Genomic DNA, 44,983 nt, shown 5'->3' with positions numbered 1-44,983 from the left:
GTCAGTGCCTACTTAATGATAGCGAGTTGCACAGTCCAATTAATCATGTATGATAATTTCACTAATCAAAGAGAGTTGGGCAGTTTAGAGAATTTTAAAGTCACTTTTCAATAATGCCCATCCCTCAATTATAAATACCATTTATTACAAACTGTATTAGAAACACCCCAAACCAAGCTATACCTCATCGGACGGGAGTATGAGAATGAGAATATTGTATGGCTTTGTGGCTATGATGAAAAGCAACGGCTGGTGTTTACTAAAGAAGTATATTATGACAATGCAGAGGGAAATTATCAGGTAGAGTCCCTTCTCCAAAAAGGTACCTTGACGCTCTCTATTGAAGACATAAATGAGGGAGCCTCTACCCAAAGATATAGCTTTGACCCAAAAGCAGGGTTGGTTGAAGTAAAACCTTAATTTGATTTAAGTGTTTGTTAATTAGGGAATAATTGTAAAAAAACAGGCCTCAACTAAAAGTCGAGGCCTGTCCAACCCATACAGCCATTTTAAAAATATTTTACTTAACGTAAGTCTTTGTTGATAAATTGTGTAACTACTTCAGTTGTCATAACAATTAAATAACATTGTTCGCATACCAAAAAGTTCCATTGTTATTATTGATTCTTCAGACGCCTCTCCAACTCTTTTTATAAAGGTAGAAAACTGAATAGATACATCCAAATTTACGAGGAAAAATATAAGATGCTAATCTCAATGCGACAAAAACGAGTAAAAAAGCGGCGAAAAGAAAAATTGTTTTCATGGTTGTTAACAAAATTCGAGCTTATCGAGCCTTGTTTTTCATTAGATATTCTATAATGAAAAAGGTTTAAAATTACTCTAATGTTTTTCTGTTTAGTGACACCTTAACTCCTCCAAACCAGAACTGTCCGCGAGCTGGCTCAAAATAACGGCCATTGGCGGCGTTTATTTGAACATTCTGAAAATAAATAGCATTGAATAAATTGTTGACTCCTACAAAAGGTTCCAACGCCACACGCTGGTAGGTCAAGTGAAGTCCCAGACGTAAATTGACGAGGGTATAAGCATTGGCGATGACAGCATTAGCGTCGTCGGCATAGAGGTCAGAAGCATGGCGAATCTGGGCAATCGCAAACAGACCTTTGGGCCGAAAATATCGTAATTCGGCTTGAGCAGCATGTTTTGGAATTCCGGGTAGAGCATTGCCGTCAAACTCGCCGGCGGTAGTCACATATTGGCGGTATTTAAAATCAGAGTATGTATAATTTGAAAACAGTGATAGGCCTTTGGCGAGGTTAGCGTTAAGACTCAATTCTACGCCTTGGCGACGAGAGCTGCCGGCATTTCGATAAAATACCCTACCTGCTTGCCCCGTAATTTGATAAGGCACAAACTCATCCGATACATTGATATTGAAAAGAGCTAAATCCATTCTGACACGTTGGTTGAAATAAGTTTTGGCACCTATTTCGTAGTTGGTTGCGCGCTGAGGTTTTAGGTCAGGATTGAAGCCTCCCGTGCCCGAAGGATTGTTGGAAAGCTCGCTAAGAGTAGGGGTTTCAAAACTGGTCCCGAGGTTGGAGTAAAGACTTATTTTAGGAGATGCCTCAAACGAAATTCCGATGGTCGGATTGAGGCGGCTGTATTGGCGTTGGCCTGATTGGTCTCCGTCGGTCAAGAAAGCATCTTCGGCTTTCATCCGAATGGCATCGGAGCGTAAGCCCGTCAAAATCGTCACTTTATGATACGAAATCTCTTGCGTAATATAGGCTGCGGTATTTTTGAAAGATTCAAGCTGGTCAAAGGTGAGCTTGCCCCGCTGGCCCATTAGGTTGTCGAAACGGCGGCGGGTATCAGCTTGCGTTTCGAAATCAATCCCAAGTCGAAAGCGATATTGAAGCTCGCCAAACACCTGATTGTATTGATATTGTAAGCTAGCACCTGCAAAAGTTCGATTGATAGTACCAGCCCCTGCTGCCTGAAATGCCAAAAAGTTGGAGAAGTCGCGTTTGGTGCCAAATACCCTTGTAAAGAGGAGACTATTCCCCATTTTTTTCTCAAACGTAATACCGATACGCCCCTGTGCTACCGACTCACCAGCCATAAACCTCAAATTATTGGGATGGGCTTGGCGGCGGTTTTCATTTACTTGTGCCAGCGTAAGGCCGCCAGGGTCGTTGGCGGTAGGGCCATTGCCATAATTGGCCAGTATAGATAAGCGCGTAAGAGAGTCAAAATCGTAGTGTAATTTGAGATTTAGAATCGAACTTTGCATTTGGCTGTTGCCTCTATAGCCATCGGAGGCATTGCGAGTTGCGATAAAAACGTATTGAAACTTCCCTTTTTGGTAGCCTGTTTTGAGGCGATAACTATTAAATCCATTAGAGCCTACGGTAGCTTGGGCTTCTGCCAAAGGCAAGTCGGCGGCATTGTCGGTTTGTAAACTGATAACTCCCCCGGCGGCATTTCCGTATAAGCCTGACGAAGGCCCGCGCATTACTTCCAAACGTCGCATTGCTCCCATGTCCAAGTTGTCAACATCTGCTTGGCCGTCGGGAGTGGATTCAGGAATACCATCTACCACAAGCCGAATACCACGAATCCCAAAAGCAGCCCTAGCTCCAAAACCCCGAATCGAGATACGCAGGTCTTGATTAAAATTATCAGGATTTTGAGCAAAAAGCCCCGCAACTCCTCCAAGTGATTCAAAAAGCGAGAGCTGAGGCTGCCCGATTTGAATCCTGCCACCCTCAAGTACAGTCAAGGCTGCTGGTAAGCGTTTTTCGTTGGTTTCGAGGCGGGTAGTCGAAACCGTAACGGGCGACAAAGACAATGTACGCAAAGAATCGGCTCTTTGAGCGAATAGTAAATAAGGGCAAATAAATAAGCACACAGAAATCCATATCATGTGCTTCAGACGAAAAAAAGACATATGAGAACACAAAATGAATGACATATTGATAATTTTAATGAAGGCGGGACGTTGTTTTTGTATAGAAATAATCATAAAATTGTTAGAATTTGTACTATTGAAGGGCCTTGTCATTCTACATTACCTCCTTTTATGAACTCTTTTGATTTGTCTCGTCATATTCAATCTCGTAAGTTAGAGCTAGTGGTAGAAAACCGAACGGCTTATACTCTTGAAAATGCTGAACTTAATATCTACGAAACCCATCAAGTAGCCAAAAATGTGGAGCTTACTTTCACTAATCCAGTTTTGGCGAGTATGATTCGTGGTAAAAAAGTCATGTATTTGGCCGATGCCCCTTCTTTTGATTTTTTACCAGGGGAATCAGTCATTGTACCCGCTAATCAAACCATGACCATTGATTTTCCCGAGGCTCAATTTGATAATCCTACTCAATGTTTGGCTTTGGCGATTGCGCCGGCCAAAATCAAAAGTATGGTAGAAGCTCTCAACGAAAAGGCTCCTTTGGTTGACAACTCACAAGGATGGCAATTTACGAATGATAATTTCTATTTTACCAATGAAAATGCCATTCATCAGTTGATCGCTCGTTTAATTTATATTTTTACTGAAAACAACGAAGCAAAGGATTTTTTTGCCAACTTGGTTTTACAAGAGCTTATCGTACGGTTGATGCAGACCAAAGCCCGAAATGTGTTGACCAACAATTTGCAAGAGCTTGCCAACAGCAATCGATTGGCGTTTGCCGTCAAATATGTTCAAGACAATATTCATAAAAATCTAACCATTCGTGAACTAGCGGACAAAGCTTGCATGAGTGAACCTAATTTCTTTCGGTGTTTTAAGCAGCAATATGGGGTTACGCCCGTCGAATATATCAATCAGCAAAGGATACAACTCTCTATTAAGCTTTTGCGCAACACCCAATACAGCATTTCTGACATTTGTTTTGCGTGTGGATATAATAACCTTAATTACTTCTTGAAAGTTTTTAAAAAAGCCGTAGGCACTACCCCTGCTCACTACCGTAAACAGTGGGTGATTTTTTGATTTTGCCTGTCTTCCCTTGCTTTGGAGTCTCTTCTAAATCTTATTATTCCCAATTCTTGATAGAATAGTTCTATTTTTTTAGATAATTGTAGCATTGGTAAAAAGGAGAATATTGTAGTTTTGGAATATTATTATTTTTATAATATTTATAAATTTACCTCACTTTTTCATGGAACTAACCGGCACACACACTCTCCCAGCTCCTGCCCAAAAAATATGGGATATGCTTATGACTCCTGATATATTGGCTAAAGTAACTCCTGGTATCTCGCGTCTTGAGCTTGAAAATGAAGGCGTATATAAGGCGGTCGCCGAGGTTAAGATTGGCCCCGTATCTGGCAAATTTGAAGGGAAAGCCATGGTAGAAAATCCCGTTGCTCCAGAGAGTTTTACTTTAAAAGTATTACAGAATAGTAAAATCGGCAATGTGGCAGCCGATATACATATGAAACTCAAAGCCATAAGTGATTCGGAAACAGAGCTTTCTTTTGAAGGTAAAGCAGATATGTCGGGTTTATTGGCCCGAACCGGCAACCGTGTCATGAGTGGTGTAGCGAATACCCTCACTAAACAGTTCTTTAAGAATTTTGAAGATGAACTAGCTGCCCAATGAAGGTAACAAACTAAGACATCGATTTATCTCCTCCTTGAAAATAAACTATTCAATTTAACCTTGACCAATTATGCCAAAAATCACAGTAACCGTAAACGGAACTTCCCACACCAGCGAGGTAGAAGGGCGCTTGCTGTTGGTCCATTATTTACGTGATACTCTTCATTTGACAGGTACTCACGTAGGATGCGATACCAGTAGCTGTGGCGCCTGCACAATTCATCTTGACGGTAAAGCCGTAAAATCTTGCTCTATGTTGGCGGCGCAGGCCGACGGAAGCACTATCACTACTATTGAGGGGTTGGCCACTGGCAATGAGCTACATCCCTTGCAAGAAGGTTTTAAAGAAGAGCATGGCTTACAATGTGGGTTTTGTACACCCGGCATGATTATGTGCGCTGCCGATTTGTTGAGTCATAATCCTAATCCTAGTGAACAAGAAATCCGAGAAGGTTTAGAAGGAAATATATGCCGTTGTACGGGTTATCACAATATCGTACGGGCCATTCAATATGCTGCTAATAAATCTTTAGTGGTTAGTGAATAGAGTGTCTTGAAGCACTTTCACCAACCACCTTTCACCAACCACTAATCAAAAAGATAATGAGCAATAAATTCATTGGTAAATCAGTAAAACGTGTTGAAGATAAGCGTTTTATTACTGGTAGAGGCCGATATACCGACGATATCGTGCTGCCCGGTATGACTTATGCCTATATTTTGCGTAGCCCCTACGCTCATGCACGTATCAAAAGCATAGATACCTCAGCCGCCGAAGCCATGGAAGGGGTAGTGACCATCATGACGGGCGAAGAAGTAGGGCATTATGGGGTGCCGTGTGGATGGCAAGTCAATTTCAAAAACGGAGATACTATGAAAGAACCTCCGCATCCGCTTTTGGTCAAAGACAAGGTACGGCATGTAGGAGATGCAGTGGCGATGGTAGTAGCCGAAAGTAGAGAATTGGCTCAAGATGCTGCCGAAGCCATCATCATAGACTATGAAGTATTGCCAGCTGTGATTGATGCTTCTAAGGCAGTAGAAGAAGGCGCTCCGCTTGTGCATGAGGATGTACCTAATAATATATGTTTTGATTGGGAAATCGGAAATCCAAAAGAAGAAGTGGATGCAGCTATGGCATCGGCAAGCCATATCACCACCCTCGAATTTGTCAATCAAAGACTCGCTCCCAATGCGATGGAGCCGCGTAGCTATATCGGCCAATACGATAGCGTTTATGATAAATATACCCTTTATACTTCTACCCAAAATCCTCATTTGATACGCCTACTCATGTGTGCTTTTGTGCTGGGCTTGCCTGAGCATAAAGTGCGGGTGGTAGGGCCAGATGTAGGAGGAGGCTTTGGTTCTAAAATTTATCATTATACGGAAGAAGCATTGGTGACGCTCGCCTCTAAAAAAATCGGGCGACCTGTCAAATGGACAGAGACACGCTCAGAGGCTTTCTTGACCGATGCCCACGGCCGCGACCATGTTACGAAAGCCGAAATGGGTTTTGACGCCGACGGAAAAATCGTCGGACTCCGTATCAAAACCTTTGCTAATTTAGGCGCTTATCTATCAACTTTTTCTACGGCAGTACCTACTTATTTGCACGGGACGCTTTTGCAAGGCTTATACACTACGCCCAAAATCCACTTGGATATGACGTGTGTATTTACCAATACCACCGCCGTAGATGCTTATCGAGGTGCCGGACGACCCGAAGCCACTTATCTTTTGGAGCGGCTACTAGATTTGTCGGCTTTAGAGATGGGGGTGGACCCTACGGAGCTGAGGCTTAAAAACTTTATCCCTGCCTTCGATGGCGTAACCCAACCAGGGTATCAAACCAACGTAGCTCTTCAATACGATAGTGGTAACTACCACGGAGTGCTTCAGCGCGGTCTCGAAATGCTTGGCTATGAAGATTTCCGTAAGGCGCAAGCCGAAGCGGCCACAACCAACAAGTTGCTAGGGGTGGGATTTTCAACTTACATCGAAGCCTGCGGGATTGCACCCTCAGCGGTAGTGGGGTCACTAGGTGCTAGGGCGGGTCTCTATGAAGTAGGACAAGTACGTGTACAGCCTACGGGCAAAGTGAGCGTATTTACCGGGGCGCATTCACATGGGCAAGGCCACGAAACTACTTTTGCGCAAGTGGTAGCCGACCGCTTAGGAATTCCGATGGAAGATGTAGATATTGTTCATGGAGATTCTGATACGGTAGCTTTTGGAATGGGAACCTATGGCTCGCGCTCATTGGCGGTGGGAGGTAGTGCTATCGTGAAAAGTCTGGATAAAATCATCGAAAAAGGTGCCAAAATCGCGGCGCACAAGCTAGAGTGTTCAGTAGATGATATCGAATTCATAGACGGGAAGTTTACCGTTAAAGGCACCGATAAATCATTAGGGTTTGGAGATATTGCTTTGACGGCTTACGTGCCACACGTATATCCTGCTAATCTCGAACCTGGCCTTGATTTTAGTAGTTTTTATGACCCCACCAACTTCACCTATCCTTTTGGGTGTCATATAGCCGTCGTAGAAGTGGATAAAGAAACAGGTACTACCAAAATCAAACGCTTCATTGCGGTTGATGATGTAGGAAACGTAATCAATCCGATGATTGTAGATGGCCAAATCCACGGAGGTTTGGCGCAGGGAATCGGGCAGGCGTTGTTTGAAGGAGTCGAGTACGACGAAAACGGCCAAATCATCAATGCTTCTTATATGGATTATACCATGCCACGGGCCGATGATTTTCCGATGTTTGAGCTTGACCGTCAGGTTACTCCTTGTCCTCACAATCCTTTGGGAGTCAAAGGTGCAGGTGAAGCAGGATGTATTGGCTCTACACCAGCGGTGACCAATGCCGTCATTGATGCTCTATGGTCGGTAGGACATAAGGTGAAAGACATTCGTATGCCTCTGACTTCAGAGCGGGTTTGGAGAGCGATGCAAAGTTGAGTTTGACCTTTTTTTAACAATCATTTACGCATTAAAGACATGATTCCAAGTTCTGTAGATTATACACGGGCAAGCTCAGTGACGGAGGCTATTCGCTTGCTGACCGACAACCCCGACGCTAAAATTTTGGCCGGAGGCCATAGTTTGATTCCGGCCATGAAGTTACGCCTTAACGCCCCCTCTTTACTCATCGACATCGCACGTATTCCCGAATTACGTTTTATTTCTGATGAAGGAGATAAAGTAGTGATAGGTGCAGCTAGTACGCATCACGATATAATTTCAAATGAAGCAGTTCAGGATATGAAGGCTATGATAGAAGCTGGCGAACTCATTGGTGATACCCAAGTAAGAAATATGGGTACCTTGGGCGGAAGCATTGCTCATGCCGACCCTTCAGCCGATTGGCCTGCGGTTTTGCTGGCGTTAGGCGCATCTATCCAAGTACAAGGGCCTAATGGAGAGCGTTCTATTGCCGCAAATGAGTTCTTTTTGGGCTTTTTTATGACAGCTTTAGACGAAGGCGAAATCGTCACGGCAATCCATATTCCTAAACTTGCGGAAGGACAGCAAACTGCCTATCGGAAGTTTATGCAACCTGCCTCTCGCTTTGCGATTGTGGGATGTGGTGTTTCTGTGACGGTGGAAGGGGGGCTAATTAAAGATGCTAAAGTGGCTTTTACGGGGGTATCGGATGCTGCTTTTCTGGATGAAGGCGTAGCTGCAGCTTTGATAGAACAACCCGTCACTTTAGAGACCATAGAAGCGGCGGCCAATGCTGCCGCCGAAGGTGACATTCATATCAATGAAGACCATTTTTCCTCTCAAGCTTATCGCAAACATTTGGCAAAAGTCTATGCCAAACGAGCGTTGGCGGGAGCTTGTGGTTTAGACTAAAACTTCCTGTTTGTTTTTGTATAGAGCCCAGCGGGTGGCATTTTGCCTACTCGCTGGCTTTTTTATACTTCCTCTGTCTGCAATTGTTTGTCGTACAGCTCTTTATAGATGCCACCTTTTTCTATTAGCTGGTCGTGCGTGCCTTGTTCTACTATCATACCTTCGTCCAAGACCACAATAAAATCCGCTAGTTTTGCCGACGAAACTCGGTGGGAAATAATCACCGAAGTACGATGATTCATGATGCGCTGAAGATTGGTCAAAATAGTGTTTTCGGTATGCGTATCTACCGCCGAAAGACAATCGTCCAATATCAAAATTTTGGGGTCTCTTACAATAGCTCGCGCAATAGAAAGTCGCTGTTTTTGTCCGCCCGAAAGGGTGATACCGCGTTCGCCCACTTTAGTTTCAAACCCTTCCGAAAAGCCCATGATATTGGTGTATAGGTCAGCATCTTTGGCCGCTTGCTCTATTTTTTCAAAAGGGATATGAGTATCTCCAAAAGCAATATTAGCTCCGATGGTATCCGAAAACAAAAACACATCTTGGGGCACGTAGCCCGTTTGGCGGCGGAGCGATTGGAGTTGATATTCTTTCAACGGAATATTATCTATCAAAATCTCACCTTCGGTAGGGTCATATAAGCGGGTGAGTAGATTGGCTACACTGCTTTTTCCCGAACCTGTGGTTCCTAAAATAGCAACCGTTTCGCCTGCTTTTACGTTAAGATTAAAATTTTTGAGAGCCTTGATACCAGTATCGGGATAGACAAAGTTGATATTTTTGAAAACAATGCTTCCTTCAATCTCTTTTTCGAGGTTTTTGGTAGAAACCAAATCCGTTTTGGTGGTCAAAAATTCGTTGATACGCTGTTGAGAAGCGGCGGCGCGTTGGGTTTGGCTAGTGGTCCAGCCAAGCGCCATCACGGGCCATGTAAGCATACTTACGTATAAAATAAACTCGGTGATATTGCCGGGAGTGAGGCGTCCTGCCATGATTTCTTGGCCACCTACGTACACAATGAGTACATTGCTAAGACCCACCAATACCACAATAAAAGGGTAAAATAGCGAATCTACGAGTGTGAGTTTGAGCGATTTGTTGCGATAATCGTTGCTCTGTACCACAAATTCATGAAACTGCTGACGCTCTTTGACAAAGGCTTTGATAACCCTAATTCCTGAAAAAGACTCTTGAACATAGGTAGAGAGATTGGAAAGTTGGGCTTGCAACGCCTCAGAGCGTTTCATGATGATATTGTTTACTACATAAATACTAATCGAAAGCACGGGTAAGGGCAATAGTACATAAAATGTCAATTTGGCATTGACCGAAACCATATAGCTAATGACCAGTATAAAGAGCGTGATGAGATTGATGCCATACATAATAGAAGGGCCTACGTACATTCTTACCTTGCTTACATCTTCCGAAATACGAGCCATCAAGTCGCCCGTGTTGTTGCGTCGATAAAAGCTCAAAGGAAGAGTCTGATAATGAGCATAAATTTCGTTTTTGAGGTCATATTCGATATGCCTTGACATGACAATGAGGGTTTGGCGTACCAAAAACAAAAATACCCCTTTCAGCAAAGCCATTATCAAAATCAACAACCCATACAACAAAATGCTAAATGCAAACACATCATAGAGTTTGGATTGAATAGCTGCACCGTCAAGCAAAAAGTAAATATCGAGTGTATCGCTCACCAAATCGAGCGCATGACGTACAACTTGGGCGGGAATAATGCCAAATAAGTTGGAGATAATCGTAAAAAGCGTACCTAAAATGAGATACCACTTATACTTTACTAGATACTTATTAAGGTGGGCAAGTGCTTTCAAGGAGGAGAGATGTTCGGTTTGTGCTGAAATGTGCTGTTTTGCTAGTAACACCAATTACAAAGAAAACGTTTGACGCTAGGTTTTTAATCGTCTTCAAATTCTTCGGTGTAGTACCTGTACCAATATAAGCCTGCGCTTGCCCCAAAACTGAGAATCATAATGATACGGATAAAATTAAATGCTTGCACAAGCCCCGTAACAATGCTTGATACTACCGCCAACGACATGATAATAGCGGCAGCTAAAGTCCATTTTTTTTTGTTTTTTGCGGTCATACGCCTACCAAATTGATAGTTTTTTGATATGAAATGAGTAAGGTTTTTATATTTTAAAATGGATACTTACACCATTTCTTGCAAAGAAAGAATGAATTTGTCAGATAAAATAGAGGGCTTTTTGGATATTTTAGCCCGTCTATCCCCAAAAAAATAAAATGATAGTGGGTATATCGGGCGAGGTTAATGATTTTACATCCAAATAAACTTTTAACATTCTTACCAAAATACAACCATAGCATTATGAGAATCTTTAAAAACCGGCGCATTGCTTTGATGCTATTTCTTGCGCAACTGATAGGAGTTACTTCAATGGCGCAGAAAAAAAAAGAGATAAGTTTTAAGAAGCATACGCTGACTAGGATGTTTTTTTCGGAAGGAGTAGCGGTAGGAGATGTCAACAAAGACGGGAAAAAAGATGTGATGGCGGGGGCTTTTTGGTTTGAAGCGCCCAACTGGACTCGCCACGAAATCGCCAAAGGCGACACTTTTACCGTCAATGGAGGCTATAGCAATTCATTCTTAAATTTTAGTATGGATGTAAACCAAGACGGTTGGATAGATTTTATCAGAGTAGATACCCCTGGTGAATCGGTAGTATGGTACGAAAACCCCAAAAATAAGCCTGGACATTGGAAAGCAAACACTATTCATAAATCTATCGGAAATGAGTCTCCGTATTTTGGGGATATTGACGGCGATGGTCGCCCCGATATTGTGGGCAATGACCCCGAAACCAAACAAATCATTTGGCTCAAAAGCCCTTCTAAAAAGGGCGATACCGAATGGAAAAAATACGTGATTAGCGAAGGGCCGATTGGGATTCATAAATACACGCATGGTTTGGGAATGGTCGATATGAATGGAGATGGGCGCTTGGATGTGTTGATTCGTGAGGGCTGGTGGGAAGCACCCGCCGACCGTACGCAACCAAATTGGGTATTTCATAAAGCTAATTTAGGAGAAGAGTGCTCGCAGATGTATCTCTTGGATGTAAATCAAGATGGGCTAAAGGACGTGATTAGTATGTCGGCACACAAATACGGAATGTGGTGGCATGAGCAAGGAAAAGACGCTCAAGGAAATCCAACTTGGGAAAAGCACGAAATCGGAAAGATGTTTTCGCAAACGCATGGTTTAAGTTTGGTAGATATGAATGCCGACGGCTACCCCGATTTAGTGACTGGAAAGCGTTATTTTGCTCACAATGGTAAAGACCCCGGCGCTTTTGAACCAGCCGTACTCTATTGGTTTGAGTTCAAACCTGGCCCTACGCCTACTTGGACTCCTCATCAAGTGGATGACGATTCGGGAGTAGGGCTTCACTTAGTAGTAGATGATATGAACAAAGACAAATTGCCGGATATTATTGTAGCCAATAAGAAAGGAGTACACGTGTTTTTGCAAGAAAAAAAATAACAAACCCCTTTTACAAATAGTTGATCCAAGTGGCAAAATCTATCTGCTTGATACCTTCTGAGTTGTCAGATTGGATTAATTTTTTTTAACAGGTTTCTACAGGACAGGGTTTTGGGAAATAATCTTGTAAGTTTGCGACATGATGAAAGTAGGTTTATTTATTCCATGTTACGTGGATCAATTTTACCCAAAAGTGGGAATTGCCACGCTTCAGTTGTTAGAAAAACTCGGATGCCAGGTTAGCTATCCGCCTAAACAAACTTGCTGTGGACAACCCATGGCCAACTCTGGGTATGAACACCTTACTCATGATTGTAATCGTTTGTTTATGAATAACTTTTCTGAGTATGATTATATAGTTTCACCATCTGGGAGCTGCGTTTTGCACATCAAAGAGCACCTTCATGCGCCAGAAAACGAGACTCAAAATGAAGGAAAAGCTACTCATATTCGCAAACGTATCTACGAGCTTACGGAATTTTTGACGGATATACTGAAAGTGGAAAACTTAGAAGCTCGTTTTCCATTTAGAGTGGGTTTGCATCAAAGTTGTCATGGACAAAGAGGCCTGCATTTGTCCCAGATGTCGGAGCTAGTAGCGACTCCTTTTTCTAAGCCTGAGCAGCTTCTCAATATGGTAAAAGATGTAGAGCTTGTGAAGCTGAGTCGGAAGGACGAATGCTGTGGATTTGGAGGAACTTTTTGTGTGGCCGAAGAAGCTGTATCATCCCGCATGGGTATCGACCGTATCGACGACCACGTCAAAAATGGCACACAGGTCTTGACCGGAGGCGATATGTCTTGTTTGATGCACCTAGAAGGGGTGATTCGTCGCCGTAAGCTTCCGATAAAAGTGATGCACATTGCTGAGATTTTGACCGCAACAGAGTAAGAGACTACTCAAAAGACCATCAATCATGACCATCAATCACGCTACTGCTGCCGAAAAATTTAATAAAGATTTTGACCGAACTACTTGGCATGATGAAACGCTCTGGTGGGTTCGTCAAAAACGAGATAGGGCTGCTTTTTCGATTCCTGAATGGGAAAAATTGCGCGATACAGCCTCTCAAATCAAACACAATGTATTGTCAAATCTAGACACTTACTTGGTGGAGTTTGAGAAAAATGCGCAAAAAAATGGAATTACGGTTCATTGGGCAGCTGATGCGCATGAGCACAACGAAATCATTCTTTCGATTTTGAAAAAACAAGGTGTGACGCAAATCGTCAAAAGTAAATCAATGTTGACGGAAGAGTGTCACCTGAATCCATATTTGGCCGAAAATGGCGTAGAAGTCGTTGATACTGATTTGGGAGAGCGAATTGTGCAGCTGGCCGACGAACCGCCAAGCCATATTGTATTGCCTTGTATTCATTGGAAAAAAGAAGAAATTGGCGTACTTTTTCATAAACATTTAGGAACTCCTGAAGGCTGCGCCGACCCTACCTTGCTTACTCATGCTGCCCGCGAAAACTTGCGCGAGAAGTTTTTGACGCGTAGGGTAGCCATTACAGGTGTCAATTTTGCGGTGGCCGAAACGGGCGAGTTTGTAGTGTGTACCAATGAAGGAAATGCCGATATGGGAGCGCACTTGGCAGATGTTCATATCGCCTGTATGGGTATCGAGAAGATTATCCCCCAACGAGCGCATTTGGGTGTTTTTTTAAGACTACTAGCGCGTAGTGCTACGGGGCAGCCTATTACGACTTATTCGAGCCATTTTGCCAAACCTCGTGCCGGACAAGAAATGCACCTCGTATTGGTAGACAATGGTCGTACTACCCAACTAGGGCGCGAAGAGTTTCGTAACTCCCTCAAATGTATTCGTTGTGGCGCTTGTATGAATACCTGCCCCGTATATCGACGGAGTGGAGGACATAGCTATCACAATGCGGTGGCAGGGCCTATTGGTTCTATTTTGGCACCTAATTTGGATATGACCAAAAACGCTGACTTACCCTTTGCAAGTACGCTTTGTGGTAGCTGCTCAAATGTGTGTCCTGTCAAAATTAATATTCATGAGCAATTGTACGAATGGCGGCAAGTACTTACCAAAAGCGGGCATTCTCCCACTGCCAAAACACTGGGCATGAAAGCAATGGCAGCGGTTTTGTCTAATCCTAGTGTGTACAGATTGTCAGGAAAAATGGGAAGGTTGGCTTTGGCAAATGTACCTTTTGTAGTCAACAATTCATTGAATCCTTGGTACAAACAACGCGAAATGCCCGAGCCCCCCAAAGAATCTTTTGGGGAATGGTATAAGAAAAATAGGGGATAAAATGAGGCCTTTTGTAAATGCCTCCCATACCAAATAAATAATGAGTCGAGAAAAGATATTGGCTGCGGTAGCCAAAAACAAACCTACTTCTACACCCTTACCCCAAATTCAAAACTTTGGGAATCAGTATGCTGATTTGGCCGAACAATTCCGCTCGGTACTTACCACCATCGGCGGAGAAGTGGTAAGGGTAAAAGATTGGGAAGAAATTAGGACTTATATACAAACTCATTTTGTGGGTTTTAGAATCATCACTACCATAAGTGAACTGTCTGATATGGCCCAAAATAGCTGGTTACAATCAGACCCTCATTCGCTCAACAACGTAGGATTGGCGGTTTTGCAGGGGCAATTTGCCGTAGCTGAAAATGGCTCTATGTGGGTGACCGAAGCCGAAATGGGACAAAGAGCCGCACCTTTTATTGCCGAGTCATTGGCTTTGGTAGTTAAAAGTTCGGAAATAGTGCCCAAAATGCACGATGCTTATGCGCGAATTGGGTCGGCAGACTATGGTTTTGGGGCATTTATAGCAGGTCCTTCCAAAACCGCAGATATCGAACAATCCTTGGTGTTGGGGGCACACGGCCCCAAGTCAATGGTTGCTTTTTTGATAGATTAAAAAAAAATGAAACCTTTGTCGGTATAGCATCATACTGACAAAGGTTTACTAATGCGTTTTCTGAAAATTCTTCTCAAAGTCCTCGGCGGATTTCTCCTTTTTCTTTTGGTTTTATTGGCGTGTATGGTAGCCCCTGTGGATGATACACCTTATACCCAAATGCCCTATTATCAGCAGTGGAAGCAAGAAGTAACTTCTCTCCCTGCCAATGCCCCTTCTCTCTTGGGTGACTCTCTCAAAGTGGGTTGGGCAAAAGTCAATTTTACGCCACTTACACCTACGCCCACAGCGGGATATGGTGTAAGGCAAGGTGCCCATTACAAATCTGTACACGATTCGATATATGTGCGGGCGATTGTGATTGACAATGGTCAAACAAGGGCGGCGATTGTGGCGGCAGATTTGCTCATTATGCCCCCTGCAGTGACCGAACAGCTCAAAACCAAACTAAAGTCTACAGGTATTCCTTTTGAGAATGTATATCTGGGAGCTACACATACCCACAATAGCATGGGAGGATGGAGTGGGGGAGTTGTGGGGCGATTGTTTGGAGGAAAATTTAACCCCGACAATGTGACTTGGATTGCCGATGCGGTGGTCAAAGCAGTACAATTGGCCCAAAAAGACATTCGACCAGCTTCTGTGGGATACCACGAAGTCGCAGATACGGCGCGTATTCGCAATCGACTCATCAAAGGAGGACCCATAGATCCTTACATACGTACTTTACAATTGGTAAGAAATGACGGTACAAAAGCCTTGGTGTGTTCTTATGGTGCACATTCGACGATTATGAGTTCTGACAATATCGTTTTGTCGCGCGATTATCCGGGAGTATTGGTGGATTCTTTAGAACAGGGCGAAGCCAACTTTGCGATGTTTATGTCGGGCGCAGTGGGAAGTATGTCACCCAAAATTGAAGGCGAAAATGATATAATTCAGGCACGAGCTGAAGCGGATAGCTTGGAGGCGGATGTTCAAAAGCAGCTTTTAGGGATGAACCTTTCTTCAAAAGCAGCCTTTAGGATGGTGACATTACCGATTCCTTTGCGAGAAGCCAATCCTCGGGTCACGCTTGGGTGGCGTTTGCGGCCTTGGGTGTTCAATTGGGCATTTGGCGATTTTCCCAATTATGTAAAAGCCATGCGTATCGGCAATGTATTGATGGTAGGTTTTCCCTGTGATTTTTCGGGAGAACTGATCGCCGAAATGAGTGCTTATGCCAATCAGAAAGGATTAAAACTCATGGTGACAAGCTTCAACGGCGGATATATCGGCTACATAACTCCCGACAAATATTATGATAGAGATACTTACGAAACCCTCGTTATGAATTGGTTTGGGCCTTATAATGGTGCTTATTTTCAGGAGATTGCGCGAGATCTGGTTGATAAAATGTCAGGTTCATAGTAGCTAAGATTGAGCTACATATTTTATAAAAACCTCAGATTCCAAGGGAAGTGGCGTAGAATAATACACGCTAAGTAAGGTATTTTCTAATAGTACCTCAATTTTGTATCTACTTCCTTCAAAAGCCACTCGCTTTACCATTGTTTTGACCCATTCCGTTTCTTCTGTGTTGATGATTGTAGAAAGTTGAAAATGCTCAGGTCGAGCTACTATTTGATGATCAAGGAGTGGAGCCGAGATGTTGAAATAATGTTGAAAAAAAGAAGGCTCTATCAATATAATTTCACCAGTCAAGGCCGCAATATAGGTATTGGCAGGAGTTTGATAGATAGCTTCGGGCGTGTCTTTTTGTAGTAATTCCCCTTCTTTCAAAACGGCCATTTGATGGCATAAGCTCAACGCATCTTGTGCATCGTGTGTCACAAAAAGACAAGCCAGATCACTTTGGGTGGTCAGTTCTCGTAAGGTGTCGCTGAGTCGTCGTCGATTAGGTAAATCCAAATGAGCAAAGGGTTCATCTAAAAGCAACACACGAGCTTCTTCGGCCAAGGCCCGTGCAATGGCCGTGCGCTGTTTTTCGCCGCCCGAAAGTAGCTTGGCAGGTCGGTCGGCTACGGCTTGTAAATGGCATAATTCAAGTAACTCTTCTATCCGTTCGTTTCGGTATGTTTTTTCGTAAAAACGCAAAGCATAATTGATATTTTCTCGGGTAGTGAGCGGGAGTGATAATTGATAATCTTGGTGAACAATTTTGATGTCGGGATGCCCCGGAATCAACTGATCACTGGCAGGAGGGAGTTTTTCAGAACCAATCCATACTTCGCCTTCGTCAGCATCTATCAAACCTGCTGCAATGCGCAATAAAGTGCTTTTTCCAGAACCACTTTCTCCAAGTAGGCCAAATATTTCTCCTGAATTTAATTCAAAATTGACTTGCCTAAGTATTGATAATTCCTTGTAACTCTTGGATATGTGTTGAAGTCGAAAAAAAGACATGGTTCGCAAAACTATCGTTTATCTCTATACATTCGGGGCGTTTATCGCTCAATATCTCAACAATCTATTTGGTATAAAGTTTCTTCCTTAACTTGCAATCAAACGAAGTTTGAGTCAGAAAGATAGAAAAAATACAATTTTCTAGGATTTCGCTCGTCTCTTCGAAGTTTATATTTATCAAACTCTAAAAACCAAATTTTATGATTCGTCAACTACTTTATGGTGGGTTGGTGACAATGCTCGTATGGATGACTCCTCATGTAGAGGCACAAAGTACGTATAATAGTCATGCACAGCTCTCGACACGGCTCAAAAATCTTTCTACTAAGTACAATGCTTTGGCTTCTGTACGGTCTATTGGTAAAAGTGGAGGGGGGCGCGATTTGTGGTTATTAACCCTTGGCAAAGGAGATGCTTCCAAAAAACCAGCTATTTTGGTGGTGGCAGGTCTTGACGGAACACACCTAGTAGGCAGTGAGTTAGCGGTGCAAACTGCCGAAAAAATGCTGGCTGCGGCTAGTACCGACAGTATTGCCAAATTGCTTGAAACCAAAACTTTCTACTTTTTGCCAAGCATGAACCCCGATGCGCAAGAGCAGTTTGTGGCCAAGCTCAAATATGAGCGCAGTGGCAATGATACCGCTACCGACGATGACCGCGATGGTCGGCTAGACGAAGACCCATTTGAAGATCTCAACAATGACGGCTTGGTTACTTGGATGCGCGTCGAAAGTCCTACCGGAACTTTTGTGACAAGCAAAGAAGACCCTCGTGTATTGGTAAAAGCCGACCCTACCAAAGGAGAAAGCGGAAAATACCTTTTGTTGACCGAAGGAATCGACAATGACAAAGACGGGGAATTTAACGAAGATGCTGCTGGTGGCATCAATCCCGAAAAAAACTTTACATACGAATATCCCATTTTTGTTAAAGGCTCAGGAGAATATGCCGCCGAAGCGCCTGAAGTAAGAGCTTTACTGGAGTTTTTGTATCGTGCGCCGCATATTTTTGCGGTACTGACATTTGGCCCTAACAACAACCTCAGTGAAGCTCCTAAATTTGAAGCTTCCAAAGTAGCAAAAAAAATCTTGACCGGACCACTGGCAAAAGATGCCAAAGTAATGGAGCAAGTATCAAAACTATATAATGGCAAAACTGGCTTGAAAGATGCTCCTAAAATGCCCCAGACGAAAGGGAACTTTTCGCAGACTGCTTATTTTCATGCGGGACGTTTTAGCTTTACAACTCCAGGATGGTGGGTGCCTAAGATTACCCCTGCCAAAGATACTACTAAAAAAGAAGCCCCTTCTGACCGGTCAAAAGGCGATGACACTCCTAAAGCAGAAGCCGATGGAGCCAAAGGTACTGGTGGCGGTGGTGAGCCGAAAGCAGGAGACGAGGAAATCAAATATTTGAAATGGGCTGATAAAGAAAAACTCACAGGAGTGTATGTAGATTGGAAAACGATTCAGCACCCTGATTTTCCTGGACAAAAAGTAGAGGTAGGAGGCATTGCTCCTTTCAGCAAGCTCAATCCCCCCATTAGTTATTTAGAAGCTTCTGCGGATAAGCACCTCAAGTTTTTGACGGGACTAGGCCACCAAATGCCCGAAATCCAACTCGTAAACGTAAAAACAGAATCGTTGGGTAATGGCATTTCACGTATCACTGTGACAGTGGTTAATAAGGGCCTTTTGCCAACTTATGCCGAAATAGGGGACCGCGTGAAGTTTGTACAAAAAGTAAAAACCGAACTAAAACTAGCTTCTGGACAAAGTATTTTGTCGGGTAAACGTCTCAATTTAAATAGTGCTTTGGGCGCCGACGAATCAGAAGAATATACATGGCTTATCTCAGGTGCCGGAAAAGTGACGATTGAAGCGGGCTGCCCCACCGCAGGTACCAAATCGGTAGAGATTACTTTAAAGTAGTTTTGTTCGGTTTATTATTCATTTCTAAATTGAGAAAAATCAATGAAAAAATATATTCACTTTTTTGCTTATGCATTTATTGGCACTTTTACGGCCCTAAATGTAATTGCCCAAACTGCTCCTCAAAATGACCCCGACCTCAACGGAATGCGGGCGATTGGGTCGCCTGCCAATCCCAAAGTCAAGTGGGCCTGGAATTATTATATGGATTATGCGGGTTTCAATAAACTTACCCAAGACCTCGCCAAAGCCTATCCTGATTTGGTCAAATATGAGTCGATAGGAAAATCCTATCAAGGTCGTGAAATGTATGTTTTGACCGTTACAGATTTTAAAAGCGGAAAGCCCGAGACCAAACCTGCTTTTTGGATTGATGGTAATATCCACGCTAACGAATTACAAGGAACTCAGTTTGCGATGTATACAGCTTGGTATTTGGCTGAGAGTTTTGGTAAAGTTGATTTTGTGACAGAAATGCTCAAAGGGCGTACTTTTTATATTTTGCCGTCCCTCAATCCTGATGCTCACGAAAACTTTATTTATAAATCAAACACCACAAGCTCTTCGCGCTCTGGTATGATGCCTATCGATGATGATGGCGATGGGCTTGTAGATGAAGATACCTACGATGATTTGGATGGCGACGGCAATATCGTGATGATGCGCCGCAAATCTCCCACAGGGCGTTATAAAGTTGATCCTGAGTTTCCGGGAAGAATGATACTAGCCAAACCCGACGAGCAAGGCGAATATGAAATGCTGGGTTTTGAAGGTATCGACAACGACGGCGACGGACGCGTCAATGAAGACAATCCTGGTGCCTATGATCCCAATCGTGACTGGGGATGGGGATGGCAGCCTGACCACATCCAAGGGGGGGCGTTGTTTTATCCCGGAACTTTACCCGAAACTCAAAACGTCAAAAAATTCTTTTATAGTCATCCCAACATTGCAGGAGCACAGAGTTATCACAACTTTGGAGGCATGTTTTTGCGTCCTCCTGGTGCAGAAGAGGATGCAATGTATGTGCCTCAAGCGGATGTAGCAGTATATGATGTAATTGGGAAAGTAGGCGAAAAAATGATTCCAGGGTATAAATATTATGTATTGTGGAAAGATCTCTACACAGTATATGGTGGCGAAATTGATTGGATTGGTTTGGGAAGAGGGGTATTTATGTTTTCTAATGAAATAAATACTTCGTACCGAATGTTCAATAAAAACTCAACCGAAAATCGTAATCAAAATAGTGAGTTTGAAGAATTTGATAAATTTTTATTGTTGGGAGATGGCTACGTAAAATGGAAATCTTTCAAACATCCACAGTATGGCGATATCGAAATTGGGGGCACCAAGCGTAATTATATTCGCAATACTCCCGGCTTCATGCTAGAAGAAGAAGGCCACCGAAATATGGCCTTTACGATGTTACATGCCTATCACTTACCTAAAATTGAAATTGTAGAAATTAAATCAAAAGCCTTGGTAGGAGGGCTTACAGAGGTGACTGCTGTTATTCAAAATCAGCGCGCTATTCCTACTCATTCGGCTCATGACATGAAATTTAAAATAGAACGTCCTGATTATATTACCCTCAAAAATGCACAAGTAATTGCCGGGATGATAGTCGAAAATGAAGATTTAGGCATCACCAAAGAACAAAAATATACTCCTCAAACTATCGAAGTAAGAAACATCCCCGGTACTGTAGCTGGTGGTGGTGGCGGTGGTATGTTTGGTGGTGGAGCTGGCGGAAATAACGCCGTCAAAGTACGCTGGATTGTAAAAGGAAAAGCCGATAAATGGACCGTAGAAGTCAATAGTCGAAAAGGAGGAATTGTGACTAAAACACTCTAAAATTCATTCAATAAGGCATAAAATATTCTATAAATCACACGTATTAGTTAGGTGGTTGGCCGTTTAGGTCAACCACTTTTTGTTGGTAAAATGGCAAGTATTAAATAAGGCAATAAAAATTATTTTCTGAATATTTTTTGGAGTTATATATAATTGGAAAGGAATTTTTGAGATTAAAATTTACTTAATGAAAAAATATTGTTTGCTAATACCCAACTTTATTTATTAAGTTTGCGTATTATTATACATTAATACTTCATACATTAATAAAGTTAAATTAAATGAAATCTTTCAGTATTCAATTTTTCTCGCTAAGCGACAATAGCCTCCCTAAGGAAAAGAAAGAGGCTAAACCTAAAAAAGTAGTTTTGACAGGATATATTTCTGGGGCAGGAAAGCTAGTGTTTCCTGCAAAAACTGTTGCTCAATTGGATTCAGATTTTGAAAGCTCTTTTTTCAGAATCGGAACACAAGAAGGTAAACGTAAAGCAAAATCTCTTTATCTAGTAAAATCAGAAGAAAGTGCTGATTCATTTCAGGTCCAACCTGCTGCGAAAAGTGTTAGTATTTCGTTGCCAGTACTTTTGAAAAAAATTGGAGTAGATTTTTCAGAAACTAAGTACACTTTCATAATCAAACCATTTGAATATGAAGGTGCGGAAGGATTTGAGTTAGAGTTGTCGACTGTAAGTGAGGAAGAAAAACCCAAAGTAGAATATACTGGGAAACGTCGTGGTCGCAAGCCTAAAAATAGAGAAGTAGAAGCTTAATATAGGCACTTCCTTCATATTGAGTGAGTGATTTTTAACACTCACTCAATACACAACTAATAAAGTTTTGTATTAGAAAGCAAAAATTCACTAATACGCTTCACACCTCCTCACTTTTATTGTTTTTTGGAGGTAAAATACCAATAGGGGGTTGGTTTTTCCCATAATTTACTTCTTCTCCTTAGTTTCAGCTAGTTTAGTAAGTGCAGATTTTGGTTTTTTTATAAAAATGCCTACTTTTGCGGCCACGTTTCATCCGAAGGACGTGTTCCTTCACAAGTAAACCTAAAAAAATAAAATGGTAAGAATTCGTTTAGCGCGTCGTGGACGTAAAAAAGCAGCAATGTATGACATTGTTGTAGCCGATGCCAGAGCACCACGTGATGGTCGCTTTATTGAGAAATTGGGAACTTACAACCCCATCGCAAATCCTGCAAAAGTTGTTTTGAACGTTGACAAAGCCGTAAAATGGCTTTTGAACGGTGCCCAGCCTACTGATACCACTCGTGCTATTTTGAGCCACGAAGGTGTATTGTTGCGCAAGCACTTGCAAGTAGGTGTTATCAAAGGTGCTATCACTCAAGATGTAGCCGATGAGCGTTTTGAAGCTTGGAAACAAGGAAAAGCGGGAAGAGTCGAAACTAAACAAGACGGCTTGACCAAAAAACAAACTGAAGCTAAACAAGCTCAGTTGGAAGCAGAGCGTAAAGTGAACGAAGCTCGCGCTGCTGCAATTGCTAAGAAAAATGTAGTAGAAGAACCTGCCGCCGAAGCTACCGAAGCACCTGCTGAGGATGCCCCTGCTGCCGATTCTGCTGAATAATTTCGAAAGCTTACGGAGTGGTATGAGCCTATCAATCAGGTTCGTACCACTTTTCTTTTTTAGAATGATACTCAGTCAACATTGCTTGCTTTCCAAGCATTGATTAAGAAAGAAAAGATTGGTTTTTTTGATACCAACTTTATAAATAAGTTATGAATCACAACGATTGTTTTCAATTAGGGCATATCACCCGCACGCACGGTACTCGAGGTGAAGTCGTGATTTTTTTGGACGTTGATTTTCCAGATGATTACGAAGACTTAGACTCGGTATTCGTTGAAATAAAAGGGCAGCTTACCCCTTTTTTTGTAGAAAATATCAATATCCAAAAAGGTAGCAAAGCCATTGTCAAATTTGAGGATATTAATTCTATTGAAGCAGCTACGCCTTTGATTAATTGTGGCCTTTTTCTTCCTGAAGATACACTTGATGACCTCAACGAGTCGCAGTTTTATTATCATGAAATCATGGGTTTCAAAGTCGTAGATGAGAAGCTTGGCGAATTAGGGACTGTTGCTACGGTTTATAGCATGCCTACCCAAGATTTGATTGCGATGAATTACCAAGGCAACGAAGTGCTGATTCCAGTCAACGACACCATCGTGCCTCGTACGGATCGGGCTCTTAGAACTCTTTATGTAAACTTACCAGAAGGCTTACTGGATGTATACATAAGCGAAGAGAATGAGGAAGCAGACGACGAAGATTAATTAGAACCCACCCAACCATTAAAGCCCATGCGAATCGATATCATAACATGTTTGCCACGTCTTCTGGATAGTTTTTTTGGACATTCTATTTTGAAACGTGCCCAAGAAGGAGGGCATGTGGAAGTGCATGTGCATGATTTGAGAGATTATAGCACCAGCAAACAGCGCCAAGTAGATGATTATGCGTTTGGAGGAGGTGCGGGTATGGTATTGATGATTGAACCTATTGCTCGTTGTATTAGACAGCTACAAAGTGAGCGTACTTATGACGAGGTAATTTATATGACTCCCGACGGTGAACGTTTCGCTCAAAAAACTGCCAATCGTCTTTCTATGGTCGACAATCTAATTATTCTTTGTGGGCATTATAAAGGCGTTGATGAGCGGGTTCGGCAGCATTTTGTCACCTCCGAAATTAGCATTGGAGATTATGTGCTTTCTGGGGGCGAATTGGCAGCTTGTGTAGTTGCTGATGCTATTATTCGACTTATTCCGGGGGTTCTTAATGATGAAACATCCGCTTTAACAGATTCTTTTCAGGATAATCTGTTAGCGCCTCCCGTTTACACTCGGCCTTCTGACTTTGAAGGCTGGACCGTTCCTGATATTCTTCTTTCAGGCCATGAAGCCAAAATCGCTGATTGGCGCTATCAGCAATCTTTGGAGCGCACCCAACTTCGTCGACCAGATTTGCTGTAGTTTTTCTTGGAAATATAACTTCTGATATTCTCTAATTCCTATTATCCCTTGTAGGATTGGCATGGAAATTGAGGCCTCATTTTATCCTTTCTTTTTGCTTCTATGTTTTAGAGGTATTCCAATAAGTCTCTTCTCATTAATAAATTAGTCATTCTCTATAAAATGAAATGTAGTAGACTAAGTGTTTGATTTTTAGTTTATTATGTCTCGTGAGCTTCTTTGGAGTAAGGGCGATTTTTGTTCAAAAAGCTTTTTTGGTATAAAAATTGTAACGAATAGGAATATATACATCATTTAGAGATGTGTTTATTTACCAATCCCTACTTTATAAGAAAATCATGATAAATAAATCTTCTATCTTCTTTCGAGAAGATTTTGCACTAGATGCAATTCAATTAAAAACTCTTAAAGAGTTTAGTAATCTCTTTTTTATCCATATGCCCACCAAGCACTTTATAGAGCTTAAGGATACTCCATTTCTTTCTATTTAAAAATATTATAACGCGCCATTAGACTGAAACTAAGGTTTCGTGATTTGAGGACTAAAATTACTTTGAGTTTTGGATCATGAAGTATGTGATTTTTTATAGGCAAATATTTTATTCTTAAATTATAATAGAAATTCTGTATTTATAGTAGATAATAGAATTACATCTAATTAAAACTAACCATACGATACTAGACTTGAAGCTACCATTTGTCGACGGGATTGTTTTCCTATGTGCGGGAAATTGGAAAGAATAAGGTCTTACAAATTGGGATATTGGTGTCAAAATCCATGCTGAAACTAGAAGAAAATCGTGCTTCTAGTTGGGGCTAATGGAAAGACTATAGACTGATGTTTTTGTATTAGCGTTTTATTTTACCCTACTTTATATGTTCACTTTACACAGAAGTCTTGAGGGGCTCAACTCTACGTTGAGCTCACTCTTGAGACTTGTCTTGCACAAGTTAATTTCCATTTTATGCCTACTAGTGGGACTGCCTATTGTATATATTGGCGCTCAAAATCCACTTGCTCCGGCGGGGAGTTTTAATGTTTTTTTACAAGGAAATGCCACCCTCGAATCTAATGAAAGTGAAGGCGCCATTGCCATTGGAGGAAATCTTACGGTAAAAGGGTATCAATTATTAGTCACACCTAATAATACAAATGGAGCATCGCCTTTTCAGGTGGGTGGTGTCACTGTGGGGCTAGTAGTAGGAGGAGGAGTGAAATTGGTGCAAGGTGAACTTAAAATTTTAAATAATGGATATTTAAAAATTGGGAATTGTTTGGCAACAGGCAATGCCAGTATAGATCCACTTAAAGTATGGTATAAAGACGCCAACAATGCGGTTAGTAATATCAGAATTACGACTCAAGGAAGCAGTTACAATAGTCCTTCTCCTGCTTATATTTCCTTAACTTCTAGTTTTTCGGGACTAGGAGTTGATACGGTTAGTAACCCTGTGTGCCAAGCCAATGTAATTGATTTTGGAAATGCTTTTACACAACTCAAAACCAACTCTCAAAATCTTACTTTGTGTCAAAATAATATTGAGACCTGGACACTTCAAGGAAAGGTAACAGATATAAATGGGACAAACCTAATATTGAAAGATGAAGCGGGAGCTACGGGGCCACGAATTTGGAATGTGACAGGCGCTGCTTTAAATTCAATCAATAACCTTAATTTAGATTTTACTCCCTCGGCTAGCCGCCCACTCATTATCAATGTAACTACGGGTACTGATTTTACGTGGGAAGTAAAAACTCAAAATGTCAACGGCACGATGGGTTATATCCTCTGGAATTTTCCAGCAGTTACCGGCAATCTAGTAATTGATGGAGGTGCTACAGTGGAAGGAAGTATTTTGGCTCCTTATGCAAGTGTAGACAAAGAAACGGGAGGAAACAATTCAAACATTGAGGGGCAGCTCATTGCACAAAATTACGTGATGGTAAGTGGAGAGATGCACATTTATCCTTTTTTGGGAGATGTACCAAGTTGTGGCAATGTCGTATGTGTTAAACCTAATGCAGGTAAAGATACAACAGTTTGTAGCACAAGTATCCAACTAACAACAGCAGCTCAGGGGCAAACTTGGTCGTTTTTATCATCAAGCAATAACAACACACCCACTGTTTCGAGTGCGGGTCTAGTGACGGGCTTGACAGTGAGTGGGACTTACCGTTTTATTTTGAAAAAAGAGGCTGATGCAAGCTGTAGTGATACCATAACGGTCACAAAAGCCAATTTTGTAGTTGCTAATCTACCCGATTATGATATTTGTCCTGGTCAGACGTTGACTTTCGGGTATCAAGGCCTTTCGAATGTAACTTATCAATGGAGCAACAATGCTACCTCTGCTACTATTAGCGTAAGTCCTTTGCAAACAACTACATATAGTGTTGTAGTTACTTCCAATGCCACAGGCTGTAAAATAGCTGATACTGTTCAGGTGGTGGTGCTTCCCAAGCCCAATGCAGGCAACGATACGGTAGTATGTACTCCCGCTGCCAAAATCAAAATGGCAGGAAACGGGGAAAGTTGGGCGTTTTTGTCTTTCAATGATCCCAATAATCCTAGTAATACAGATGCCGCTACGATTGATGCACAAGGAAACATCGCTAGTTTGGATAAAAATGGTTTTTATCGTTTTGTACTTACCAATAGCAGTGGATGTAAGGATACAATAAGGGTGCAAAAAACTTCGGTTACTATTCCGCAAATCCAACTTAATCCGATTTGTCCGGGGACGGAGTTGAATTTTGGATTTACAAATACGACAGATTTTACTTATTTGTGGAGTACGGGTGCCACAACGCCCAAAATCACCGTAAAACCAGACACAACTACTGATTATTACGTAACCGTTACCAATATTCACAATCAATGTCAAGCTACTGATACAGTGACGGTAGCAGTAAAACCAGCACCTAAATTGGTATTGGTATCGTCGGTATGTTCGCAAGACAACAGTAAATATATAACCACCGTAACTGTCTCCAACGGGACAGTTGTAACTGCCAACGCGGGTATTGTGACGGGAAGTGGTACTACTTTTACGGTGACTGTAGGAAAAGATACAACTCAATACAGCATTACAGCTACTTTAGATGGCTGTCTGAAAAGGCTTACCGTAAATAAGCCCGATTGTAGTTGTCCTCAAATTGTCTCTCCAACCACCACTTCTGCTAGTCGATGTGGATTAGGAACAGTGACGTTGACGGCCTCGGGTTGTGCTACTGGTACTACTGCTACCTGGTATGGCGATATAGCACTTACAACTCAATTGGGTACAGGCAATAGTTTTGTAACCCCTTCTTTATCACAAAATAAAACCTATTATGTAGCTTGTGTAAGCAACTCACAGTCTATTTGTAGAAGCACCCCTGTGCAGGCTACTGCTACTATAAAACCCCTACCAACTTTCAGTGGGATAAGCACTAATTGTGTTGTTCAAAGTTCTACTTATAACGTAACAATTGCCTCAACTGGACTCGTAACGGTAGCATCTCCCAATGGAACTAACATTTCTGGTTCAAATCCTTATACGATTTCTAATATACCCGCTGGACAAAATTTGGTGTTGAATTCAAACCTCAATGGATGTGCAGTAGATACCACTATCATAGCACCAAATTGTAGTTGTACGCCCAGCATACCTTCAGCTTTGGCTTCTAGTGTGAGTATTTGTGAAGGTAGTACCATTCCTAATCCAACTTTCACGGCAGTAGTAAACACCAATACCACCGTAGATTGGTATAGTGCTTCTTCCAATGGTACTTTGCTTCAGGCCAATTCTCTCACCTTTACGGCGCCTTCAGTAGGGACGTATTATATGCAAGCAAAAAGTACAGTACAAGGATGCAACGGAGAAGTAAATCCGACGCGTGTCCCGGTGACTTTGTCTATTATTTCAAAACCTTCTTATTTGGTACAAGTACAAACTCCAGAATGTGAAAACGGTCAACCCAAAAACAATGGTAAAGTAAGTATTGGCACTGGAAATGTTGACGGACGTTATGCATTCAATACAACTGGTTTTGGAACTTTACCTACTGATGCCGCTGCAGCCACTGTCATTGGTACTCTACCGCTAGTTTTGGCACAAAATATTGCCAACAATACCCCAACCATAACTTATTACGTAAGAGTTTTTGGGGAATCGGGTTGCTTTAAAGATACTACTGTGACGATATCGGCGAGTCCTTGTAATAGTCTGTGCCCTACCATTGCTACTACAGATGCGCGTGATACACTTTGTTCGGGTAGTTATGGGGAGTCTATGGTTGTGAATGTATCTGATACTTCTCAAACTATACGATTTGTTTATTTTACCACCCCAAAAACGGGTAATAGCATGTACTCAGGGGGAACATTGCTAGAAGAAGTGAAGCCTACAAATGGTGTCGCTTCTATTCCGAATGGTTTTCCGGGGTTGGTGTTACCTTCCAACTCAGGTACAGTCCCTGTCAATTATTATGTCTATGCCATTTTGAAAAATCTCCCTACGAGCGTTCCTAATTGTGCCCCTTATGCCGAAAAGATTTACACCATATTGCCACTTCCTCAATTCAGCTTGGATTCCATTCCTGCTTGTACAGGCGATACTACCTATAGGGTCAATTTACGGATTTCGGGAGCAGGATTGTTTGAAGTAGTTGTGGCTACGGACTTTGTGTCGATAGGCAATGGACCAGTTCCAATCGGAATAAAGCAAACATTGACAAATGTAGGTGGTAATAACCAACTTACAGTTTTGAATTTGTCGACCAGTGGAGGGCATATTATTTTCGTAAAAAATGCTAACGGTTGTGCGAGTATTTTGCCTGCCCCTGCTCCTAGTTTCCAAAACTGCGAAGGAGATTATGATCTCGCCCTTGATAAGTCAATTAATAAAAAAGTAGCAAAAATAGGCGATGCTCTTACCTATACTATCAAAGTGTGGAATGAGGGTGCTTCGACGGCTACCCACATCGTAGTAAGGGATACCTTGAACGCTGGAGTAGAGTATGTCACCTATGCTACTGCCACGGGCAACTATGATTTTAATTCAAAACAATGGACAATAGGCTCTTTAGCTCCTGGTGATACCGCCACTCTTCAATTAGTAGTAAAAGTGGTACGGCAAGGAGTGTGGTTCAATACAGCAGAGATATGTAGTATGACCCAAAAAGACAAGGACTCTACTCCATGCAATGGTGAAGAAGAGGAAGATGATATTGATTACGAATGCTTTACAGTGCCTATGGAAGTATGCGCAGGTGAAGTCATAGAAGCTAGGCTACCTGAGTTTTATAAAAATGTAAAATGGTTTAAAAACCAAGGAACCGAGGTAGTTGCTACAGGGAATGTATTTCTTATCACAGAGCCTGGTATCTATACCTTTGAAGCAACCAACAATATATGTCCTACGCAAGGGTGCTGTGCTATCATTGTTGAACCTTCGGCAAATTGTTGTCCTAAAGATGTGTGTATTCCGATGACAATCAAAAAAATCAAGAAAGGTGGGGTTACCCTCAAATAACTCCACTTTTCTCAATACCCCTTATATATCCTGCTTTTTAATTTAAATTTTATGCCCCTTATGGCCACTTTTACATTTCCCAAACAGAAGGGTGAAACCCTTACAGACTTACGGTTGTTGCTTCTGCGATGTATGCTAGGGGCGATACTGGTATTTACATCACAACTTGCTTTTGCAACAGACGTCACGGGTTATGTCTTTTGTGATAAAGATGGAGATGCTACATATGACTCTGGAGAAGGATTGAGTGGAATTTCAGTCGTTGTCCGCAATCTGAGTACCAACAACGTTATCAGAACGGTAACCACAAATTCTAATGGTTTTTATGACGCTTCTCCCATCAATAATGGTACCTCTGTAAGAGCTGAAGTGGTCTATAATGGTATTACGTATATGGCTACCGGTACTTCAGTAGTTGCAAATTTGAATGTCAAAGTTACGTGCGAAGCATCATGTACGTGCCCCGACAATAAATTGATAAATCCCAGTTTTGAAAACGGGGTGACGGGATGGAACTCTTCAGGAGGAAATTTCTATAATGGTACGGGTTTTGAAGTCTGTGGTGATAAAAATGGCTATTTGGAAGAAAATACTGACAACAATAATGCCCGCTTCTGGCAAGATGTAGCAATTACGCCAGGGAGTACTGCTAGCTTATCCATTTGGGCTGGTACGCATGAGCCCAGCTTAAATCATTATATAAGATTGATATTTTACGATGCTTCCAATCAGGCCCTAAATACCCAACAAGTAGAAGTAAACAAGGATGTTGATTTTGGACCTTACCCACGTACTCAGTATTATACTTTAAGTGGCACAGCCCCGGCCAATACTAGTTATGTAAGAGTAGAAGGTTTTGCAAGTGGAGATTATATTAAAGTAGATGCTGCGTGCTTGAATATTACTTGTCCTACGCTCACAAATCCGAATCCTTCAGCGGTGAAGACTATTTGTCCTAATACGAATGTATCATTTTCTGCAAGCACTACTGCACTATCGCCTGTTACCATCGAGTGGGTGCGCTTCAACACGGCGGTTGCTAATCCATATACGGCTACTGGTAATGGCAAAACAGTATTAGGATCGGGGAGTATTTCAAATGGCTCGGCTTCTATTAATTCTAATAACTTTCCTGCGGTAGATGGCCAAGTAAAATCTTACTATGTATACGCTTGCTTAAAAGATGCAACGGATGATTGTCAACCTTTTGTGAGCTATCAAGTAGATGTAGTAAAACCTGTGGTGTCGGCTACGGGAGGGGTGGTAAAATGTGTTCCGGCTAATTTGCAAATTACAGCAGTGGGAAGTCCTACTTCGGGTATTACATCTTCAAGTTATAGCTGGTCAGGTCCGGGAGGTTTCAATAGTACTAGCCAAAACCCCTCTGTCACTGCTGCGGGTACTTATACTGTTACTTATTCAGTTACTAAAGGTGGCGTTACCTGTACAGCAAGTGATACTGCCATTGTAAGTTCAAATACGACCAAGCCCACGATTGCAGTCAATGGAGGGGTATTAACTTGTACTACAACGAGTTTGCAACTATCTCCTACGACTAGCCCAGTGAATGGATTGACCTATGTATGGTCGGGACCGGGTGTGCCAGCCAATACAACGACGAAAAACTATACAACGTCAACAGCGGGTACTTTCACCGTAACGGCTACGAATCCAGCCAACGGCTGTACGGCGAGTGATACGGCCATCGTAAGTTCAAATACGACCAAGCCCACCGTTACAGTTAATGGAGGAGTATTAACTTGTACTACAACGAGTTTGCAACTATCTCCTACGACCAGCCCTGTGAATGGATTGACATATGTGTGGTCAGGCCCCGGAGTACCAGCCAATACAACGACGAAAAACTATACAACGTCAACAGCGGGTACTTTCACCGTAACGGCTACGAATCCAGCCAACGGTTGTACAGCAAGCGATACTGCCATTGTAAGTTCAAACACGACCAAGCCCACCGTTACAGTTAATGGTGGAGTACTAACTTGTACTACTACGAGCTTGCAACTATCTCCTACCACCAACCCTGTTAACGGATTGACGTATGTGTGGTCAGGCCCCGGAGTACCAGCCAATACGACGACGAAAAACTACACAACCTCAACGGCTGGAACTTTCACCGTAACGGCAACTGATCCTGCCAACGGCTGTACGGCAAGTGATACTGCAATAGTTTCAGAAAACAAAGTAAAACCAACGGTTTCTTTAAACAACATTGAACTAACTTGTGCAGCCCCTTCGCAGACACTTACGGCTACTGTTACAAACGCAAGCGCTAGCATTAGTTATGCTTGGACGGTTCCATCGGGAGTGACAAACCCTGGAAATGTATCAAGTTTTTCGGTAACCGCGCCGGGTGTTTATTCGGTAGAAGTGACAAATACTATCAATGGTTGTAAAGGTAGCAATTCTACGACGGTAGAGGGAGATACTTCTAAACCTATATTGGAGATTTCAGAAAGAATTTGTGCTATTAATTTACAAACTTATTCTTTAAAAGTAATTTCAAACGGGACCCTTACGACAGTTCCCTCCTATACTATTATCAACAATGGTGGTGGTATTTTTACAGTCAGTGGCATTCCTAGCGGGCAAAATGTGGTCGTGACAGCAACTAGCGTCAATGACTGTAAAACCACATTGGAAGTAGTCGCCCCTGTATGTAATTGTCCTTCCGTAAACTCGCCTATTGGTCCTAATCAGACTTTTTGCCAAGGTGATACGGCTACTGCACTGACTGTGACTGTAGGAGCAGGAGAGACGGCAGATTGGTATGATGCTGCTGTAGGTGGTAATAAGATTGCCGAAGGTACTTTGACTTACAAGCCTACAACTGCAGGTACGTATTATGTAGAAGCTCGTAAAATCGATGCTTCAAATTGCACAAGTTCACGTATTGCTTTGACACTTACTATTTATCCAGCTCCAACCCTTACTTTAAGTGAAGCACCTAAGTGTGCTGATAATCTGCAGACCTATTCCTTTAAAGTTAGCTCGAATGGTGTCGTGACAAGTACATTAGGTCAGGTTGTGAATAACGAAAACGGTACGTTTACAATAACAGGAGTACCGGTAAATCAGAACGTAGAAGTGACGGCAACTTCTACCGATTTGTGCAAAACTAAACTAACTATCAATGCGCCTGATTGTACTTGTCCACCTCAAAAATGTGTACCCTATACGGTTACCAAGAGAAAAACCATCACTACGGACAATCCAATTGGAGGAAAATAAATTTCGTAAATACAGATATTCTGAGTTTTAAAAATTTAGAATATCTGTATGTGAGTGTATCGCAAAAAGAAGTTATACAAGAGGAATAGTTAATGTGCAATGGGCTGGTAATCACCAGCCCATTGCATTGATAATATCCGAAGCAATAAGGGCCGGCTGGGTACACTTTTGGGCGGCTCGGTCGCCAGCTAGCCCATGTTGATAAACCCCAAAAATAGCTGATTCGATAGGCGAAATACCTTGAGCCAACAAAGCCGTAATAATGCCTGTCAGTACATCTCCGCTACCCCCGGTGGCCATTCCCGGATTGCCGGTCGAATTAAAATGAATAGATCCATCTGGAAGAGCAATAGCCGTATGAGCTCCTTTTAAGCAAACAATTACATTATGCTTTTGAGAAAAATTTCTCAGTTCTTCTATTTTTTGAAAATCATTGTCCCACGTTTTACCTAATAATCGTTGAAATTCCTTAGGGTGAGGCGTAAGGATAGAATGAGGAGGGACCAAATTCAATAATTCTGGATTTTCGCTTATCAAATTGAGTGCATCGGCATCAATTACCATGGGTGACTCTACCGATTTGAGCAGTTCTTTGAGCATAATAAGCGTAAAAGAATCTTTTCCTAAGCCTGGCCCCACTCCAATCGCTGAGTAAGGTTTTAGATCAGGAACGGTCGTATTGACCATCCAATGCCAGTCAGGGCTTACCATGGCTTCTGGTAGGCTGGTTTGTAAAATATCATATCCACAACGCGGCAGTTGGACAGTCAATAGTCCTACTCCTGCTCGTAAACAAGCCTTAGCTGCTAAAACTGCCGCACCGATTTTTCCGTAGCTTCCCGCAATAAGTAATGCATGACCAAAACTGCCCTTATGAGCGTATTTTTTTCGCGGGTTGACTATATTGGGAGAAACATGTGTGTAAAAATAAGGTGATGAGGCCTTGTATTCTGGATGAAGTCCAATCTCCACTACTTGCCAATCACCCACATAATCAGCGTTTTGAGGAAGTAAAAACGCAAGTTTGGGGCATTGGAATGACACAGTAAACGTAGGTTTCACAATTACGTTGTCGGGAGTATTGGGAAAATCTGCAAATAGCCCACTTGCAATATCTACTGAAATGATAGTGGCAGTGCTTTGATTGATATGTTGGATACAATCCGACAGTGTGCCATGAACGGCACGTGAAAGCCCCGATCCCAAAAGGGCATCAATGATAATATCGGAAGGGTGAAAGCAAGGAAAGTCTTCTGAACTAACTAACCATCGGGGATTTATGAATGAGCTGAGATGCGTCAGATTGGCTTCAAAATCAGGGGAACCCTGTGGAGAATGCTTAAGAACAAATACTTCTACTTGGTAATCTTTTTGATGTAAAATGCGTGCAATAGCCAATCCATCACCGCCGTTGTTGCCCATTCCACAAAATATCTTGATAGGTCGGCGATTGTCAAAGCGGGCACAAAACCACCTCACAAAGGCGGCGGAGGCTCTTTCCATAAGAGCTAAAGACGAAATAGGTTCGTGAGTAATGGTATACTCATCCCAAGCTCTGATTTGAGAGGTCGAAAAAATTTTCATTGTAACTCCAAGTCGTCTAAAGTTTCATAGATCGAGTTGTTGCTGATAAATTCTGGAATCGTAATCTTAAGATGGTTTACAATAAGTGCTTTATCTCCATCTTTTAAGATTTTTTTTAGTTCGGAAAGGGCATTAGATACGGCATTAAAATCTTGCGTATAGACTTTGGCGATTTGTATCTTGGAATGATAAGTAGGAAGGGTATGCTCTTTGTCACTTAGTAATTCTTCATAAAGCTTTTCACCGGGGCGCAAACCTGTGTATTGAATTTCAATGTCTTTGCCCAAACTAAGCCCCGAGAGTTTAATCATTTTTTGGGCTAAATCAGCTATTTTAACGGGTTCGCCCATGTCAAAAACAAAAATCTCTCCACCTTTTCCCATGCTTCCTGCTTCCAATACCAGCTGACACGCTTCTGAAATAGTCATGAAATACCGAATGACCTCAGGGTGAGTGACAGTAAGCGGGCCGCCTGCCTGAATTTGTTTCTGAAAAAGTGGTACTACCGATCCATTTGAGCCAAGCACGTTTCCAAAACGAGTAGTAATAAAGCGCGTTGAATTAAAGCGATTATTGAGGCTTTGCACATACATCTCAGCTAGGCGCTTGGTAGCTCCCATCACATTCGTTGGATTTACGGCTTTGTCGGTCGATATCATCACAAATTTTATTACGCCCATTTCCACCGCCAAATCGGCCACAATTTTGCTTCCAAATACATTTACTTTGACAGCCTCATAGGGATGCTCTTCCATCAAAGGGACGTGTTTGTAGGCTGCTGCATGAAATATAAATTGAGGTCGATAATGCTCAAAAATATACCGCATTCTGATTTCATCGGTGATATCAGCTACTTGCACCACTATGTCAGTAGATTCGTCTAAGTATTGCCGAAAGTGCTGTTTTAGTTCGTTCTCTAAATCATACAATCCTGATTCTGACTGGTCTAAAAGGAGAAGTATCTTGGGACGAAACCGAACCAACTGACGGGCTATTTCACTCCCAATGGAGCCTGCCGCGCCTGTTACCATGGCGATTTTGCCAGCCAAAAGAAGGCTGATGTTTTGATTGTCTATTTGAATCGGCTCTCTTTCCAAAAGGTCTTCGATACGTATCGGGCGTATTTCGGAGGATTTGAGCTGTTGATCTGTTATTTTTTCATATACAGACGGAACCACCTTTACCACCACATCTTGTTTTAGGAAATTTTCGATGATTTCGTTTTTGCGGTGTGGTTTGATATGCTGAATCGCCAGTACTACTTCAAGATTAGTGTCGGTTCGGTCTTTGATAAAACGATGAATGGCTTCTGATTCGGGATAGACCTGTACCCCCTCTACTGTTTTGAAATTCAATGATGCGTTGTCATCAATAAAGCCTACAATATTGTACTTTTTATAACGATTACGTAAGAGTGTATTTTTGGTCAAGATGCCCAAGGCACCTGCTCCGTATATGAGAACGTCTACTTTTTCTCCGGGAGCATTGGCGATGAGGGTTTTGTAAATATCTTTTACTAAAAAACGACTCGCTACCATCAAGAAAAGAGAAATAAAGTATTCGATGATAAGAATCGAGATAGGAATATAAAATAGATAATTGTCAGTGGTATAGGTGAGAAAAGAAGAAGTGACAATGGTGAGAAAGCTACTAAGTGTAATGGCCTTGAAAATCAAAGAAGTATCTTCTACACTTGTATGACGTACGATACCACTATACGAGCGAAAGTAAATAAAACATAAAAGCCTACTTATAAATAGCGTCAATAAATAATACTTATAAAGGGCCCAGTTGACATCCGAAACTTTGAGATTGAAACGTAAAATACAAGCGATTACAAACGAAATGACGACGATGCCACCATCAATAGCTAATATCAAATAGCGAGAAACAAATCGATTTGAATAACTGGATAAAAATCGTTCAATCATAATGGGTAAGTGTACTATTAGCTGGCAAAAACGCCACTATTTTTGAAGTGGGGCTAAAAATATGCTTGTGAACACTTCATACATAAACGAACAACTTCAAAGATAAACAATCATTTTGAAATCCTTTTATTGATGTCTCAGTTTTTACTTTTTGAGGCTATCTTCTAAAGCCTGCTCAAGGTCACTAAATTGATAGCGAAAATCAGTTTCTTTCGTGATGCGTTGGTTGATGATATAGTTACCTCCTAGCACTACGTTTGCCATTTCACCATAAATAGCTTTTAGGACAAAGGCTGGAATATTAGGAAGCCATAAAGGACGCTGAATCACTTTTGCAATGAGACGGGTGAGTTCTTTGTTGGTCACAGGGCTAGGTGCTACTGCATTGTAGACTCCTCGCCATTGATTATTTTCAAGGGCTTCGATGTACATATTACAAAGGTCGTCGATGTGTATCCAAGATACCCATTGTTTACCATTGCCCAAAGGAGCCCCTACTCCCCATTGGATGGGAAGTGCTATTTTGGGCAATGCTCCCCCTTTGTTGGTCAATACCACTCCGGTACGCAATTTGGTAGTTCGGATACCTACATGGGCTACCAAATCAGCCGCATTTTCCCAACTTCGTGTGACATGCGCCAAAAAATCACTTCCAGAAGGGGTTTGTTCTACAAGGTGTTTATCGCCTGTATCGGTTCCATAAAAACTGATACCAGAAGCTGATACAAATGCCTTTAACTTATAGGGACGACCTTGAAGCTCACGCGCAATCAATTCAATTGTTTTGGTGCGGCTATTGATGATAGCTTGTTTGCGATGATTCGTCCAGCGCCCATCGGCGATTCCTTCCCCCGCTAAGTGAACTAAAAAATCCGCCTCGGCTAGCGCTTTAGGGTCAATCCATCCTTTGTCGAGGTTCCATTTGTAGACTTTTACATTCGAAATTTCTACTTCTCGACGACTCAAGTAAGCTACTTTATAGCCTTTCGCTAATAAAAGCTCCGTTAGTCGGCGGCCAATAATACCCGTTCCTCCAGTGATTAAAACAGTCAGAGACATTGTTGTGAATTTTTTTAAACGTGAGAATACAGTAAGGTTTATATAAAAGTCTTTGCATACAACGATTGTTTATAGAATTCATTACAAATCATCAGTAATTGTAGGGAAAGAGGAGGAGGGCGATAGATAGCCAGAAACAAAAAGTGTTTTACTATTACTATGATATGGTTTTTTGAATGTTTTTGAAAATGATACGAAATTTGGCATATAAATAGTTGTATTTTAGGTACTTATCTGTCATTCAATAGGAGCCTTAAAAACAAATTTTGTTATAGTGTAGATAAAATAGTACTATTTCAAGGAATGAGATGTTTTCAATGGGAGAGAAAAACTAGGCGATGATAATAAACCTAAGATTCGAATACTTAAGTTGTTGATTTTCAGAGAAAAAATATGGGTAAAGGGGCGTTTTGTATTTATAGTAAGTTTTTTGAGAAATCGACTCTGTTTTAATTATTGTATTTTTTTAGTTTCAATTGTTGTATTTTAGTTTTTTTCAAAAATGCTATCTCACACCGAACATGTCGATAGTTACTCCTATAAGTTCTAAAAGTATATCCTAAAATATATTTCAAAGAAATGGTGTCTAATTTGGCATGATAGTTGTTGGTGTGTAAAATATAATTTTATAGAGTAGGGTAATGTGGCACTTGCCTCACTTTCTGGAAGTGAGGCAATGTTTTTTTTAGAGATGTACCAACGAACTTTTGGGGCACAGAAGCTTGTTATATAAGCTACTATTCATTTGCAGCTATGCCCTTTGAACTTATTTCTGATTACCAACCTACGGGCGACCAGCCCCAAGCGATAACTCAGCTCGTAGAAGGACTCCACAACGGCGAACCCGCCCAGACGTTATTGGGGGTGACAGGCTCCGGAAAAACTTTTACAGTTGCCAATGTGGTGGCTCAGTTGGATCGTCCAACGCTTGTACTTAGCCACAACAAAACACTCGCAGCCCAGTTGTATGGCGAATTTAAGCAGTTTTTTCCTAACAATGCCGTCGAGTATTTCATTAGCTATTATGATTATTATCAGCCCGAAGCATACATTGCTACGACCAATACCTACATCGAAAAAGACTTAGCCATCAATCAAGAAATCGATAAGTTGCGGCTTTCGACAGTCTCTTCGTTGATGTCGGGAAGGCGAGATGTACTGGTGGTGGCTTCGGTATCGTGTATCTACGGTGCTGGCAATCCCAATGAGTACCGCAAGAGTATTGTACAAATAGGATTGGGGGATAAAATAAGCCGCAATCAGTTTTTGTTTCGCTTGGTAGAGATATTGTACAGTCGTACCGAGGCGGAGTTTACTCGTGGCAACTTTCGGGTCAAAGGTGATACCGTAGACGTCTATCCTGGCTATGCTGATTTTGCCTATCGTATTATTTTCTTTGGGGATGAAATTGAAGAAATTCAACGTATCAATCCCAACAATGGTAAAAAAATCTCTTCGGAAAAAAAGATTGCCCTTTTTCCCGCTAATTTGTTTGTGACCGGACGCGATGTATTGTTGAATGCTATTCACGAAATCCAAGATGATTTGGTTGCTCAAGTTCGCTATTTCGAATTGGACGGTCGGCTTTTAGAAGCTCAGCGTATCAAAGAACGGACGGAATTTGACATGGAAATGATGAGAGAGCTAGGCTATTGTTCAGGAATCGAAAACTATTCTCGCTATTTTGACCGTCGCAAACCCGGCGAGCGACCCTTTTGTTTGTTGGACTATTTTCCAGAAGATTATCTTTTGGTGGTAGATGAAAGTCACGTCACCATGCCCCAAATCCGCGCGATGTGGGGTGGTGACCGCTCTCGTAAAGAATCACTGGTAGACTTTGGGTTTCGACTGCCAAGTGCCCTCGACAATCGCCCTCTTACATTCCAAGAATTTGAAAACCTTTCCAAACAAGTCATATTTGTAAGTGCTACTCCTGCCGATTATGAATTGCGCCGTACTGATGGAGTAGTGGTAGAGCAGATTATTCGTCCTACGGGCTTGCTTGATCCCGAGATTCAAGTAAGGCCTAGCCTCAATCAGATAGATGATTTGTTGGAAGAAATCGATGCCAGAGTAAAGCGTAACGAACGAGTGCTGGTTACTACTCTTACCAAAAGAATGGCCGAAGAGCTTAGTAAATATTTTGAAAGAGTCGGAATCAAAGGCCGCTATATTCACTCCGAAGTAAAAGCCCTCGATAGGGTAGAGATTTTGAGAGACTTACGTTTGGGTGCTTTTGATGTCTTAGTAGGTGTAAACCTATTGCGCGAGGGGCTTGATTTGCCAGAAGTATCTTTAGTGGCGATTATGGATGCCGATAAAGAAGGCTTTTTGCGTGACATAAGGTCGTTGATTCAGACCATTGGCCGTGCCGCTCGTAACGAAAATGGTAAAGTACTAATGTATGCTGATACGATGACAGGCTCTATGCGAAAGGCTATCGACGAAACCAACCGACGGAGGGCGATTCAGATGGCCTACAACGAAGAGCACGGGATTGTGCCGCGTACGGTCTTGAAGAGTAGGGAGGCGATCATGGAGCAGACGTCTGTGGCCGATGCTAAAGGAAGTGCCAAACGCTACTATGTAGAGCCTGAAGAATTAAGGATTGCGGCTGATCCCATAGTTCAGTACATGGGTAAATCAGAAATTGAAAAACTGATCGCCGAAACACAACGCAAAATGGAAGCAGCGGCCAAGGATTTAGACTTTTTGGAAGCCGCTCGTTATCGCGATGAATTGCTACAACTGAGGGAAAAACTAAAAGGGCAACAAACGTAATGATAGAAAAAACAAGCCCTTTCTTTTTTACAAAAATAGTAGCCGAGGCTGATATTGATATGCTCAATCATGTCAACAATGCCGTATATTTACAATATTTACAAGAAGCGGCCAAGGCTCATTGGGAAAATAGGGCATCGACCGAGCTACAAGCTGAACTCATCTGGATAGTACGTCGTCATGAAATAGATTATCTTAAAGCAGCGGTTTTGGGAGATAGTCTTCAAATAAAAACGTGGGTGGGAGCTTACACTGCTGCCACTTGGGATAGACATTATGAAATCTATAACAAGGTAAATCAACAGCTTTTGGTAAAAGCCAAGAGTGTATGGGTGGCTGTAGACCGGAAGTCGATGAGGGTTAGACGGATAGAAGGCCCTCTCAAAGATTGTTTTTTGAAAAACCAATTGAATAAAATATTAAAAATGAACCCCGAAATACTCCATCCAGAACTCCAATTTCAAACCGCCCGTAGTGGAGGAAAAGGAGGGCAGAATGTCAATAAGGTAGAGACAAAAGTAGAGCTGCGTTTCGATATTCTTAACTCAAATATACTCGACGACGAAGCCAAAGTTTTATTGCAAAATAAGTTGGGTCAAAAACTCACCACAGAGGGAATCTTGATATTGTATCATCAAACCGAACGAAGCCAATTAGCCAACAAAGAGAAAGTCATCAAGAAATTTGATGCTTTGATTCAGAAGTGTTTTGAAAAACCCAAACCTCGCAAAGCTTCACGCCCCACGGCCGAGTCTAAAGAAAAGAGGCTTGAAGCCAAGCAACGAAACGCCGCCGTAAAAGCTATGCGTCGCAAAATCATTGAATAAGTATTCATACTTACGACATAGTTTAAAGCAACAGCTTTGGTAAATTATTGACTTGTCAGGACAGCACCTCTAAAATTTCTCCTACAGGACCCCGAAATACCACTGCTGTGGGTTCAGGATTATGGCGTATAGGTAAACCTACCTCGCTCAAGATATCCCAACCTACTTCTTTTAGCTTCAAAGATAAACTTTCAGTATACGTTCCTTTCCAACATGCGGACGCTATTCCAGTTTTAAAAAAATCACAGGGGAAAGATTGGTATTGGGTCGATGATACACACACAGGGTCGAGAGATAAAGCGTGAGGTGTACTATAACTTCCGGCATACTCTTCATCCATTACAGCGGCTTCGGCATTTAAAAGTTCGGGTACAAACGAAGGATTGAAATGCGTGGCTGGCGCAAACCCCAAAACTTGGTCATATAATTTTATATGTTCTTTGCTTGGCAGGGCTACAAGAGTATTGAAAGGAGCCTCTACGCCGTCTCTGCACAAAAAAGAACTACTAAACGCAAGCTTTTGCTTTTTTTCATTCACAATGAGTTGCTCTCCAGAAGGCCCAATAAAAGTAGCATGACGATTAGAACGAGCGCCTATTTCGCTAGGTGATACAATCGCCCCAAAGCGCGCTCTTAAGACTTTCCAGTAAGCTTTTTCTAAATCAGGAGTCGTGGCCTCCATACATGCTAGTCCAGTATCCCATGGGTGAGCGCCTATGCGATTGGGCAAAGCACCGGCATGAGAGGTTTCAATGAGTCTTATGACCGCACCATCTTCATGCCCTAAGAGAGCATATTTACCTAGATGGCGACCAAAAATTTCTTTTTGAACTAAGGTAAGCTCTCCGCGTTCGAGAAGAAAATACCCCAACGCCTCAGTATAAAATCGGATGCTTTGCACCCAGCTATTGGTAACGATCGTTACGGCTTGGAGCTTCCCCTTTATTTGTGTTTCAGTGGCTTTTTTCATCTTTTTATATATAAGAGGTGATATTCCAAAATTAAAAAAATTGTACCTCGTTGCAGGGACGATAGTAAAGAGAAGGGGGTTTTACAATGCAGAGAAAAAATATGATTTTATTAAGGCTCTTTGTGAGGAGGATACATGAAAAATACCCCCTAAAATTTTTTCATTTTTTTCTCAATCACTCATAGCTTCTGAAAAGAGAAGGAAATTATAGTAGAAAAAAATACACGATTATGGGGATTTTTGGGGAAAACGGGCGACGTTTTGTTTTTGATTGTTTGTTCAAAAAGACTATATGTTTGTGGTATCGCTCACAAACCCCTATCTTGCAGCATGGATATACGTGATTACATTCGGTTAGCAATTTCGGAGGATGTGGGCGATGGAGACCACACTTCACTTTCTACTATTCCGCGAGATGCCGAGCGTCGGGCTCGCCTCCTTGTCAAAGAAGACGGCATTATTGCAGGAGTAGAAGTAGCAAAAATTATTTTTGAGGAGGTAGATCCTCTCTTAGAAGTAGAGATTTTTATTGAGGATGGACAGCCTATCAAAAAAGGAGATATAGTATTGCATGTAAGTGGCGATGCTCAGTCCATTTTAAAAGCCGAACGCTTGGTTCTCAATACGATGCAACGAATGAGCGGTATTGCTACCTATACTCGTTCATTGGTAAATCTACTAGAAGGCTTACCGACTAAGCTCCTTGATACTCGTAAAACAACCCCTAATTTTCGTATTTTTGAAAAGATGGCCGTGCGTATTGGAGGAGCTGTTAATCATCGGTATGCGTTATACGATATGATTCTTATCAAAGACAATCACGTCGATTATGCAGGCGGAATCGAAGCGGCTATCACAAAAGCCAATGACTATGTAAAGCGTACAGGTCGTCAACTCCAAATTGAAGTAGAGGTTCGTAATCTTAAGGAACTAGACGAAGTACTTCAAGTAGGCGGTATTCAGCGAGTTATGCTCGATAATTTTAGTTTGACGGATTTAAGAACTGCCGTTGAGAAAGTAGCGAATAAATATCCTACTGAAGCCTCAGGAGGTATCAGAGAAGATACGCTGAGAGCTGTAGCCGAAACGGGTGTTGACTATGTCTCATGTGGCGCACTTACACACCAAATCAAAAGCTTAGATTTAAGTCTAAAGGCTTATTAATCACCGGGTAACCGCTGCTGGCAGTAGGTTGTCTGTTAGTTATAAATAGGAAAGCTAAGCCCTAAATAGAGCATTTGTGACCGAAACCGAAACCGACGGTTGTCGTCTACCAACGGCTGGGTGGTTTTGTATTCATTGATGGCAAATAGATAACCTACCTTAATGCCCACCCTCTGAGTAAGCCGTAAACGAGCATAAACCTCACTATTAAGACTTCCCAAGGCATTGTCGCCAAGTAATTGTAAATTGAAGTGAGCAGGCTTCGCTTCCTGATAGGTTTGGTGAATGTTGAGAGAGTCGGCAGTACTATAACCCCTTGATCCTAAGTAGTATCCGCTGCGTTTGGTGCCTAAAGCAAATCCTATGATATCGGCATTGACTCCTATATCTAATCGGTCAAACAGCACCACTTGTACTCCTAAATTGAAGTTTAGGAAGGTGATACCAGTTTTGATTTGGAGTGTGTCTATTTGGCGCAATAAAAGCGGGGCACTCAGCGAGGCAAATCCAGTCTTGCCAGTTGTAAGCTTGGCTGGAGCGGTAATAAAATCTAGGCTGCTTCCTTGGACATGCGCCACTCTTAAACCCCACCCGATTTGAAGCAATCCCTGACGGTCTATTTTCAAGTATTGATTGTTTAAAAAACTAATATTGAGGCCATTGTCTTTGAAGGCAACACCCGCATCTACTACTTTACGAATACGGTTTACTGGCTGGGCAAAACAACTGTAAGAGATAACAAAACCAAGAAGAGTGGGTAGAGATGCTCTAAGAATAAGATGTACCATTGTTTGAGAATAAATGTCCCGAATTAGGACATGGAAGCTAATTTCGTGTTTACAAAAGAACATATATAATATAAGACGCCAAAGGATTTAGAGGGAAATTTTCGATAATACTAAAAAAGCCGGAGGCAAATGCCTTCGGCTTTTTCTTCCTAACCTAACCTATGAGAAAAAATCTTGCACCTGTTTGATGCTGATTCAACCAAACCCACTACAAAGGTCGTGCCTAAGTTTGAAATATTTTAGAGTAGAAATACGTGTTTTTCAAAAAAAGTAAATTTAGTTGGGTGATTGATTGAACGGTTTGGAGATTCGACTATGCCTTACTAGCTTGCGGCATTGTTAAACCTTTCAACTTTATGTAGTTATGTCCAAAGATTATAAGGAAGAATTATTAGGTGAAGCAGGTAGATATTTGTCGTCTGCTGAAATTAAATCATTTCGGGAAGTTCATCGGGAAAAACATATCCCTTTGGCTGGGGAAAAAAAAGATACTAAAGGAATTAGAAAAGGAGAATATTTTAGCGCAAAGGTATTTGAAGAGATGGCTAAGCTTACGGGATGCGTTGGCTTTGTTGTTTACTATGGAGTGGCTTCGGAAGCAGAATATAAAATAGATACAAACAAAGGGACGGAAATCATGCCTCGGTTGTTTATTGTTCCAGTAGATGAAAAAGGCAATGAACTACCTTTTAAAGTAGATAGTACGGGTCTCAAGGATGGTGAAGAGTTTGGAGGCGCAGGAGAAGGAAAGCCTATTCCACCATATGGGCAATAAAAATGGATTTTTCAGAAATTATTGCTACTTTATCTGATTACAGCATTTTGGTCCCGGTACTAGTTATTTTGATTTACCGAGACCAAAATCCTAGTAATAAATTATTAATAGCAGTGGTATTAGTGACTTTTGTCAGGAACCTAGCAAGTGTAGTGATTGAATATGTTCGCTATGATTTGGATTTGGGCTTGAATACATTGTTCTTTTATAATTGGCATAACATTATTTTCTTTTCTCTTATTGTATGTATTTACTA

33 protein-coding genes (1 of these 33 cut by a window edge) are annotated in these 44,983 nt (G+C 41.8%); 24 read left to right on the top strand and 9 right to left on the bottom strand.

Annotated features, from left to right (window positions below; genetic code table 11):
• Positions 1-252 precede the first annotated feature (252 nt).
• Positions 253-420, top strand: coding sequence for a hypothetical protein (locus P1X15_RS17715; protein WP_277339470.1), 168 nt, complete (start codon positions 253-255; stop codon positions 418-420).
• 418 nt (positions 421-838) lie between these two features.
• Here P1X15_RS17715 and P1X15_RS17710 read toward each other — a convergent pair whose 3' ends face one another.
• On the bottom strand, positions 839-2,827 hold the full coding sequence (locus tag P1X15_RS17710) for a TonB-dependent receptor (RefSeq protein WP_277339469.1): 1,989 nt from the start codon (positions 2,825-2,827) through the stop codon (positions 839-841).
• A gap of 222 nt (positions 2,828-3,049) precedes the next feature.
• On the opposite strand from P1X15_RS17710, the gene P1X15_RS17705 reads away from it, so the two are divergent.
• The 5 genes from P1X15_RS17705 (at position 3,050) to P1X15_RS17685 (ending at position 8,447) form a co-directional block, all read left to right on the top strand.
• Positions 3,050-3,967: an AraC family transcriptional regulator gene (locus tag P1X15_RS17705; protein WP_277339468.1), complete on the top strand. Its 918-nt coding sequence runs from the start codon at positions 3,050-3,052 to the stop codon at positions 3,965-3,967.
• 169 nt (positions 3,968-4,136) lie between these two features.
• Positions 4,137-4,580: a CoxG family protein gene (locus P1X15_RS17700; protein ID WP_277339467.1), complete on the top strand. Its 444-nt coding sequence runs from the start codon at positions 4,137-4,139 to the stop codon at positions 4,578-4,580.
• 70 nt (positions 4,581-4,650) lie between these two features.
• Positions 4,651-5,127 (top strand): (2Fe-2S)-binding protein, encoded by a 477-nt coding sequence (locus tag P1X15_RS17695; protein WP_028668628.1) that lies wholly within the window; start codon positions 4,651-4,653, stop codon positions 5,125-5,127.
• A gap of 56 nt (positions 5,128-5,183) precedes the next feature.
• Positions 5,184-7,550 carry a xanthine dehydrogenase family protein molybdopterin-binding subunit gene (locus P1X15_RS17690; protein WP_277339466.1) on the top strand — a complete coding sequence of 789 codons (2,367 nt, stop codon included), beginning with the start codon at positions 5,184-5,186 and terminating at the stop codon, positions 7,548-7,550.
• A gap of 39 nt (positions 7,551-7,589) precedes the next feature.
• Entirely contained in the window at positions 7,590-8,447 is an 858-nt protein-coding gene (locus P1X15_RS17685) for a xanthine dehydrogenase family protein subunit M (protein ID WP_277339465.1), read from the top strand.
• Between the two features lie 62 nt (positions 8,448-8,509).
• Here the strand turns inward: P1X15_RS17685 and P1X15_RS17680 are convergent, their stop codons facing one another.
• Both P1X15_RS17680 and P1X15_RS17675 read right to left on the bottom strand, forming a co-directional pair.
• Entirely contained in the window at positions 8,510-10,291 is a 1,782-nt protein-coding gene (locus P1X15_RS17680) for an ABC transporter ATP-binding protein (protein WP_277339464.1), read from the bottom strand.
• An 83-nt stretch (positions 10,292-10,374) separates the two neighbouring features.
• Positions 10,375-10,566, bottom strand: a complete 192-nt coding sequence (locus P1X15_RS17675) for a hypothetical protein (protein WP_277339463.1) — start codon at positions 10,564-10,566, stop codon at positions 10,375-10,377.
• Positions 10,567-10,809: 243 nt separating this feature from the next.
• Here P1X15_RS17675 and P1X15_RS17670 point away from each other — a divergent pair, with 243 nt between their 5' ends.
• The 5 genes from P1X15_RS17670 to P1X15_RS17650 all read left to right on the top strand — a co-directional run bounded on the left by P1X15_RS17670 (position 10,810) and on the right by P1X15_RS17650 (position 16,296).
• Entirely contained in the window at positions 10,810-11,985 is a 1,176-nt protein-coding gene (locus tag P1X15_RS17670) for a VCBS repeat-containing protein (protein ID WP_277339462.1), read from the top strand.
• Between the two features lie 142 nt (positions 11,986-12,127).
• Positions 12,128-12,877, top strand: a complete 750-nt coding sequence (locus tag P1X15_RS17665; protein WP_277339473.1) for a (Fe-S)-binding protein — start codon at positions 12,128-12,130, stop codon at positions 12,875-12,877.
• Positions 12,878-12,902: 25 nt separating this feature from the next.
• Positions 12,903-14,267, top strand: coding sequence for a lactate utilization protein B (locus P1X15_RS17660; protein ID WP_277339461.1), 1,365 nt, complete (start codon positions 12,903-12,905; stop codon positions 14,265-14,267).
• Between the two features lie 40 nt (positions 14,268-14,307).
• The gene (locus tag P1X15_RS17655; RefSeq protein WP_277339460.1) at positions 14,308-14,886 is read left to right on the top strand and encodes an LUD domain-containing protein; all 579 of its coding nucleotides are present in this window, start codon (positions 14,308-14,310) and stop codon (positions 14,884-14,886) included.
• 51 nt (positions 14,887-14,937) lie between these two features.
• Positions 14,938-16,296, top strand: a complete 1,359-nt coding sequence (locus P1X15_RS17650) for a neutral/alkaline non-lysosomal ceramidase N-terminal domain-containing protein (RefSeq protein ID WP_277339459.1) — start codon at positions 14,938-14,940, stop codon at positions 16,294-16,296.
• A gap of 3 nt (positions 16,297-16,299) precedes the next feature.
• On the opposite strand, the gene P1X15_RS17645 is transcribed toward P1X15_RS17650, so the two are convergent.
• On the bottom strand, positions 16,300-17,292 hold the full coding sequence (locus P1X15_RS17645; RefSeq protein WP_277339458.1) for an ABC transporter ATP-binding protein: 993 nt from the start codon (positions 17,290-17,292) through the stop codon (positions 16,300-16,302).
• 200 nt (positions 17,293-17,492) lie between these two features.
• On the opposite strand from P1X15_RS17645, the gene P1X15_RS17640 reads away from it, so the two are divergent.
• From P1X15_RS17640 to P1X15_RS17605, 8 genes are all read left to right on the top strand, one after another.
• Positions 17,493-19,223, top strand: coding sequence for a M14 family metallopeptidase (locus P1X15_RS17640; RefSeq protein ID WP_277339457.1), 1,731 nt, complete (start codon positions 17,493-17,495; stop codon positions 19,221-19,223).
• A 42-nt stretch (positions 19,224-19,265) separates the two neighbouring features.
• Positions 19,266-21,080 carry a M14 family metallopeptidase gene (locus tag P1X15_RS17635; RefSeq protein ID WP_277339456.1) on the top strand — a complete coding sequence of 605 codons (1,815 nt, stop codon included), beginning with the start codon at positions 19,266-19,268 and terminating at the stop codon, positions 21,078-21,080.
• Between the two features lie 281 nt (positions 21,081-21,361).
• Positions 21,362-21,850 (top strand): hypothetical protein, encoded by a 489-nt coding sequence (locus P1X15_RS17630; protein ID WP_277339455.1) that lies wholly within the window; start codon positions 21,362-21,364, stop codon positions 21,848-21,850.
• 298 nt (positions 21,851-22,148) lie between these two features.
• On the top strand, positions 22,149-22,673 hold the full coding sequence (locus P1X15_RS17625) for a 30S ribosomal protein S16 (protein ID WP_277339454.1): 525 nt from the start codon (positions 22,149-22,151) through the stop codon (positions 22,671-22,673).
• 152 nt (positions 22,674-22,825) lie between these two features.
• On the top strand, positions 22,826-23,383 hold the full coding sequence (gene rimM / locus P1X15_RS17620) for a ribosome maturation factor RimM (RefSeq protein ID WP_277339453.1): 558 nt from the start codon (positions 22,826-22,828) through the stop codon (positions 23,381-23,383).
• Positions 23,384-23,410: 27 nt separating this feature from the next.
• Entirely contained in the window at positions 23,411-24,082 is a 672-nt protein-coding gene (gene trmD / locus P1X15_RS17615) for a tRNA (guanosine(37)-N1)-methyltransferase TrmD (protein ID WP_277339452.1), read from the top strand.
• A gap of 942 nt (positions 24,083-25,024) precedes the next feature.
• Positions 25,025-29,599 (top strand): collagen-binding domain-containing protein, encoded by a 4,575-nt coding sequence (locus tag P1X15_RS17610; RefSeq protein ID WP_277339451.1) that lies wholly within the window; start codon positions 25,025-25,027, stop codon positions 29,597-29,599.
• A 60-nt stretch (positions 29,600-29,659) separates the two neighbouring features.
• Positions 29,660-32,848: a hypothetical protein gene (locus P1X15_RS17605; protein ID WP_277339450.1), complete on the top strand. Its 3,189-nt coding sequence runs from the start codon at positions 29,660-29,662 to the stop codon at positions 32,846-32,848.
• 111 nt (positions 32,849-32,959) lie between these two features.
• On the opposite strand, the gene P1X15_RS17600 is transcribed toward P1X15_RS17605, so the two are convergent.
• The 3 genes from P1X15_RS17600 to P1X15_RS17590 all read right to left on the bottom strand — a co-directional run bounded on the left by P1X15_RS17600 (position 32,960) and on the right by P1X15_RS17590 (position 37,422).
• Entirely contained in the window at positions 32,960-34,432 is a 1,473-nt protein-coding gene (locus P1X15_RS17600; RefSeq protein ID WP_277339449.1) for an NAD(P)H-hydrate dehydratase, read from the bottom strand.
• Positions 34,429-36,363, bottom strand: coding sequence for a nucleoside-diphosphate sugar epimerase/dehydratase (locus tag P1X15_RS17595; protein ID WP_277339448.1), 1,935 nt, complete (start codon positions 36,361-36,363; stop codon positions 34,429-34,431). Before P1X15_RS17595 ends, P1X15_RS17600 begins: the two co-directional genes overlap by 4 nt.
• A 144-nt stretch (positions 36,364-36,507) precedes the next feature.
• Entirely contained in the window at positions 36,508-37,422 is a 915-nt protein-coding gene (locus P1X15_RS17590) for a TIGR01777 family oxidoreductase (protein WP_277339447.1), read from the bottom strand.
• 753 nt (positions 37,423-38,175) lie between these two features.
• Here P1X15_RS17590 and uvrB point away from each other — a divergent pair.
• Positions 38,176-40,203 (top strand): excinuclease ABC subunit UvrB, encoded by a 2,028-nt coding sequence (gene uvrB, locus P1X15_RS17585; RefSeq protein ID WP_277339446.1) that lies wholly within the window; start codon positions 38,176-38,178, stop codon positions 40,201-40,203.
• Positions 40,203-41,030: an alternative ribosome rescue aminoacyl-tRNA hydrolase ArfB gene (arfB, locus tag P1X15_RS32530; protein ID WP_310586026.1), complete on the top strand. Its 828-nt coding sequence runs from the start codon at positions 40,203-40,205 to the stop codon at positions 41,028-41,030. The genes uvrB and arfB overlap by 1 nt, the downstream gene beginning before the upstream one ends.
• A gap of 55 nt (positions 41,031-41,085) precedes the next feature.
• Here arfB and P1X15_RS17570 read toward each other — a convergent pair whose 3' ends face one another.
• Complete coding sequence (locus tag P1X15_RS17570) at positions 41,086-42,000, bottom strand: VOC family protein (RefSeq protein ID WP_277339445.1); 915 nt, start codon at positions 41,998-42,000, stop codon at positions 41,086-41,088.
• Between the two features lie 330 nt (positions 42,001-42,330).
• Here P1X15_RS17570 and nadC point away from each other — a divergent pair, with 330 nt between their 5' ends.
• On the top strand, positions 42,331-43,164 hold the full coding sequence (gene nadC / locus P1X15_RS17565) for a carboxylating nicotinate-nucleotide diphosphorylase (RefSeq protein WP_277339444.1): 834 nt from the start codon (positions 42,331-42,333) through the stop codon (positions 43,162-43,164).
• Positions 43,165-43,199: 35 nt separating this feature from the next.
• Here nadC and P1X15_RS17560 read toward each other — a convergent pair whose 3' ends face one another.
• Entirely contained in the window at positions 43,200-43,952 is a 753-nt protein-coding gene (locus P1X15_RS17560) for a hypothetical protein (RefSeq protein ID WP_277339443.1), read from the bottom strand.
• 364 nt (positions 43,953-44,316) lie between these two features.
• Between P1X15_RS17560 and P1X15_RS17555 the strand changes: the two genes are divergently transcribed.
• Positions 44,317-44,727: a hypothetical protein gene (locus P1X15_RS17555; protein WP_277339442.1), complete on the top strand. Its 411-nt coding sequence runs from the start codon at positions 44,317-44,319 to the stop codon at positions 44,725-44,727.
• 2 nt (positions 44,728-44,729) lie between these two features.
• Positions 44,730-44,983 carry the 5' portion of a hypothetical protein gene (locus P1X15_RS17550; protein ID WP_277339441.1) on the top strand. It continues 421 nt past the right edge of the window, so 254 of the gene's 675 nt are visible here — the first part of the coding sequence; it begins with the start codon at positions 44,730-44,732; the stop codon falls past the right edge of the window.

Origin of the sequence: Runella sp. MFBS21, from assembly GCF_029433105.1 — a bacterium.
In the GTDB taxonomy this organism is placed as follows: domain Bacteria; phylum Bacteroidota; class Bacteroidia; order Cytophagales; family Spirosomataceae; genus Runella.
The sequence above is the reverse complement of the archived record's forward strand: the minus strand, read 5'-3'. Positions and strand labels throughout refer to the sequence as shown.

Coding starts and splice junctions, on each gene's coding strand:
- P1X15_RS17705 (WP_277339468.1), top strand. CDS start 3,050: ATGAACTCTTTTGATTTGTCTCGTCATATTCAATCTCGTAAGTTAGAG.
- P1X15_RS17700 (WP_277339467.1), top strand. CDS start 4,137: ATGGAACTAACCGGCACACACACTCTCCCAGCTCCTGCCCAAAAAATA.
- P1X15_RS17695 (WP_028668628.1), top strand. CDS start 4,651: ATGCCAAAAATCACAGTAACCGTAAACGGAACTTCCCACACCAGCGAG.
- P1X15_RS17690 (WP_277339466.1), top strand. CDS start 5,184: ATGAGCAATAAATTCATTGGTAAATCAGTAAAACGTGTTGAAGATAAG.
- P1X15_RS17685 (WP_277339465.1), top strand. CDS start 7,590: ATGATTCCAAGTTCTGTAGATTATACACGGGCAAGCTCAGTGACGGAG.
- P1X15_RS17675 (WP_277339463.1), bottom strand. CDS start 10,566: ATGACCGCAAAAAACAAAAAAAAATGGACTTTAGCTGCCGCTATTATC.
- P1X15_RS17670 (WP_277339462.1), top strand. CDS start 10,810: ATGAGAATCTTTAAAAACCGGCGCATTGCTTTGATGCTATTTCTTGCG.
- P1X15_RS17665 (WP_277339473.1), top strand. CDS start 12,128: ATGAAAGTAGGTTTATTTATTCCATGTTACGTGGATCAATTTTACCCA.
- P1X15_RS17660 (WP_277339461.1), top strand. CDS start 12,903: ATGACCATCAATCACGCTACTGCTGCCGAAAAATTTAATAAAGATTTT.
- P1X15_RS17655 (WP_277339460.1), top strand. CDS start 14,308: ATGAGTCGAGAAAAGATATTGGCTGCGGTAGCCAAAAACAAACCTACT.
- P1X15_RS17650 (WP_277339459.1), top strand. CDS start 14,938: ATGCGTTTTCTGAAAATTCTTCTCAAAGTCCTCGGCGGATTTCTCCTT.
- P1X15_RS17645 (WP_277339458.1), bottom strand. CDS start 17,292: ATGTCTTTTTTTCGACTTCAACACATATCCAAGAGTTACAAGGAATTA.
- P1X15_RS17640 (WP_277339457.1), top strand. CDS start 17,493: ATGATTCGTCAACTACTTTATGGTGGGTTGGTGACAATGCTCGTATGG.
- P1X15_RS17635 (WP_277339456.1), top strand. CDS start 19,266: ATGAAAAAATATATTCACTTTTTTGCTTATGCATTTATTGGCACTTTT.
- P1X15_RS17630 (WP_277339455.1), top strand. CDS start 21,362: ATGAAATCTTTCAGTATTCAATTTTTCTCGCTAAGCGACAATAGCCTC.
- P1X15_RS17625 (WP_277339454.1), top strand. CDS start 22,149: ATGGTAAGAATTCGTTTAGCGCGTCGTGGACGTAAAAAAGCAGCAATG.
- rimM (WP_277339453.1), top strand. CDS start 22,826: ATGAATCACAACGATTGTTTTCAATTAGGGCATATCACCCGCACGCAC.
- trmD (WP_277339452.1), top strand. CDS start 23,411: ATGCGAATCGATATCATAACATGTTTGCCACGTCTTCTGGATAGTTTT.
- P1X15_RS17605 (WP_277339450.1), top strand. CDS start 29,660: ATGGCCACTTTTACATTTCCCAAACAGAAGGGTGAAACCCTTACAGAC.
- P1X15_RS17600 (WP_277339449.1), bottom strand. CDS start 34,432: ATGAAAATTTTTTCGACCTCTCAAATCAGAGCTTGGGATGAGTATACC.
- P1X15_RS17595 (WP_277339448.1), bottom strand. CDS start 36,363: ATGATTGAACGATTTTTATCCAGTTATTCAAATCGATTTGTTTCTCGC.
- P1X15_RS17590 (WP_277339447.1), bottom strand. CDS start 37,422: ATGTCTCTGACTGTTTTAATCACTGGAGGAACGGGTATTATTGGCCGC.
- uvrB (WP_277339446.1), top strand. CDS start 38,176: ATGCCCTTTGAACTTATTTCTGATTACCAACCTACGGGCGACCAGCCC.
- arfB (WP_310586026.1), top strand. CDS start 40,203: ATGATAGAAAAAACAAGCCCTTTCTTTTTTACAAAAATAGTAGCCGAG.
- P1X15_RS17570 (WP_277339445.1), bottom strand. CDS start 42,000: ATGAAAAAAGCCACTGAAACACAAATAAAGGGGAAGCTCCAAGCCGTA.
- nadC (WP_277339444.1), top strand. CDS start 42,331: ATGGATATACGTGATTACATTCGGTTAGCAATTTCGGAGGATGTGGGC.
- P1X15_RS17560 (WP_277339443.1), bottom strand. CDS start 43,952: ATGGTACATCTTATTCTTAGAGCATCTCTACCCACTCTTCTTGGTTTT.
- P1X15_RS17555 (WP_277339442.1), top strand. CDS start 44,317: ATGTCCAAAGATTATAAGGAAGAATTATTAGGTGAAGCAGGTAGATAT.